The organism is Mycolicibacterium llatzerense (genome assembly GCF_000878195.1).
GTDB lineage: Bacteria > Actinomycetota > Actinomycetes > Mycobacteriales > Mycobacteriaceae > Mycobacterium > Mycobacterium llatzerense.
Map to the genome: position 1 here is coordinate 1 of NZ_JXST01000015.1, position 57,671 is coordinate 57,671.

The window sequence follows — 57,671 nt, forward strand, 5'->3', positions numbered from 1 at the left end:
GACTTCGTTGGTGACGGTGACCGTGCTGGGCGGCGGCTCGACCGGAGGCGGCGCAGGCGGCGGTGTCGGCGACTCGCTCATCGACGGCGGCGCGGTGGTCGGCGGGGCGACCGGCTTGCGGTCGCCGGTCAACGCGATGGTCACGCCACCGACGGCGGCGATCGCCGCGAGGGCTGCGACGCCGAAGACGATGAGTGGCAGCCGCTGCCAGGCCTTGGACGGTTCGGCGTCCACCGGCGCGGCCGGTGCCACGTACTGGGCGATCGCGCGGGTCGTCGTGGTGTCGCCGAAGGCGTCGTCGCCGGTGTAGGGCAGCAGGTCGCCGCCACCGTCGGAATCCTCGGACCAGGCCAACGACGGGCCGGTGGCCTTGACCACGCGGTCGGCCGCCGTGTCGGCGGGCAGCTCGAGGTCGGTGACGAGAGCGGCCGGCGCTGTGGCCGAGCCGCCGTCGACGGCGGCGGTCGGCGCGGTGCCACTGAGCAGCGCGGCGGGAGCCATCCCGGTCTGGGCGTCCGCGTCGGCGCCGTACACCGCGAACAGAGCCGCGCCCACCGCGGCATCCAGCGCGGGCTGCGGGGTTGTGACGAGAATGCCCGCGGCACCACGTGCCGCGACATGTTCGGCGAGCCGCGTGCCAACCATCGGGATCCGGGCGCCGCCACCGACCGCGACCACCGAGCTGATGGCCTGCCAGGTAATCTTGTTGCGCTGCAACAGATCATCGAGCTCAGCCAGCACGCCGGACAGCGGTTCGTCCAACAGCCCGGTCAACTCGGCGCGGGTGATCTCGACGTCGCCCTGGTGCTCCGGAATGTCGACCGGCACCGTGGCCGTCCCGGCCTCCGACAGGTGTTCTTTTGCCGCACAGCAGGATTCACGGAGTTTCTCCAGTGAACTCACAGCTACGGTGCCCGCGGTATCCACTCCCCCGGAACCGCTGACCTGGGCGAGCACATGCGACAGCAGCAGCTGATCGACGGCCTCGCCGGAGAATTCGGTGTACCGCACGGTCTCGATGGGCTCGAACGATGAGTCCGCCGCGGCCAGCGTGATGCTGGTGCCGCCGCCACCGAAATCGAGCAATGCGGCGGTACCGGTGGCCGGCAGACCCGGGTTGGCGTGCAGAGCCGTCAGCGACGCCACCGCATCGGACACCAGCCGCGCCGGTACGCCGTTGGGCGCCAGACTCGGATTGGATCGCATCACGGCCCGCATGGCCCGCAACGTCGCGGTATCCCAGTGCGCTGGAACGGAAATCGCCAGCTGCCCCGTCGGCGGCTCCCCGCCGGACGCCTCGATCATGGCGTCCAGGGCCTCGGCGACCAGCTGATCGGCGTGATATGCCGTGCCGTCGGGCGCCACCATCGGCACCGGATCACCGACGCGTTCGACGAAGCCGCGGAGCGTCACTGCATCGTCGACGGCATCCGCGGGCAGCCCGACCTGCGGCGCGCGGTCGCGGAACAGGCTCAACACCGCGCGCCGCACCATGGGCGGTTCACCGACGCGCGCCGCGACCAGGTTGGTCGTCCCGATCGACAACCCCAGCTGGTGGCTCATAACCCCACCACCCTAACGCGCGACCCTGTCAGCGCAGCTGGTGACACGTACGAACGGCGTTCTCGCAGATTACTTTTCGTCCGCTGTGCCCACCCTGTGGACCAAACCAGCTGAGCCTGTGCACCCGGTGTGCTGCCAGGTCCGACATGGGCGACGACGCGGCGAGGTCGCTCGAAAACTTGAATTTCAAGCTGAAAACCGTTACTGCTCTTCATATCTGATTACTTGGCAACGGCGATCAGCGCTCCCGGTTGCAGCCATCGCATGACCTTGACCAAGGTGACCTCGTCGATCGCCACACATCCGGCCGTCGGGCCGTCCCCGACGTGCACGAAGAACGCGCCACCGTTACCGGGCGTCCGCTGCGGGTTGACGCCCATGACGACGGCGTACTTGTAGGGCGTGATGTCGAGGTTCTCGGTGCCACTTGCCGGGTCGGTATCGAAGCGGCACTGCGCTTGCTTGCAGACCTGCATGGTGTTGTAGGTGGGGCTCTTCATATCGCCGTCCCACCAGTGATCCGGTGTGGTCTGGACGTATTGCAGACCCGTCCCCGGGTTGGCCGCGGTACCGAACGCGAACGGCAGCGTGAAGATGCCCATCGGGGTCTGCAGGTTGCCGTCGTGGCTCTGCGGGACCATGCCCTTCGAGCCGACATGCGCCGGGATGCCGGCGGCGACGGCGTCCCACCCCGCGGGCCCGCGCTGGTACACGTCCATCTTGGCCGACGAACCGCCCACGCCCACAACCGAAATCACCTGCGTGGCCGAACCCACCGAGTTGGCGAACCACGGCGTGACCACCGCGTTGCCGACCGGAGCCAGTGCCACCGCCAGCGCGGCAGCACACAGCAAAGCGAACAGTCGGCGCACCCGTCCATGGTCGAGAACGGTCCGATGGCTGGTCAAGCCAGGGCGGGTCAAGGTTTGGGCACGATAGGGCTTCGGCTTGAAAACCCGCTGGGTGCAAGCAGTGGCAGGCACACCAGGAACCACACGCTGCCCAGCAACCACCCCGCGAGGACATCCGTCGGGTTGTGCACGTTGAGCACCACCCGACTCACCCCGACGACCACCACGATCACCGCGCAGAGCACCTCGATCAGCCGGAGGCGGGCCACCTGAGCCATCTGGAACACCGCGCACAGCCCCAGCGCACCGGCCATGGTGCCCAGGGCATGCCCGGACGGGAACGACCAGGACGGTTCGTGCGCCAGCGCGGTCAGCGGCCGTGCTCGTTGCGCGATGTCCTTGGCGACCTCGGTCACCAACCCCGACAGCACGACCGCGACCAGTAGGAAGATCGCGGTGCGCCGCTGCCGCCGGGCCAGCGCGACGAACGCGACCAGCACGGCAGTGATCTGAAAGGTCCACGGACCGAATACGAAGGACAGCCATCGCCAGCCCAGCACCCAGCCGGGGTGCGTCACGCCGTAACGGTGCGCGGGTTCGAGCAGCGACTCGTCGAGCGTCGTCACCCATGACCACTGCGCGACCCAGCCCACCCACAGCAGGGCGTAGCCGATCGCGGCCGCGGCTACGATCAGCCAGCGGTTGCGGTTCGTCACGGGTCTCCTTCTAGTTCTGTTTCTGACGAGAAATTCGCTACGGGCCGGAACATATTTGTCACGGCCACGAAACAAACTGACCATAGCTTCGCTAACCATGACCCAAGACCTCAGCCAGGAGCCGTCGCCGGCCACAGCTGTACCCGAAGTCGATCAGGACCGGTTGACCGCGACGCGAGAGACCTTGGAGGACTACACCCTTCGATTCGCACCGCGCAGCTACCGGAAATGGTCGACGCGCGTGGTCGGAATCTCGGCGTTGGGTGGCATCGCCTACCTGGCCGACTTCGCGATCGGTGCCAACATCGGCATCTCGTACGGCACCACCAATGCGCTCGCCGGAATCGCGATCTTCGCGGTCGTCATCCTGCTGACCGGGTTTCCCGTGGCCTACTACTCGGCCCGCTACAACATCGACCTGGATCTGGTGACCCGCGGCAGCGGCTTCGGCTACTACGGCTCGGTGGTCACGAACGTCATCTTCGCGACGTTCACGTTCATCTTCTTCGCGCTCGAAGGGTCGATCATGGCCCAGGGCCTCAAACTGGGCCTGGGCGTACCGCTGTGGCTCGGCTACGCGGCGTCGACGCTGGTGATCTTCCCGCTGGTCATCTACGGCATGAAGGTGCTCTCGACACTGCAGGTGTGGACCACCCCGCTGTGGCTGGTCCTGATGGTCCTGCCGTTCGGCTACCTGCTGATCTCGCACCCCGAATCGATCCACGACTTCTTCGCCTACCAGGGCGCCAACGGGGCGCAGGGCTTCGACATGGGTTCGACGCTGCTGGCTGCCGGTGTGTGTCTGTCGCTGATCGCCCAGATCGCCGAGCAGAACGACTACCTGCGGTTCATGCCGCCGAAGACGCCGGAGAACAAGCGGTCGTGGTGGACCTGGATGATCCTGGCCGGCCCGGGCTGGGTGTTCTTCGGAGCCATCAAGCAGATCATCGGCCTGTTCCTGGCCGTCTACCTGATCGGGCACGTCGCCGACAGCGCCGGCGTCGCCAACCAGCCGGTGCACCAGTTCCTGGAGATCTACGACAACTTCCTGCCCAAGTGGCTGGCGCTGACCCTGGCCGTGATCCTCGTGGTCATCAGCCAGATCAAGATCAACGTCACCAACGCCTACTCGGGCTCGCTGGCCTGGACCAACTCCTACACCCGCGTCACCAACCACTACCCGGGCCGGATCGTGTTCCTCGGCGTCAACCTGCTGATCGCGCTGGTGCTGATGGAAGCCAACATGTTCGACTTCCTGAACACCATCCTCGGCTTCTACGCCAACTGCGGTATGGCCTGGATCGTGGTCGTGGCCAGCGACATCGCGATCAACAAGTTCCTGCTCAAGCTCTCGCCGATGCAGCCCGAATTCCGCCGCGGCATGCTCTACGCCTTCAACCCGGTCGGATTCGGATCCATGCTGATCGCGGCGGGTCTGTCGGTGATCGCGTTCTTCGGCGGGCTGGGTGAGGCCCTGCGGCCGTACTCGCCGCTGGTGGCGATCGTGCTGGGCCTGGTGCTGCCGCCGATCATCGCCATCGCGACCAAGGGCAAGTACTACCTGCGCCGCACCGACGACGGCATCGACCTGCCAATGTACGACGAGTACGGCAACCCGTCCGACGCGCACCTGCTGTGCCAGAACTGCCACCACGAGTACGAGCGGCCGGACATGCTGGCCTCGCCCCAGGGCGGCTACATCTGCTCGCTGTGCCTGGCGACCGACAAGACCGGAGAGCACGTCCTGCCTGCGCAGACCTGACGGCGACACGGCCACGAACGGCGCCGAGGGGGACAACACGTCCACGCTCGGCGCCGTTTCGCGTGGTGGATTCACCCCCGAGGCCTACGCTGAAGGCATGCCCGTTCTGCTGCGGAAGATGCTCGGCATCGGAAACGTGCCCGACGACATCCGCGAGCAACTCCAGGCCGAGGGCGTCCTGCACGTGGCCGAGTTCGTGCCGGTGACCTTCCGGTTCTCCGGCCACATCCCCGGCAAGGTCGCCAAGAGCACCCTCCGCAGCCTGGTCGGCGCGCTGATCGTGACGGAGAAACGCCTCATCGGCACGCTGTCGTCGGCCCCCAAGAAGGCCGTCAAGACCGTCAACCACCCGTGGGACGCGCCGGCCGGGACCATGGTCCAGGCCGAACTGGACGACTCCGGGCTACTGCTGGACGCCACGGACATCTCCGACATCGACCCGACTTTCGAGGGCTCGATGTCGCTGCGCTACAAGACCCCTCTGCCGGCCGAGGTGCTGGCGGCACTGCCGGCGCGCAAGTTCACGTTCGACGTCCCTAGCAAGTACGTCTACCTCGCCTGTGGGATGCCCACCACCACCTGAGCTGGCCGGGGCGTAGCGTCGGGCCGATGACGATCCGGTACGACGAAGCGCTGCGCGAGCAGGTCGGGACGCACCTGGCCGGTCACCGGCGGCGAGTGGTCGACGACCCGAGCAAGCGCCACGCCGCGGTGGCCATCGTGCTGGTGGACTCGGAACCCGGCGAGGACCGCATCGACCCGGCTCCGGTCGACGAATGGATCGGCGGGCGGCCACTGCCCGACCAGAATCTGGACGGCCGCATGGTCGACGTCGCCGGCGGCGCGGCGTTTCTGTTGTGCCGCAGGACCTCCCGGTTGAACTCCCACTCCGCCCAGTGGGCGCTGCCCGGCGGGCGCCTCGATCCCGGCGAAACAGTGGTGGACGCGGCGCTGCGGGAGCTGCACGAGGAGGTCGGCATCAAGTTGTCCGACGAGTCTGTACTGGGCCTGCTGGACGACTACCCGACCCGCTCCGGATACGTCATCACGCCGGTGGTGCTGTGGGGTGGCGGCCGCCTGGACCCGCAGCCCTCCCCGGACGAGGTGGTGGCCGTGTACCGGGTCGGGCTGCACCAGTTGCAACGGCCGGACTCGCCGCGGTTCATCACGATCCCGGAAAGCGAGCGGCCGGTGGTGCAGATTCCGCTGGGCAACGACCTCATCCACGCGCCCACGGGTGCGGTCCTGCTGCAGATGCGCTGGCTCGGCCTGGAAGGGCGGCCCGACCGCGTGGACGAGCTCGAGCAGCCGGTGTTCGCCTGGCGGTGAGTGACTTGTGCACGTCTGGTGACGCTGGCCGTTACGGGACATGCACAAATCGCGCAGCGTAAAACCCTTGTCCAACAATCCAACACAGGGTGGCATGGCTGGTTCGGCAGCAGAATCGTAGGAGGTGGCCGACTCGTGTCCCAATCGCCGGGCCAGAACGTACTTTTCGTGCACTGGCACGACCTCGGGCGCTATCTCGGCGCATACGGCCGCCCTGATGTCAGCAGCCCCCGGCTGGACCAACTGGCCGCCGAAGGCATCCTGTTCACCCGGGCCCACGCCACCGCCCCGCTGTGCTCGCCGTCGCGCGGTTCCATCTTCACCGGGCGCTACCCACAGAGCAACGGGCTGGTCGGGCTGGCGCACCACGGCTGGGAATACCACGCCGGCGTCCAGACGCTACCCCAGCTGCTCTCCGAATCCGGTTGGCACACAGCACTGTTCGGCATGCAGCACGAGACGTCGTTCCCGTCGCGGCTGGGTTTCGACGAGTTCGACGTGTCGAATTCCTACTGCGAGTACGTCGTCGAACAGGCCCTGCGGTGGCTCAGCGAGCCACCCCAGAAACCATTCCTGCTCACCACCGGGTTCTTCGAGACCCACCGGCCGTACCCGCGGGAACGTTACGAACCCGCGGCGAGCGACACCGTCACCGTCCCCGACTACCTGCCCGACACCGACGCCATCCGCGACGACCTGGCCGAGTTCTACGGGTCCATCGCCGTCGCCGATGCGGCGGTGGGCCGACTGCTGGACGCACTGGAGGCGGAGGGTCTGGACCGCAGCACCTGGGTGGTGTTCCTCACCGATCACGGGCCGGCTCTGCCGCGGGCCAAGTCGACGCTGTACGACGCCGGGACCGGGATCGCGATGATCGTGCGGCCACCGCGGGATGCGCAAATCGAGCCGCGCGTCTACGACGAACTGTTCAGCGGAGTGGATCTGCTGCCCACGCTGCTCGATCTGCTCGGCGTGCCGGTTCCGGTTGAGGTGGAAGGGCTTTCACACGCGCAGGCGCTGGTCCGCACGGCGACGGGCCCCGAAATCCGCACCGAGGTTTACACCGCCAAGACGTATCACGACTCGTTCGACCCTATTCGCGCAGTGCGAACAAAAGACTTCAGTTACATCGAGAACTATGCTTCACGTCCGTTGTTGGACCTACCGTGGGACATCGCCGACAGCCCACCCGGCCGGGCAGTGCAGCCGGCCATTTCAGACCCACGTCCGGCCCGTGAGCTGTACGACCTACACGCCGACCCCACCGAGCGGCACAACCTGCTTCTCGACGTGCAGCCCGAATATCATGCAGTGGCAGCGCAATTGGCACTCAAGCTCAACACCTGGCGGCAGCAGACGGGCGACGTCATACCCTCTGATTTCACCGGAACACAGATCTCGAACCGTTTCACCGGGACCTATCTGAGCCTCCATGGGCGCCCCGCCCCGAGCCGGTCCGCAGCGGCGTCCGACCGCGGAATCAACCCGGATTCAACCTCGCAAGATTAATACTCAGTGTGCGAAAAATCCCCTTCTGCAAGGGATTTCGACGCAAGCTAGGCTCTTGCGCCATGACAGCATCGACGGCCTATCTGGTCCTCGCATCACAGCGCAGCGGCAGCACGCTGCTGGTTGAGTCGTTGCGCGCCACCGGTGTGGCCGGCGAACCGCAGGAGTTCTTTCAGTACCTGCCACACACCAGCATGTCGCCGCAGCCACGGGAATGGTTCGCCGACACAGAGGACGAATCGATCCTGCGGCTGCTCGATCCACTGATCGACGGCAGGCCCGAACTGGCGCCCGCGACGATCTGGCGTGACTACATCCAGACCGCCGGCCGCACGCCCAACGGCATCTGGGGCGGCAAGCTCATGTGGAACCAGACCGCACAGCTGCAACGTCGGGCCGCGGATCTGCCGGACCGCTCCGGTGACGGGCTGCTGGCTGCCATCCGCGACGTCGTCGGCTCCGATCCGGTCCTGATCCACATCCACCGGCCCGACGTGGTGTCTCAGGCGGTCTCGTTCTGGCGGGCGGTGCAGACCCGCGTGTGGCGAGGCCGCCCGGACCCGGTGCGCGACGCCCGCGCCGAGTACCACGCCGGAGCCATCGCGCACGTCGTACGGATGCTGCGGGCCCAGGAAGAGGGCTGGCAGAAATGGTTCCTCGACGAGAACGTCAACCGGATCGAAGTGCCCTATCCGGTGTTGTGGCGCAACCTGACCGAGGTCGTCGGCGACGTGCTCGAGGCGCTCGGCCAGGACCGCAGGCTCGCACCGAGACCGGTGCTGGAACGTCAGGCCGATCAGCGTTCGGACGAATGGGTGGAGCGCTACCGCGCCGAAGCCGAACAGGAAGGACTGCCGGTATGAGCACCGCAAGTATCCATGTCGACGAGCTCCGGCTGCTCGAGGCCGAGGCCGTACACATCATCCGCGAGGTGGTCGCCGAGCTGGAACGCCCGGTGCTGCTGTTCTCGGCGGGCAAGGACTCGATCGTGCTACTCCGGTTGGCGGAGAAGGCTTTCCGGAGCCGGAAGGCCGGCGACATCGGATTCAGCCCCGGGCCTCTACCTTTTCCTATTCTGCACGTCGACACCGGCCACAACTTCCCGGAGGTCATCGACTTCCGGGATCGCCGCACCACCGGAGTCGGGCACAAGCTGCTCGTCGGGTCGGTACAGGAGAGCATCGACACCGGACGGGTGGCCGATCCCGGGCCGGGGGCGTCACGCAACCGGCAGCAGACCCGCACCTTGCTCGACGCGCTCGAAGCCGGCGGCTTCGACGCCGCGTTCGGCGGGGCCCGCCGCGACGAGGAACGCGCCCGCGCCAAAGAGCGCATCCTGAGCTTCCGCGACGAGTTCGGCCAGTGGGACCCGCGTGCGCAGCGGCCCGAGCCGTGGTCGCTCTACAACGGCCGTATCCGCCGGGGCGAGCAGGTCCGCGTGTTCCCGCTCTCCAACTGGACCGAGCTGGACATCTGGCGCTACATCGAGCTGGAAGGCCTTGAGCTGCCGTCGATTTACTTCGCCCACGAACGCGAGGTGTTCGAGCGCGACGGCATCCTGCTCGCGGTGTCGGAGTACACCCAACCGACCGGCGACGAGACCGCTGCCGTCGAATGGGTGCGCTATCGCACCGTCGGCGACCTCACCATCACCGGCGCCGTGCGGTCGAAAGCCGTTGACATCGCGAGCGTGATCGACGAAATCTCCGCTGCCACAGTGTCGGAACGCGGCGAGACCCGCGCCGACGACCGGACGTCCGTGGCGGCAATGGAAGACCGCAAGCGAGAGGGCTACTTCTGATGAGCACGAGACAGCTGCTTCGGATCGCGACGGCCGGCTCCGTAGATGACGGCAAGAGCACCCTGATCGGCCGGCTGCTGCACGACACCGACAGCCTGCCCCTGGACCACCTCGACGCGGTCACCGACGACGACGGGGTCGCCGACCTGGCAGCCCTGTCCGACGGTCTGCGCGCCGAACGGGAACAGGGCATCACCATCGACGTGGCCTACCGCTTCTTCTCCACCGAGGCGCGCAGCTACATCCTCGCCGACACCCCGGGCCACGAGCGGTACACCCGCAACATGTTCACCGGCGCGTCCAACGCGCACGTGGCCATCCTGCTGGTCGACGCCCGGGCCGGCGTGCTGCGGCAGACCCTGCGCCACGCCCGCATCGCAAAGCTGTTGGGGATCAAGCACTTCGCCGCCGCCGTGAACAAGATCGACCTGGTCGATTTCGACCAGGCGCGGTTCGACGCGGTGCACGACGAACTCGGTCAGGTCGCCGCCCGGCTCGGCGCGGTGGATCTGACGGTGATCCCGCTGGCCGCCAAGCACGGCGACAACGTCGTGAACCGCTCGGAGCACACCCCGTGGTACGAGGGTCCGACGCTGCTGGAGTATCTGGAGGGCATCGAACTCAGCGCGCCCCAGCCCGAACCGGCCAAGCTCCGGCTGCCCATCCAATGGGTGTCCCGGCCCACCGCCGAACAGCGGCGCCGCTACACCGGCCGACTGAGTGCCGGCACGCTGCAGGTCGGCGACACCGTGCTGAGCCTGCCCGCCGGCACCAGCTCGACCGTCACCGCCGTGGACACCCTCGACGACGACCGCGCCACTGCCGTTGCCCCACTGTCGGTTTCGATCGAACTGGCCGACGACATCGACGTCGGCCGCGGTGATGTGCTGGTCAGTAGCGCCGACAACGCGTCGCTTCCGGTACTGGCCCGCGAACTCGACGCGACGGTGTGCTGGTTCGCGGAGACCCCGCTGCGAGCCGGTGATCGGCTGGCGCTCAAGCAGGGCACCCGCACCGTGCGGGCCACAGTGCAGGCGTTGCACACGCGGCTCGACCCCGAGACGCTCGACGACATCGACCAGCCGGTCGAGTTGGTACTCAACGACATCGGCGCCGTCACGCTCCGGACCAGTTCGACGGTGATCGCCGACCCGTACCGCGACAACCGCGAAAGCGGCGCCTTCATCCTGATCGACGAGACGTCCAACGACACCGTCGGCGCCGGCACCATCACCGAGCCGCGCGAGGTCAAGCTCGGTACCCACTCACGCAGCGATATCCGTTGGCACCATTCATCGTTGGACCGGTCCTACCGGTGGGCACGTACCGGACAGCGCGGCGCCACCATCTGGTTCACCGGATTGCCGGCGTCGGGGAAGTCGACGCTTGCTGTCGCAGTCGAGCGGGCACTGGTCGAGACCGGGCAGGTGGCATACCTGCTGGACGGTGACAACATCCGGCACGGGCTGTCCGACGACCTGGGGTTCTCCGCGGGCGACCGCGCCGAGAACATCCGCCGGGTGGGCCACCTGGCCCGGCTGCTCGCCGACTCGGGTGTGGTGGCACTGGCGTCGCTGGTGTCGCCGCTCAAGTCGGACCGCGACACCGCCCGCGAGTTGAGCTCCGTCGCCAAGCTGCCGTTCATCGAGGTCTACGTGTCCACCCCACGCGCCGAGTGCGAACGGCGCGACCCGAAGGGCCTCTACGCCCGCGCCAAGGCCGGCGAGCTGCGCGGCCTGACCGGGGTGGACGCCCCGTACGAGCCGCCGGATAACCCGGACCTGGTGGTCGACACCACCGGCGCCGACATCGACACCCTCGTGGCCCAGGTGCTGGGGGCGCTCAAGGCACTGCGCTAGCTATTCCGAGCGTTGCTTTCGCGCCCCCGCTCCCGTAAATTTCTATGGTGGGGCGACCGCCCCCAGGCTCTGCATCCAGTGGGGGTGGGCCATGCCGGATCCGTGTCGCGCAGTGTGGGACCAGATCGTCGCCGAACAGGCCGACATCCGGGTGGCGCAATCGCAAATCAATGACGCCGCAACCAAATTGGGTGCCGTGGCGCGCATCCGCCAACTGCAGCAGCAAGAGCGGGACAGCGAACAGGCGCTCGCCGCCTGTCTGTCCCAGCAGTTCGACGCCAAGCACGCGCAGCATGCCGCTCAACTGGGCGCGCCGGTGAGTTCGCTGACGGCCTCCGGCGACGGCAAAGGATGGGTGCGCCTCTACGAACATGGCGGCATCTTCTGGACCGCAGAAACCGGCACCTGCGAAGTGCATGGCTTGATCTTCAAGAAATGGAAGGCGACCGGGCGTGAACACGGGCCACTCGGATATCCCGAGTGCGACCACAGCGCCACAACGGGCGGCGCCTACAACAACTTCGAGAACGGCATCATCAACCTGAAGGACGGCGCCAACCAGGCATTCGAGACGCACGGCCCGATCAGCGCTCACTATTCAGCTCTGCACCGAGAGACGGGGCTCCTCGGCTTCGTACAGGTCGACCAGACCGCGACGCCGGACGGCGTTGGTCGCTTCAACCACTTCGAGGCCGGCTCGATCTATTGGAAGCCGAGCGTCGGCGCGCATGAGGTGCACGGCGCTATCTGGAACACCTGGGGTGAAGAGGGCTTCGAGCGCAGCCCGGAACTCGGGTACCCGATCGCCGACGAACAGGCCGGCGCCAACCACATCGACCGGTTCAGCGACTTCGAGAACGGAATCCTCTACTGGGTGCATGGCAGCACCGGCGGGCTGTTGTCCGCTCCCGCTATCACTGAGACGCGCGACCAAGTCGCCGCGCTGATCAAGACCAAAGTGGACGACCTCATTACGAGCGTCAACGTCGGGCATCCCTTGTACGTCACGCACCCGGCGAAGCTCATCGGCGTCAGTGACTACTCCGTCGGGCCGTCCGGAGCGGTGCGCAACCGCATGCACCTGATCACGGTCTCGTTCGGCATCACCGTGGAAGGCACCAACGACCCCGACGTGACACTCAACATGGCCGTCGAGGTGCGCCTGAACCACGCGCTCAAACAGGTCGAGGCTGTCCCCCGGGCATGGACGAAGATCGACGCGACACTGGACTGGCCGACCAACTGGGGCGCGTCGGCTCAGGGCGTCGCCAACCAGGTCTGGCAGGGTCTCGACGGCCTGCTCAATCAGCCGATCAAGGTGCTGGACGCACCGGACGGTGTCCTGGTCGTCAAGGTGCGTTCCGATGGCACCATCGACGCCTACATCGGGCCGACCACCTAGCAAGTTCTTCCCAAGCCGGTTCGGGGCCCTCGCGTCCTGCCGGCCGTGCTGTGTCCCCCGATCGGGGGACAACGAATTCATCCTGTGCGGGGCCCAGCTGGCGGACATACAGCGGGGCGCTGCTCCGGGACTCTTGAGTCAACACCGGATCACTCCGGAAACGACATCAAAAGCCCACAGCAGCAGGAGAATTCAGATGAGCATCGTCACCCGCTGGGTCAGCTACTTCATCATCGTCATCGGTCTGACCGTCGCACCCGGAATGATCGCCATCGGGCTGGCCACGTCGGCCCACGCCCAGCCGAACACCGGCGCCTCGAGCACGGTGCACCAGACGTTCCCGCACCAGAACAACTTCCCCCAGCCCGGCACCTCGATCCATCACCACCACCAGCACAACCACTGATTCACGTCTGGGCAACCACGAGAATCCGGCGGAACGGGAAGAACGTGGTGCCGTCGGGCTGGGGCGGGTACGCCTGCGCCAGCAGCGGGATGATCGCCTGGCGGTACTGCTCCCAGGCATCGTCGGTCAGCCGCGAGCGGACGTCGGTCAGCGCGGTTCCCGTGATCCAGTCCAGCACCGGGGTTTCGCCGGTCAATTGGTGCAGGTATGTGGTCTCCCAGGCGTCGACGGTGCAGCCTTCGGCCGTCAGCAGCGCGGCGTAACCCGCCGGGTCGTCGACCACATTCGTTTCCCGGAATCGGATATCGGCGAGCGCGTCGGCGAACTCCGGGCGCCGGGCCACCTCCCGTACGGCCTGATGCGACGGCGAGTCGAAGTTGCCGGGAACTTGGAAGGCCAGCCAGGCGCCTTTCGGCAGTTGAGTCACCCACCGCCGCAGCAGCTCACGATGTTCCGGAACCCATTGCAGCACAGCATTACTGACCATCACATCGGTGTCCGGTGCGGGTGACCAGTCGGCAGCGGCAACCACCCGGGCGTCGACGCCACGAGCCCGGGCTGCCGCCACCATCTCCGGTGAGTTGTCCACCGCTTCGATCACTGCGTCGGGCCAGCGCTCCGACAGCGTGGCGGTCAGGTTTCCCGGACCACAACCCACGTCCGCCACCCGCCGCGGCGTCTGGGCACCCACGCGCGCCAGCAGGTCGTAGAAGGGCCGGCCGCGGTGGTCAGCGAAGGCGAGGTAGATGTCTGGATTCCACACAACCCCATCCTGCCGCCGGAGGCTGATGAGTGCCTGCCATTCTGGTAGGCGATGGACGAGTCAGTACGCGACCTGTGGCAGTCGCTGGGCCTCCCCGGCCTGATCGACGTGCACACCCATTTCATGCCCAAGTCCGTGATGGACAAGGTGTGGAAGTACTTCGACAGCGCCGGGCCTCTCACCGGCCGGACCTGGCCGATCACGTATCGCACCGAGGAGCAGCACAGGCTGGAGACGCTGCGCGGTTTCGGGGTGCTGGCGTTCACCTCCCTGGTCTATCCGCACAAGCCCGACATGGCGGCCTGGCTGAACCAGTGGGCCGCTCAGTTCGCCGCGCAGACTCCCGACTGTCTGTCCACCGCGACGTTCTACCCCGAGCCCGGTGCACCCGCCTACGTGGCCGAGGCCATCGCGGGCGGCACTCGGGTGTTCAAGGCGCACGTTCAGGTCGGCGACTACAACCCGGCCGACCCACTGCTCGATGACGTGTGGGGCACCATCGCCGACGCCGCCGTCCCGGTGATCATCCACTGCGGTTCCGGTCCGGCGCCCGGTACTCATACCGGCCCTGACCAGGTCCGTACCGTGCTGGACCGCCACCCCGATCTGAAGCTGATCATCGCGCACCTGGGTATGCCCGAGTACAGCGAATTCCTGGACCTCTGCGAGCAATTCGACGGCGTCCACCTGGATACCACCATGGCGTTCACGCCGTTCGTCGAAGAAAACATGCCGTTCCCGCCCGCCGAACTGCCACGCCTGGGTGAGCTCGGTGACCGAATCCTGTTCGGCAGCGATTTCCCCAACATCCCGTACCGGTACGCCGAGTCCCTCGAGGTGCTCACCAAGGTCGCCACCGACGACGATTGGCTGCGAAAAGTGCTGTACCACAACGCCGCCAGGCTGTTCGATCTGGAAGATCAGCTGACGGGGGCCGAGAACCGGGGTTAGCATCCGAACGTGACCAGTCCGCCAGGCGATGCGTTCAACCCACCCGTCCCGGTTCCCGACGTAGCGGGTGCGGATGCCACCGCACGTGGACTGCCACGACGGGCCGACCTGACCTGGCAACAGAAGCTGATCGTCGACTCCTCGGCAGTGGCCGACCTGGGGCTTCGCACGGCGCTGGCCTCGGTGATCGGCGCCGGCATGATTCCGCGGATGGCCGCCTCGGCGGTACGAAGCCGGGCCGGCGACGACCCCGACGCCCTGCGGTTCTACGCCGAACTCGCCGCCACCAAGGACCCACAGCAGTGCTTCCCGGCGCCCAGCGGTCCTCCGCTGGTATCCGCTCGTCCTGCCGGCCCGGTCGCGCAGTGGGTTGCACACGGCCAGGTGGACAACATCTGGTTCCCAAGCAGTTACGACGCCGTGTATCCCGGCATCCGAGAGCGGCGCCGCAGCTACACGCGCAACAACGTGGTGCATGCCCAGCACTGGCGGCACGACGACGGTCCGCGCCCGACACTGTGCGTCATCCACGGGTTCATGGGCTCGCCATACCTGTTCAATGGCCTGTTCTTCTCGCTGCCGTGGTTCTTCCGGTCCGGGTACGACGTACTGCTGTACACCCTGCCGTTCCACGGCCCCCGGGCCGAGAAGGGCTCTCCCTACAGTGGATACGGCTTCTTCATGGACGGTGTCCCCGGCTTCGCCGAGGCCATGGCGCAAGCGGTATACGACTTCCGTTCCGTCCTCGACTATCTGGAGGACACCGGAGTCGATCGCATTGCGCTGACCGGAATGTCGTTGGGCGGCTACACCTCATCACTGATCGCGTCGGTCGACGACCGCATCCAGGCCGTCATCCCGAACGTTCCGGTCGTGACACCGGACCGCACAGTCGAGGAATGGTTCCCGGCCAACCTGCTCGTCAGGCTGAGCAACCGGTTGGCGCATATCGATGAGGATCTGGTTTCAGCGGCCGGCCGGTACCACTCACCGCTGAACTACGCGCCGCTGGTGCCCCGGGATCGCCGATTGATCATCGCCGGCCTGGGTGATCGCCTGGCGCCGCCGCAGCAGGCCGAATTGCTCTGGGAACACTGGGATCGCTGCGCGTTCCACTGGTTCCCGGGCAACCACATCCTGCACGTCAGCCAGCCGGACTACCTGCGCCGGATGACCAAGTTCATGAGCCCGTTCATGTTCGACGGCAGCGACTGCCCGGCTGACCGGGCACGCCCTGCCCGTTGATCCTGCGTGCAGGGCCGCCGCTACTCGACCTTTTACGCCCTAGCCGCAGTGTCGACGGCGGACTCAGCGCTGGCGCCGAACGTCGACAATTCCGCAAGCAGCGCAGTGGTCAGCACACCCGCGCGCGTGGCGAGGCCACCGGCCGATGCCGGGGCCATCGCCGTGAGCAGCGGACCCTGCCGGCCCGCCTCGCGCGTCAGGCCCGCGACTGCGGCCGCGGCAGGCGCGTTGGCCGTGCGCACCGCACAGGCCGCGGAAATGGTTGCACCAGGCGAGAATTCGAGCACCGTCCACAGCTCCGTCGTCGACGCCAGTGCGGCCAGGCATTCCGGCAGGCGCGAATCCGCGGGCAATCCGTAGGCGGTGAGGTAGCCGTCCCCGTCGCGGACCGCACGCCACATCTCGCGCGCGTCGGTTGCGATGGGCGTGGGCGCTACCTCGGTGACCGCGACCGGCACCCCGGCCTCCCGCAGCTGGTCGGCCAGCCGCCGGGCCACCTTCTCCGCCGTGTCCGCGAGCGGCAGATCCGACGACCGTGCCTGCAGGGCAGCAAGATTCGACGCCGCCGTGACAGTGACGCTGACCCATGCACTGCGCGTGCCGTCGAGCTGCCGTTCCGTGACGCGCACCGACTCGCACCGAACGCCGTAGCGGTCGACGTAAGAAGCCACGAGAGGCAGTGCGTGGTAAGGAAATCCGTCGGCTTCCAGTACCACCGTGACCTGATCAGCCGCCGGGGCCGGCGCACCGCGCCGGTTCCGGCGCCACACCGCGACTCGGCGGGCCACCATCGTGGTCAGGAACATCCCGCGCCACCAGGCGAACACCAGCAGCACCACGGCGACCGCGATGCCCAGGATCCACTTCTGTGGCGTCGTATGCCACGGGTACGTCATGGCCGCCGGGATGGTCGTCAGCAATGCCAACGTGATTCGGGCCGTCATCGGGCGCCGTCCTTTCTTCGGTACGCGATCAGTGCGATCAGTGCGGCGATCGCCAGCACTGCCGCACCGGCGAACGCGATGGTCCGCGGCGTGGTGTCCTTCGGGGCCGGCTCGGGCGGCATGGCAACAGACACGGCTTTCGGTGTCGAACCGGTCGCCGGCAGGTCCCAGGTCAATGCCGCAACCGGGTCGACGACGCCGGCGCCCACCAGGTTCGACGGCATGCGCGCGGCACCGTGCGCGGTGGCGGTCAGCCGGTGCGTCACATCAGCCGCGTTGAGCGCGGGAAATCGACTGCGCACCAAGGCTGCAACGCCTGCGACGTAGGCCGCCGCATAGCTGCTGCTGCGCAACGGGAACAGGTCGCCCCGCTCGTTGGGCAGCGCGTTGGCCAGACCGTTCACACCAGTCGACGCGATGTGCTCGCCGGGCGCAGAGATGCCGACCCACGGGCCGGGAGTGGTGAAGTCCGACGGCTGTCCGGCTGCGTCCAGCGACCCGACCGACAGCACGTACGGCTGCCACCAGGACGGGATCGACACCGATTTGACGCCGGCCCAGTTGCGCGGGTCGGCCGCATTCCCGGGGTTGTCGAGCGGGTTGGCCTCGCACGACGGGCCGCCGGCCAGGCCGGCCCGGTCATTGCCTGCGGCGGCGACGATCACCGCATCCTTTTCCTGCGCAGCGTATTTCAGTGCCGCGCCCAGTTCGGTCTGATCGACGGGCCGATCGGCGGGCAGGCAGGTGACCGCCGTGATAGCGATGACCTTGGCGCCGCGGTCGGCGGCATGCACCACGGCCCGGGCCAGTGACGTGACCGCAATGGTCGCCTGCGCCGCAGCCGCGTCTCCCCCGTTGCCACGCGGGGCGTAGCGCTCGGACGTCTGACGGATGGCCAGGATGCGGGCGCCCGGCGCGACGCCGGAGAACCCGTCCGCGCCCGGCTGACCGGCGACCAGGCCGGCGACCAGAGTGCCGTGGCCATCGCAATCTGTAAGTCCGTCAGTGTTTTCCACGAAATCACCGCCGGCCTCCACATTGGGCAACCGCGGTCCTGGATGCACGCCGGTGTCGATGACCGCCACCGTCTGTCCGTCACCGCGGCTGAAGGCCCAGGCGCCAGGCACGTTGAGCAAGGTGTGGCCCGGACCCGGTGCGCCCGGGTCGGTGCCGGGCAGCACGCCGGCGGTGACGCACTGTCCGCGTTGGCCCATCGCCGCGACGGGACCGACGCTGCCCGACGGCGGTGCCGCATGCTCGTCGACGTGCGGCGGCACGACGGCACCGGCGGCCGGCAACATCGCCGCCGGCAGTACTGCGGATGAGGCGGCGAAAGCGACTGTCAGGACGGAGATTCCGCGCCGGATGGCCACCATCACCGGTTGATGACCCAGGCGAACAGACCCACCAGGTAGGCCAGCACCGGGATCAGCGAAGCGTCCAACGCCGTCGCGGCGAAGCCGACCAGGCGACGCATCGGCAGCGAATAGGTCTGTGGGTCGGCCACCTGGGGGTTCAGCGCGGCCACCACGCCCACCGTGACGAGCACCGCGAGCACACCCAGCGACCACCACGCGTTGGAGTAGTGCCCGCCGGCGGCGAACATCGTAAGCAGCACGGCCGCAACCACATACGGCTGGCTCAGCAGCCACAGCTTGCACGGCACCGAGTCCCAGATGCGGGCCCGCAGCGCCGTCGCGAGGGCGGCGGCCACGACCACGTACCAGGCCCACGCCGACGGGTGCGTTCCCGCCACCAGGACCACCGACCCGGCGGTCAAGGTCAACACGGCACCGGCGAGGAAGCCGGTCTGGTGCGCGTCGCACACCCGGACGCGGCGCGGCAGATCGGCCAGCACGGACAGCCGCAGGGCCGACGGCGTCGGGTCACCCGGCGCCGGGATGTTCGGGACCGGGAACCGGGCCCACAGCGTCGAGAGCTGAGCGGCCTGGACCACGACCAACAGCGCGAAAACGATCAGTACAGCGCCGATCACGGTGTTGCCCAGCTGCCAGATCGAAGCGGCGCCACCGACGATCATGCCCGCGATACCCAGGACGGTCGTGGCGGTGAAGGCCGCGATGGCCTGCCCGCCGACGGCGATGCTGACGATCGACCAGGCGGCGACCGCCGCGGCACCGAGCAGCAAGCCGGCCGGACCGGACGCGCCGGGGACCGCCAGCGTGAAGGCCGCGCCGACCGGCAGCAGGGCGGCCAGGCTCAGGGCCGTCGCCAGCTTCGGTAGGGCGGGCCGCGTCAGCAGGGCTGCCGCAACGGTCAGCACCGCCACGCCCACGACCGTGAACAGGCCGGCAGTCTGGCCGGTGCGTACCCGCACCAGCGTCGCCAGCGCGGTGGCGAGCACGGTCAAGGCCACGACTGCCCAACCGGCCAGGCGGCGGATATGCGCATTGCCCCACGGGTTTTCGCGAGCGGCGGAGAAGATGGCGGCGGCATCGGCGATGTCCTCGACGATGCGCGGCGCCGGCGGACCCGCGGGCACCGGCTGCAGCGCTAGCAGGTCACCGTCGACCACGCCGACCGTGTCGAGGGTCGCGTCGAGGCTGTACGCCGCGCCACCCAGCGGGGCCAGCGACAGTTCGGCGGAGCTTGCGGAGTCGGGTGCCCCGCCGACTCCGACGATGCGCCGCACCGCGGGCACGATCTCGCGCAAGGGCAGGCCCGCCGGCAGTGCGACGTCGGTGAGTCGCCCGCGACCACCCTGCTCGTCGCCGGCGGCGAGCACTGCGACCCGCACAATCGGCATCGCGGTACTACCAGACGTGTTCTGGGACATTTTCTTTCCGTTCTCCAGTCGAGGTCTCGAAGTCTCGGGTCGGGTTCACTGTGGGGAACCAGGAACCGTCGGGCAGGGTCGCGGTCAGTCGCTGCACGGCAGCGGTGACGGCAAGATCCGTACCCGGGGCAAAAGTTGAAATCCAGGTGCCATCAGCGGCTTTCACCGGGGCCACGACGACGCGACCCGCGGTGGTGTCGACGATGCTGACGCCGACGTCGGTGCTGATCCGGTGGCCGTCACGGTGATCGCCCGCGACGATCTCCACGTAGCTGCGGCCGGGCGCGAACGCGGCCCGCACCACGGCGTGGGCGGTCGGCGGGATGCCGAGGTGATCCATCACGTCGTCCAGCGAATCGCCGCGGCGCAAGCGCTCGTCGGCCTTGGCCCCGATGTGGGCGGGCATGGCGAACTCATCGAACCGAGCGGCCGCGCGGCCGGACAACCCTGCCGTGAGCACCGGCACCAGCGCGTCCGGGGACGCGACAGTCAGTTCGGTGCAGGTCATCAGGTGCTCGCTGCGCAGGACCGCCACCGTGGTGTCGCCCCTGCGCGCGAGAATCCCGCGCAGCATGGCGCCCGATCCGGACACCCATCGCAGTTCCAGCCAGCGGCGGGGCCGGCACACGGTCCGAATCCAGTGCGCGACAGCGGGATGCACGGAGCCGTCGGCAGACAGCACTCCCATCCGCGTCAGCGCGGTGACCTGGTCCGCATCGAATCCGGCTTTGGCGGAGGGCTCGCTGTAGGGCTGCGTGATGGCCAGCACCCACGGAAAGCTCCCAGCGCCAAGACGATCCGCGAGGAACCAGGCTTGCTCCGCGGTCAGTTCGACCGCGGAGACCGGGATTTCGGCGTGTTCCGGGGTGCCTGACACCCCGGAACGCGCCGAAACCGTTGGACTTAAACCCACTTGGCGCCTTCGGCGCTGTCGCGTGCGCTCATCGACAGCGTGTTGGTCTCGTGGGTGGTCGCCATCGCGCGGTACGCGTGGACGAGTTCTTCCATCGCGGTGTTCCACTGGGCCTGCCACGCCTGGTAGCTGGTTCCGGTGTCACCCTGCCAGGCGCCGGCCAGGGCGGCCTGCTCGCTGGCGATGTCGAGCCCGACGGCGTGCAGGGCACCCGAGTAGGCGGTCATCTCACCGGCGTGGGCCAGCATCGCCGGGTAGTTGTACATGATCTGGGACATGGGATTTCCTCGCTCCTGATTGTCGGGGTCGGCGTTGCGGCGGTTAGACGGACGTGTACGTGCCGGCCGCGGCGGTGTCCTGCGCGACGTAGGTGCCTGCCGCGTCGCCCAGGTTGGCCTGCGCGATGTCGAGCAGGGCGTTGACCTTGGCCGCAACTTCCATGAAGCGCACGTGTGCGGCCTGGAACGCGACTGCCGAGTCACCCTGGTGGAAGCCCTGCGCCGACTGCGCGGCCTGTTCGGCCTGGGCGATGGTGCTGCGCATCAGCGCGGCCTTGGCCGAGAAGGCCGACTCGGAAGCGACCAGCTGGGGGATGTGTGCGTCGAGCATGCTCATTGTGATTCCTCTCGGGGTACGTCCGGATTGTTTTGGTGGTCAGGTCTTCTGGTCTGCAGGTTCAGCGGTTGGCACCGCCTTCCGAGCCCCAGCTGCCGGGCAGCATGGGGTCGGTGACGCCACCGCCGAAACCGTTGCCGGTCAGGCGGTTCAGGCCTGTCGCCTGCTGGTCTTGGCGGTTCACCGTGCCGGTGAAGCCGATCGGTCCGGCACCGCGGGCGGAGGCCAGAACTTCGGTGCGTGGGGCCCTGTCCGCTCCAGCGTCATCGCCGAAGTCCGGATCGACTTCCGAGTTCATGTCCATGAACTCGTCGCGGACACCACGCTCTTTCGCCGCGCGACGGCGACGGGCGCGCCGCCGCTCGGTCGCGGCGGCAGCGGCAGCCGCCGCGGCTGCGGCCGCGATGCCGGACGCCGGGGCCGGCGCGGTGGCGCCGTCCCGCACGGTCGGGGTGAATCCGGGACCCGGGTCGTCGACAGCCACCGCGTAGGCCATCATCGGCGCCGGGGCCGCCGGCGCGGGAGCCGCCGCCGAAGCCGGTGCGGGCGCAGGCGCGCTCGCCGGGGAGGCGGGCGTGGCCGGCACCGTCGGGGCGACGCTGACCACCGGCATCTGACGGTCGGCAATCTGCAGCTGCGGCGGCGGCGGGAACGCATCGGCGACTTCGGGATCCGGCACATAGTCGGGTTCCAACAGCGTCAACAACCCGAGGCTGGACAGACCGACCGCAATCAGAGCCGGCCCCCACAGCGGTGCGGACAGCATCAAACCCCAGGAACCCCAGCCGACCGGCTGGAAGAACGCCTGATAGCCCAGCGCGAAAAGCAGTGGCCCCCAAGTGGTCAGCGCTTGCGACGGGTTGGTCAGGAAGCCGAAGATCATCTGCTGGATCTGGCCCAGCGGGTCCTGCAGGAACTTCCAGATCAGGTCGCCGCCCGGCAGCGTCTTGATGTAGTTGTACAGGTAATCGGTGATCGCGTTCGACGCGTTCAACGACGTGCCCGCATCGGCCGCCTGCAACTGCGCGCCCGCCTGCGTGGCACTCGCCGTAGCGGTACCGGCCTCGCCGACGCCGGCCGCCAGCATCATCGGGGCCGGCGTGGTCGCCGGGGCCGCCGCCACCGCGGCACCCGACACTGCCTGATAGGTGCCCATCACCGTCGCGGCCTGCAGCCACATCCGGGCGTAGTCGGCTTCGTTGAGCGCGATCGGAATCATGTTGATACCGAAGAAGTTCGTGGCGACCAGCGCCGCGTTCACCACGTGGTTGAGGGCCAGTTCGGGCAGCGACGGCATCGCGGCCAAGGCGGTGCTGTAGGCCGCGGCGGCCGTCTCGTGCTGCACCGCGCTGGCGGCACTGTTGGCGCTGGCCTGGGCCAGCCAGGTCAGGTACGGCGCATGGGAGGCGATGTACTGCTCGGCGCTCGGCCCCTCCCATGCTCCCGCCTGGACCTCACCCAATAGCGCGGTGAGTTCAGCTGCGGCCGAGGCATATTCGGTGCTGAGCGACTGCCAGGCAGCCGCCGCGGCCAGCAGCGAACCCGGACCGGGTCCACTGGACAGCAGCGTCGAATGGACTTCGGGCGGCAGCGCCATCCAGACAGGGGCGGTCATGTCAGCCCAGCACCGTCACGTAGGTGGCGGCGGCTTCGGCATCGCCCGTCGCGTAGCTGATGCCCGCCTCGGTGACACCGCCGCCGGCACGGCCGAGTTCGGTGACGCCCTGCGACGCGACGGCCTCGTGCTCGGCGCCGTGGGCGCTCAGCCCGATCGCCGTCTGCAGCGACACGGGGTCCGCGGCGGGCGGGATCACCGCGGTGACCGCCGGAGCGGCCGCGGCATGGGCGGCGGCCAGGCGGGCGGTCAGTGCTTCGACGGCCGCCCCCGCTGCCGTCAGTCCTTCGGGAACAACGCGCAAGGTCATCAGTGGAACTCCCCTCGTTGTGGTCCGGTGGGTCGGCCCGTAATCGGGTCTGCCACCAGCGGATTGATCAGCTGGACATACGTGGCTTCATCGCTGTCGCCGACCACCATGGCGCGACCGGCGGGCAGGCGGTTGAACCGGTGGCCGCGGATTCGGCCACTGTCCTGCGGGTTGCCGGACAGCATGACGGTGGTGGCCTGCAGCTCGTTGAGCCTGCGCAACAGCGGGGCAGTCATCACCGCGTGGGCCGAGCCGGCGGCCCGGGCGGTGACGATCACCCGCAGCCCCAGTTCGGCGGCCTGGGCCAGCAGCCCCAGCAGTACCGTCCAGGGCCGCTGGCCGACGAACGGACCGCTGACCGCGGGTGCATCCGGGATCTGGTCGACGTCGTCGATGATCAGGTAGTGCAGGTGGTTGCCCTGCCCGTTCCGGTAGGTCCACCCACTCAGCTCCGCGGACGACAGACCCGCTGGGGGCCTGCGCTTTTCGAGCAGCGCAGCCAGTCCGAGCATCGCCGGGGTGACCCGGTCGACGTTGGGGGTGTACTCGTTGTCCGCGAACAACGGCTCGTCCACCAGATGCAGCCTGCGGTCGATCACGGTGAACGCCACCGACTCCGGCGTCGAGTTCTCCCGGATGGTGCGGATCAGATGCCGCAGCAACGTGGTCTTGCCGGACTTGGCATCGCCCAGCACCATCAGCAGCGGGTTGGCCGAGAAGTCGACCGCAACCGGTGCCAGGTCCTGCTCGCGCTGACCGATCACCACCGACTCGGGGTTCCGGTACAGCGGTGCAAGGGTTTCCGGCGCCAGGTCCGTCGGCAGCAGACGCACGGGCGGCGCCGTCTGCCCCGGGTAGTGGGCGTTGATGGCAGCGATCGCACCGAGATCCGGTTCGGCGAACAGGAAGTGCTCGGCTGCCATGGTCAGGCCGCGGCCCGGCTGGTCGGCGGGGACACCGTCGGCGGGGCGGGACAGGGCCGCCACCCCGGGGGTACCTGGCGACCGCACATTGCTGTCGCGCGAGTCGGCCAGCTTGAGCTCGAGCCGCAGACCCAGCCCGTCGCGCATCGCCAGCGGCACCTCGAGCCAGTTCGGCGTCGTGAGCACCACGTGGATGCCGTAGGCCATGCCGGTGTTGACCAATTCGGTCACCTTGGACAGCAACGGGTTACGGGTGTTGAACGTGTCGGTGTTGTCCCGGCTGAACGCATACAGGTTGTCGATCACCAGGAACACGTCGCCGTAGCCGTCATCGCGCAGGTCACCGTCACCGGCGGCGGCACGGGCCTGGCGGGACGCGAGCAGCTGTTCGAGTTCACCGAAGGTGCGACGGATGCGTTCGGGCTCCAGCGGCGACGCGACGCTGCCGACATGGGCCAGTGGCTTGAGCGAGCGCAGCCCGCCGCCGCCGTAGTCCAGGCAGTAGAACGTGACAGCGCGCGGCGAGTGCGTCGCGGCCGCGGACAGGATGAACGTCTGCAGTGCCGTCGATTTCCCGGACTTCGGCCCACCGTGGATGACCAGGTTGGCGGCCGCCGAGCTGGCGTCGAAAACCAGTGGGTCGCGACGCATCTGGAACGGACGGTCGATCTCGCCAAGGGGCCAGCGGCCATGTCCCGCGGGAATCTCGGTGCCGGCCAACAGCTCCGGCAGCGCGATCGGCTGGTCCAGCGGGGCCAGCCACAGCCGCGGCGCCCGCGGACCGTACTGGGCCAGCTGCTCGCCGACGGTCGCGACCAGCTTGCGCGGCGCACGCAGATCCGGAGCCGTGTCGGTGACGATCACCGTGTCGGGAGCCGGGGTGACGTGGCCTGCCGGGAACAGCTGTGGCTGCGGAACCGCATGCACCACAACGGCTTTCTCGACCCGCGGCGGGTCGTAGATACCGTCCACGTAGGTGCTGCGGAACTTGACCGGCACGGCGCCGGGGGTGGGGACCAGGAAGCCCTCGCCCTTGTGTTCCGGACCGGCCTCGATGTGGTAGGCGTCCTCGACACCGATGATCTGCCGGCTGATCGACGGGCTCGCGACCTTCAGACCGATGCGGTACGAGGTGTTCTTGTCGATGTCCTTGATCCGGCCCACGTCCAGCGTCTGGGACGCGAACAGGATGTGGATGCGGAACGAACGGCCCTTGCGGGCAACGTAATCGAACAGCTCGGCGTACTCGGGATGGTCGGCGAGCATCAGCGAGAACTCGTCGGCGACCACCAGCAGCGTCGGGATCGGGGGCAGGTCGTGCCCAGCCGCCTGCGCCGCCTCATATTCGAGCACCGAGTTGAAGGCACTGCCCTGCACGCGGCGGCCGGCCTCCATCAGCAGCTGCTCACGCCGCGCCACCTCACCGCGCAGGGTGTCCGCGAACCGGTCGGCCAGCGACCGCTTCTCGGCCATGTTCGAGATGACGGCGACCACCTGCGGGAAATCCCGGAAGATGTCGGCGCCGGCCTCGCCCTTGAAGTCGGCGTAGATGACGATCAGGCGTTCGGCCGAGTGAGTCGTCAACAGCGACAACAGGATCGACATGAGGGTCTGCGACTTGCCGGAGCCCGTCATACCGATCATCAGACCGTGCGGGCCCATGCCGCCTTCGGCCTCGTCCTTCAGGTCGAACATCAACGGTTCACCGGTGGCCGTGACGCCGATGGGCACCCGCAGCTCGTCGGCCCGCGTGCGCGGCGCCCAGAGGCCCGCGACATCCAGTGCGGCCGCATCGGGAATCCCCAGCAGGGTGCCGAAGGTGGTCAGTCCGGCACCGGTGCTCCGGGCCCGGTTCGGGTTGGAGTCCCAGCGCGCGAGACTGCGCGCCAGGTGCGCGGCGGCCCGCGGCGAAAAGCCGTCGGCGGCATCGAAGTACGACTGCCAGCCGGCTGCCGCCCACCGCTCGATGCGGCCGTCGGCCACCCGCAGCACCGGCCGGTCGGGGTCCGCGTACTCCGGCTGTTCCATGCCGCGCTGCACCACGGTGACGCCGGCCAGTCCGGCCCGCGGCAGGAGCTCTCCCAAGTCAGCGTCCGGGTCGTCCACGACGATCAGCAGGTGCCGCAGCGGCGCGATGTCGGCGCCGCCGAACGGCTGCCGGTCCGCGAGTTCATCGGACAGCATGCCTGCGAGTTCGGGAACGCCGGCGGCCAGGTAGCGCGCCGGGCCGACACCGTCGATCTGCCCGGGAATGTCGCTGTGCGGCAGCCACTTCAGCCAGGACCAGGACTCCGATTCGAGAGCCTCGGCATCTGCGGCCGCCAGGCCCACCCCCAGCAGGGCAGGGTCGTGCCAGGTCACCGCTTGCGCGATCCAGGCGCGCAACGCGCTCCGCACCTCGTCGGCATCGCCGAGCACGGTGATCCGCGAAACCTTGGTCAGGTCGATACCACCGGGAACCGCGGGGACCGTCCGCTGGACGTCGAGCAATCCGCGCAATGCGCTGTGCGACACCGGCTCCAGATCGATCTCGGCCGCGGTGTCCTTGACCTGCAGCACCGTCTCCAGGCGCGCGTCATGCAGCCCGGCGCGCACCACCAGGTAGTCGGCGTCGTGCGGGTCGCGCTCCCACTGGCGTCGGGTGCCCGCGACGGCGGCCAGCTGCTCGGGTGCGGGGTGGGACCATTCGCGCGCCGCGCGCTGCTCGGCCGCCTGGGCCCGGACGTTGTCCCGTACCACCGACAGGTAACGCAGGTAGTCGGCGCGCTCGGCGTCGACCTCTTCGGTCCGGGTCTTGTTGTCCGAACCGCGGTAGAAGGCGGTGGCGGCCAACAGGAGCACGAACGGGAAGAACAGCGTCTGCGGCGAGATGACGCGCATGCCGGTGGCCACCAGAGCCACGACCATGCCGACGATCAGGATGACGATCAGGTAGGGCAGTACGCGGCGCAGCAGCGACGGCGGCACCAGGCGCGGCAGCTCGGGCGGCGGCTCGATGGTGATGACGCTCGCGCGGGTCGCCGGGACGGGCAGCCGGCGCCGCGCTTCGAAGATCAGACGGCTCACGGGTTCTCCCTCAAAACGGTGTCGACAGCTGGGCGAACCAGTGCCGGAAGCTGCAACGCGTCACTCCGCGACAACGTCGGGCCGGGCGCGAACTGGCTGAGGATCGACCACGGCACCGGCAGCGGTGACGCGGTAAGCCCCAGCGCGGCAGGGGTTTTGCGATTTGCGTTGGTGGCGTCGCCTTCGGTGGAGATGCCGTAGCGGACGCCGGTGTCGCTGATCCAGTAGCCGGACAGCGCCGGGGTGCCGGCTTGTCCGGTGGCCTGGACGAAGTAGCCGGTGCCCGGGGCCACCGCCACGCGCTGCGCGGTGCCGGCGGGGCCGGCCAACGCGACGGGGTGCTCGTCGGCGGGCAGCGGCAACATCGCTCCGGACAGCAGGGTGAGCGAATTGGTCGTGGCGCCATCGTGTTTGGTCCAGCGGGCGCAGGTCAGTGGCGCCTTGGTGACGTCGACGACGGAGAGCGGGCGCTCCGGGTACGCCGCGGTGTTGATCGCGGTGGAGACCGGGATGCGGGCGACCTGGTCGGCGGACAGCCGCGGCGGCTGCTCCAGACCGTATGAGTCGGTGTTGCGCAGAATCGCCGCGACGACCTGTGAAATCGGTTGCAGGCCATCATCGAGGACCGCGTAGTACTGGAGCGCGTTGCCCGCGTTGTCCGAGCCGGCTCCGGTCGTGATGGCGGTGACCACCGCGCCGACGGGTGCGGCGACCGGCAGTGGGTACGGCGTCGGCTGGCCGGCGTTGAGGATCGCCGGGGCAGCCAGCGGGGCCGATTCCGGGATCGCGTTGAACAGGCCGTCGGCGATGGCGCGCGGCGCGGGCAGTGCAGTTCCGTTGGCGCCCAGGCCGAGTGCCGCCGTCACCGCGCGGTTGTTCAGGTCGACCGCACTGCGCTTGCCGTTCCACAACAGCCAGCTGCCGCCGTTGACCCCGGCGGAACCGACGCCATCATTGCGAACCAGCACAGCGTCATTTGCGCCCAGTGCGGCGGCGCGGGAGGCGCCGTCGGCCAGCGGACCCGTGATCAGGGTGACGCCCACGACGTCACCGGTGGCCGCATCGCAGACGGTCCAGTCGGCATCGCGAGAAGTGTTGGGCACCATGCGTTCCGGCGCACCCGGAATGCCGATGAGGCTGCCACGGGCGAACTTGTCCAGTTCGGCGCTCGGCACCGTGGTCGGGTTGTCCGGCCGTCCGGCGATGAGCCGGGCCGAGGTCAGGTTCAGCACCGGGTGCAATTGGTCACCCACCCGGACGTACAGCGCGGAGGTTTCCCGGTCGGCCAGGATCACGTCATTACCCGCGACACCGGCGGGCCGGATCAGGGAGAAGACGAAGCAGCCTGCCAGTGCGGTGACGAGCACCAGCCCACCGACCAGAACGGAGCGGCTCTGGGTCCGCAACGGGTCGACCAGCATCCGGGTGTCATGCATGGCGACGCCAGATGCGATGCGCCGCATGAGGAATCGCCAACCGGACACCTGGTGCCGGGTGACGAAGCCGCGGCGGTACTCGACCTGCTCCGGGTTGTCGTTCACCGGAGTACGGGAACTGAAGGTCTTTCGGTCGTCACTCACTGTGCGGGCACCACCAGTCCGAGACCACGCAGCAGCGGCGCGGCCGAGTTGCCGACGTCACCCGCGGTGATCGTCATGAGTTCGTCGTCGGTGAAGTCGTGCGCGGCCAGGTGATCCAGCCGGTACTCACGTTCTTCTTCGGAGCGCTCCACCAGATTTCGTACAAAACGGCCGTTGCCCGCGATGTCGAGGCTGCGGCGCGCGACACCTGCCGCGTCGGGCGTGGTCGCCGTCGCGAGGTGTGCGAACAGCTGCTCCATCTCGGTCTGCGCCTCGGGTTCGAAGACGCTGTCCCGCTTTTCGGCCATGCGCATGGCGATCTCGGTGAGTTCAGTGGCCGAGTAGGACGGGAAGTCGATGCTCCGCGTGAAGCGCGACCGCAGACCTTCGTTGGTATCCAGGAACATGTCCAGGTCCTTGCGGTAGCCGGCAATGATCACGACCAGCCGGTTGCGGTCGTTCTCCATGCGTGCCAGCAAGGTGTCGATGGCGACCAGGCCGAAGTCGTTCTTGGCACCGGTGGACACCAGCGCGTACGCCTCGTCGAGGAACAGCACGCCGTCGAGCGCACTGTCGATGACGGCGTTGGTCTTGGCCTCGGTTTCACCGATGTGCTGGCCGATCAGGTCGGCACGATGCACCTCGCGCACAGTCTCTTTGCGCAGCAGGCCCAGACCGCAGTAGATCTTGGCGACCACGCGGGCGATGGTGGTCTTACCGGTTCCGGGAGGCCCGGCGAACACCAGGTGGTTGGTGCGCTGGGCAACGGTCAGGCCCCGCTCCTGGCGCCGAATCGACATGGCCACAGAGCTTTTCAGCCGGGCCACCTGGTACTTGACCTCTTCCAGGCCGATGAACTCGGCCAGCTCGGCCTCCGCCTCGACCAGCAGGTGCGCCTTGCGCGACTTGGCATCCGGGTCGACGAAGTCGGCCTCGGTCGGCTCGGTCTCGGGATCCCACGGGTTGTGCCGGGCCTCGATGCGGGCCGCAGTGGTCGGGTCGATGCCGAAACTGGTGTCGGTCAGCGCATGTTCGGCAGCGGTGTTGTCCGGGTGCGCGGCGTACAGCTCGGCCAGCACATCGGTGGCCTCGTCGTCCTCACCCTGCGCGCGCAGGGACAGCGCCTTGACGAAGGTGCCGTCGACCACGGCGACCGCGACCGGCCCCTCCGGGTCTTCCAGGTGCGACAGCGCCGGCGCGAACATGCCCAAGTGCGCCAACGCAATACCCAGCGCCACCCGCGCGGCATGCGCGTAGGACGCGTCCAGGTTCGGGTCGCTCACGATGGGGGTCAGTTGCCGGACGACGTCCGACCAGCGGCGGGTGCGGTGATACATCGCCACCCGCACCCAGCGGGCCGGCAGCCAGCCCGGCTTGCGGTCGAGCAGGTCGCCCACCAGCTGATCGGCCTCTTCGTAGGCGCCGGCGCCGGAGAGCGTTGCGGCATAGGCCAGCTGGAAGCCGTCGCGGTCGGTCGCCCGGAACTGCAGGTACAGGCCGCTGTCATAGCTGAAGCCGAGGTCGCCGTCAGCGAGGTCGAGGGCCCGCTGCAGCACGCCTGCCGAGGACACCGTGCGCCAGATCGCCTCGATCACGTCGGGCGTTGCCGCACCCGCGGCAGCCAAGCCGGTCCAGGCATCGCAATGCTCGCCGGCGATGCGCGTCAAAGTCAGGAAACCACCCAGGGCGGCGTCGAGGTCGGCCGGGCGACGGCGACCGTCGACACTCAGGCCGAGCGCCAGACAGCTGCTGGAGAACCGGGTCAGCACGTCGCGATCGACGCGTGATGCCCGCTGCGCGGCGTCACCATCGGCGACCACTGTGTTACTGCCCGCGTTGCTCGGTCGCACGTGGGTCCTTTCCGTCATCGACACGCCAGAGGACGTTCCACCACTCATGCGGCGGCCGTCCTAAGAAGGAGTCGGCACCCGGAACGGATTGGTTCCCGGCGGGCCGCGAGACGGGCACTGTGCCGCGCGGGCGCGGTTTGCTCGAAATGCACCGCGGCGGATACCGCAAATGTGTCAGTGCCCATGGTGGTGTTCGCGGGATATTAGAGTCCCCGCATATCTCCTTAAGTATGCCTAAGCTAACCCTGCGAAGTTAGCATTGCATAACTTAAGTTGTCGAGACGTACCCCTCCGTCGGAGCAGGTGACGGCGCTCACTCCTTAACGGCAGTGACCAGGCTGTTCGAGGCGATCATGGTTGCCGCTTCCGGATTCGTCGGCACCGGACGCCCGACCGCGCGGAAGTAGTCGGCGAGCCCGGTGGCCTCAGCGCGCCATCCCCGCGAGCCGAACCAATCCGCCGCCGGCGCGATCTGCTCGTTGTAGATCAGCTTGAAAAAGCCGTCTGCCATCTCGTCCGACGCCGCACGCTTTGCCGCGAACACATCGGCCGGCATCGGCTTGCCCTCTTCGACTGCCACCCAACTGCCGGGCGCTGCCAGCGCATCGATACCGGCGAACAGCTGGTCCTGCGCGGTGGCCGGCAGATAGATGAGCAAGCCCTCGGCGATCCATGCCGAAGGCTGCGTGGGATCGAAGCCGGCGTCCGTCAGCGCCGTCTGCCAGTCGTCGCGCAGGTCTACGGCGATCTCCCGGCGCTCGGCTTTCGGTTCGTGCCCGATGCCGGCCAGCACCTCGCGCTTGAATTCGAGCACCTGCGGTTGATCCAGTTCATAGATGGTGGTGCCGGCGGGCCAGTCCAGCCGGTAGGCACGCGAGTCCAGACCCGCGGCCAGCAGCACGATCTGGCGCACGCCCGCGGCTGCGGCACTCTGGAAATAGGTGTCGAAGTACTTGGTCCGCGAGCCCTGGAAGTCAATGAACGGTTCGCCGAACTCGGACGTCGCCAAGGGATGCTCAGGGGCCTCGCCGTCCAACACGTCGGCCCACACACCGCCGACCGCGCGCGTGAACACCTCGGCATATTGGTCCACCGCAAGCGGATTGGGCTTTGCCGCTTCCAAGGCCCGCGCCGCTGCGACCATCACCGCAGTCGATCCGACGCTCGTGTTGATATCCCAGGTGTCATTGTCGGTCCGCACCCGCGCGAGGGTACGCCGACAATCTGACTGCCGACTCAGACCAGACTCAGACCAGCGGGCGCCCGGTGCGAATGCGCCAGTCCAGGTCCCGCAACATCCAGTTGAAGGGGAAACGCCGCAGCGGCCCGGGCAGCACCCGGTTGACCACCTTCACCAGTTTCATCAGTGAGTTGAAGCGCTTCTGCCGCTTGGCATCCCACGGCAACCGCATCTCGTCGCGGAAGCGTTGCGGCAGAAAGCCGGTGGTGAGCAGCAGCGAGAACGCCTCGAACCAGCGCTGCAGCGGCCCCGGGAGTTGCAGCCCCTTCATCCGCACCGCCGCAATCGGATACAGGTAGTCCCGCACCGTGTCGTCGATGTGGACCTGGTCCAGCGACTCCTGCCAGTACTTGTCGAACGCGGCCCGGTCGGCCGGCCACATCTCCGGCGTCACCTGCAGTGTGGTGCCCATCGTCATGCCCTGCCGGTAGAACTCCTCGGCACTTTCGTCGTCCAACTCTCCGACGACTAGGCGATATACGTCCAGCGCGCCCTTGAACAAGCACGCTGCCACCCAGAGCTGCAGGTTCTTGTCCATGGCGCTGTACTTCACCGGGCTGTCCTCGGTCGAGTAGACCTGCCGGTGCGCCGTGTTCACCGCGCTGCGGTACGCCGCTTTCTGGTCGTCAGATCCGAGGATCGCGACAGCCAGGTACGTGAAGGTGGTGCGGGCCCGCTTGATCGGGTGCAGGTCGGTCCGCCCGCTTTCGACCCGGCTCTCCACGACGCCGTAGCCGACGCCCGGCCGGGCCAGCTGCATGATCACGTTGGCCGGGCCCGCCAGCAGCGCGGCGCCGACCAACCCGTCGGCGTACTGGACATTGCGACGCACCCGACGGCCCGGCGCGCACGCGTTGACCGGCAGTTCGACCAGATCGACCGTCATTGGTCACTCCTCGCAAAAGTGAGAACGATTGATTCCTGATATTGCCTGCGCCGCGGTGGGGTGTCAAGATGGCGGGGTGCCTCAGGTACGCCCGTACCGCGGGATCGACGCGACAGAACGCCTGGCCCAACGACGGGCCCGGCTGATCGACGCCGGACTGGAGATTCTGGGCGCCGCGCCGCCGGCGCCGGAACTCACCGTCCGAACCATCTGCGGCGGCGCCGGTGTCGCGATGCGCTACTTCTACGAAAGCTTCACCGACAAGGACGTTTTCGTCGAGGCGGTGTACGACCACGTCATCGCCGACCTGGCTGCCACGACCCAGGCGGCGGTGGCCGCCGCACCACCCGACGAGCAGAGCCGTGCGGGCATGGCCAACATCGTGCACGCGATCGCCGACGACCCCCGGGTCGGCCGACTGCTGTTCAGCACCCAACTGTCCAACGAAGTGGTGGCGCGCAAACGCAGCGAGTCGACTGTCTTCTTCGCTGTGCTGCTCGGCCAATACGCCGGTGACGCGCTGCAGTTGCCCGCTGGGGATCGGCGCCGGGCCGGTACCCATTTCGCGGTCGGCGGCGTCGGGCAGACCTTGAGCGCCTGGCTGGCCGGCGAAATCACCTTCAGCCCAGACGAATTGGTCGATCACCTGGCACTGCTACTCGACACGCTCGGTAAGCGGGCCGTCCGCCGGTGACCGGGCCACGACTGCGCCGACCCCGGCCGCCGCTGAATCAGCACATCGACTTCTTCGGCTACTGGTCGCACGACGGCGAGGTGTCCGACCGCAGCAGAGCCCTGCCCCGCGGCGCGGCCACCGTCGTGATCGACGTCGGCGGGCGGGAGCGGGTCGACTTCTACTCGGCCGACGGGACCACCCGCATGCCGGCGGAACCGGCGTTCCTCACCGGCCCGGGCACCCTGTCGTACGTCACCCGCATCGACCCGGGTGAAGCGGTACTGACCATCCACTTCCGCCCCGGCGGCGCACTCCCGTTCTTCGGAATTCCGTTGGCGGACCTGGAGAATTCCTGCGTCAACCTGACCGACCTCTGGGGCGCCGATGCCGCGCTGCTGCGTGAGCGACTGATCGCGACACCGGCCTGGCCGCGCCGCATCGAGATCATCGAAGATTTTCTGCTCGCCCGACTGCGGCCGACACCCCTGACGCTCATGCCCGTGCTGCACGTCGCCGAACACCAACCGTCCCTTCGAGTTTCCGAGGCAGCCGAGCTGACTGGTTTGTCCCCCAAGCGATTGATCGCGACGTTCCGCCACGAGATCGGCCTGACCCCGAAGGCGTATCTGCGCGTGCGGCGGCTCCAATCCGCCCTGCGCCTGCTCGATGCCGGCACCGGCGACGGCGCCGACGTCGCGGCCACGCTCGGGTACTTCGATCAGCCCCACTTCGTGCGCGAATTCCGCGGGTTCACCTCGGTCACCCCGACGCAGTACGCATCACGGCGCAGCGCGCTACCGAGCCATGTGGGGCTGCCGGGCTGATCGAGCCGCGGCAAAAATATCCAAGCGTCGCGCTCGGCAGACCGGCACCATGGTGGGATGCACGAAGGAGCCAAGGCCGTGGCGAACACCGGCCTGCTGGTCGCCGCCATCCGCGCCGACGAATCCCGCCGTCCTGACCGACTTTTCACCGATCCGTTCGCCGAACGCCTGGCAGGCGAGGCCGGCCACCGGCTGCTCGCCGAGGCTGTCGCCGAAGCCGGAGACCGGCCGACCCGCCAGATCGTGGTGCGCACCCGGTTCTGGGACGAGGCCCTGCTCCGCGCCACGCAGTCGGTCCGCCAGGTCGTCATTCTCGCCGCGGGCATGGACGCCCGCGCGTTCCGGCTGCCGTGGCCCGCCGGCACCACGGTCTACGAACTGGACCAACCCGAGGTGATCGCCGCCAAGGCCGCGGCGCTCGAGGGCGAGCAGCCGTCGTGCACGCGGGTGGCCATCGGCGCCGACCTCACCGGCGATTGGACAGACAGCCTGCGTTCCAACGGCTTTGACACCCGCCAGCCGACGGCGTGGTTGATCGAAGGGCTGCTGCAATACCTCGACGAAGCCGCGGTCGGCACGGTATTCGCACGGGTCGACGCGCTATCGACGCCGGGTTCGGTGCTGCTGTACGACATCGTCGGCAAGACCCTGCTGGACGCGCAGCTGTTGGCCGCGGTGCGGCAGTCGATGGCGCGCAACGGCGCACCCTGGCTGTTCGGCACCGACCAACCGGGCGAACTCGCCGAGCGCCACGGCTGGTCGGCGGTGGTCACCGATGTGGCCGAGCCGGGCAACGCCTGGGGCCGGTGGTTCGCACCAGCCGTCCCCTTGGACGTGCCCGGCGTGCCACGTGGCTACTTCGTCGAGGCGACGAAATAGCCTGTCAATACCTGTGGTTCGAGAGTGCTTCCAGCCACGGATGGCCCGGATGCACCCGCGATAGCCATTCGGACAGTCGGGTTCGCCGGGCACGGTCCATCATGGGGAGTGCGTGCAAGAAGTCTGATTGGTCTTTGGGCCGCGGCGCTTTCGCCTTGAACAGGAGCACGACCTCAGGGATCACATACGGGATGCCGTCGTCGGTCCGAAGAATCAGCTCGCTGTAGGGCAGGGTGATCGAGGTGTCGCGGCGGCACACCCACTGGTCGCCATGGTGCGGTTCGCGGAACACATCAAGGCGATAGTGCCCGGTCGCCGGTTCGCGCAACCAGGTCTGATGCATGTCGTCCGCCTCTTCGGGGAACGGCCAGGCGTGTCCGTTCCCGACGACGTCCCATTCGAAGCCGGGGAACGCGGCTACGACCTCCGCGAATCGTTCACGCGGAACACCGATTTCGAGATCGTCGTGCTCGCGTCCAAGCCCGCCGACGAACAGATCCAGCGCCCACCCGGCAGCGACGTACCAGCATGTTGAGATACCCGCGAGTCGTTCGGCAACTTCGGCGGGCGTCCAGGCCTGCCAGAGCCGGTCGCATTCCTCGACCGATAGCGGACGTCCGGTCATCGACCACCGCCCTTCACCGGCCCCGTATCAGTATCCCGGTCAGACCGCTGCCACTGCGGGCCGCCGGTCGGCCGCGGTCCGCGGCTCGGTCACCGTATCGGCCGAGGTGAATTCCTTGGTCCAGCAGGCGAACTCCAACGTGATGCCGTCGGGGTCCTGGAAGTAGAACGACCGCACATACACGCCCGGATGCACCGTCGGTGACGCCTGCATGGGGCTCTCGTCGTGATTGAGCACCGGGCCGACCCGGACACCCTTTTCCTTGAGCCGTTTCCGGTACTCGTCGAATTTCTCGGCAGGCACGTGAAAGGCCAAGTGGTTCAACGAACCAACGGCACTCATGAACTCCCCGATCCCGGGCAGCGCCGCCGGCTGTGAGATGCCCGGCGCACCGTCGGGCGCCTGGGTGAACCAGAAGAACGCCACGCAGTCCCCGTTGCCGGCGTCGAAGAAGAAGTGCTGACCCATGCCACCCGGCAGGTCGACCGACTTCACCAGCGGCATACCCAGCACGCCCGAGTAGAAGTCGACTGTCCGCGCCATGTCCGCACAGACCAGGGCGACGTGGTTGATGCCGCCCAGTTCGAATTCAGTGTTGCGGTTGTCCGGCTTGATCATCGTGCCACTCCTGACGCCAGGGTCTGGTCAATCACCGAATCTGAATCTAACATCAGGTTCAGGTTTGATCAATGACGTTTCGAAAGGACGCCACCGTGACTGTCGCGCCCCGCGAGCAGCTGCCCACGGCGCGGGGCCGCCAGACGCAGGCGGCCATCGACAGCGCCGCCCGCGCCGTCATCGCCCGCAAAGGCATTCTGGCGACCACCATTTCGGACATCGCGGCCGAAGCCGGCCGGTCCACCGCGTCGTTCTACAACTACTACGACTCAAAAGAAGCGATGGTCCGCGAATGGGCTGAGCGCTTCCGCGACGAGGCCCGTGACCGGGCGCTGGCCGGCACCGGTCCCGAGCTGACCAACTGGGAACGCTCCCATCAGGCCGCCGCCGCGCACTGGGACACCTACCGGCACCGGTTGGCCGAGGTCATCGGCATCTCCCAACTGGCGATGGTCAACGACGATTTCGCGCAGTGCTGGGCGGAAATCTGCGAACTGCCCATCTCGCTGATCATGGCGATGGTCAAACATGCTCAGCAACAAGGCTTCTGCCCCGACGACGAACCACGCCTCGTCGCGATGGCTCTGGTATCGATGTTGAACCAGTTCTGCTATACCCAATTGTCAGGCGATGGCGCCACCACCGCAGACGACGACGCCTGCGTCACCACCCTGGCCAACATCTTCTACCGGACCATCTACCACGAGGGGAATCCGCGTACATGAACAAACCCGGAAGTTCGTCCGCCGCGGGAGTCACCCGAGAGTTCATCGGGATGGATTCGCCGACCGCGCTGCGCGCCGGGTCCGGTGGACATCCCTGCCAGGGCATCTACTACCGGGGCATGGGCCGCAAGCCCAAGGTGGCGATGATCGCCGCGCACTACCAGATCGACTTCGCCGAGCACTATCTCGCCGATTACATGGCGACCCGGGGTATCGGGTTCCTCGGCTGGAACACCCGATTCCGCGGCTACGAGTCGAGCTTCCTGCTCGATCACGCGCTTGTGGACATCGGTGTCGGGGTGCGCTGGCTACGCGAGGTGGCCGGCGTGGAAACCGTTATTCTGCTGGGCAATTCAGGGGGCGGATCGCTGATGGCCGCCTACCAGGCCCAGGCGCTGTCCCCGCACATCACCCCGCTGGACGGCATGCGCCCGGCCGCGGGCGTCTTCGACCTGCTGCCGGCCGACGGCTACATCTCCAGCGCCGCCCATCCCGGCCGACCGGACGTACTCACCAATTGGATGGACGGCTCGGTGACCGACGAATCCGACGCGCTGGCAACCGATCCCGATCTCGACCCGTACGCCGAGCACAACGGCCCACCCTTCTCCCCCGAATTCGTCCAGCGGTACCGCGACGCGCAGGTCGCCCGCAACCACGCGATCACCGACTGGGTGGAAACCGAGTACGCACGCGTCCGCGCCGCAGGATTCCGGGACCGCCCGTTCACCGTCATGCGGACCTGGGCCGACCTGCGCATGATCGATCCCACCCTCGAACCCACCAAACGCCCGGCCAATCAGTGCTACGCGGGCGTCCCCGTCCAGGCCAACCGGTCGGCCAACGGCATCGCCGCCGCCTGCACGCTGCGGAGCTGGCTGACCATGTGGAGCCTGCGGCACGCCCAGACCCGGGCCGAGCCACACCTGGCCCTCATCGACAATCCCGCGCTGGTGATCAACGCCGAGCAGGATTCGGGTGTGTATCCGTCTGACGCACAACGCATCTTCGATGCGCTGGCCACCACGGACAAGACACTGCACGCCATCGACTCCGACCACTACTTCACCACCCCAGGTGCCCGCAGTGAGCAGGCCGATCTCATCGCCAAATGGATCGCCAAGAGATGGCGGTGACGCCACCCGTTCGGGTGCTGGCGCACTTCACCCCTGGTCCGCGAGTCACCGATTTCCTTGGCCCACTGCACGACCTGATCGACGTACGATTCTGCGCGGCGGACGACGACGCGACGTTCTACCGGGAACTTCCGGTCGCCGACGTGCTCTGGCACGTCCTGCGGCCGGTCAGCTCCGATGACCTGAAACAAGGCCGCCGGCTCAAGCTCGTCCACAAGATGGGTGCGGGCGTCAACACCATCGACGTCGAGGCGGCGACGCGACTCGGTATCGCGGTGGCCAACATGCCCGGCGCCAACGCCCCCTCGGTCGCCGAGGGCGCGGTGATGCTGATGCTGGCCGCACTGCGGCGGCTCCCGGAACTCGACCGCGCCACCCGCGCCGGCGATGGCTGGCCGACCGACCCGACCCTCGGCGAGACGGTGCGCGACCTCGGCAGCTGCACCGTCGGCCTGATCGGCTACGGCAACATCGCCAAGCGGGTGGAAACCATCGTCACCGCGATGGGCGCGACCGTCGTGCACACCAATACCCGTGGTGCACAAGGCCACCCCGGCTGGCGCACGCTCGCTGAGCTGCTCGCCACCAGCGACGTCGTCTCGCTGCATCTGCCGCTCACCGAGCACACCGAAGGACTGCTCGACGCCGACGCACTGGCGGGGATGAAACCGGGTGCGGTCCTGGTCAATACGTCACGCGGCGCGGTCATCGACGAAGCCGCGCTGGTCTCCGCCCTGCGCGGCGGGCCGTTGCAGGCCGCCGGCCTCGACGTCTTCGCCACTGAGCCCGTCGATCCGGGCAATCCGCTGCTGACGCTCGACAACGTCGTCGTCAGCCCGCACGTCACGTGGTACACCGCTGACACGATGCGTCGCTATCTGGAAGAAGCCGTCGCCAACTGCGAGCGACTCGCCGCTGGACACCAGCTGGCCAACGTAGTCAACGAAGTCAACCTCTAGACACCCGTCAAGTGGGTTACTCTCGAAACCAACCGACCAGTTATTTGGTCGGGTGCGCCGAACCACGCCCATAGCCGGTCACAGGAGGCAACGATGCCCATCGCGATCATGTCCGAGCACAACGATCTGGCCGATTCGGTCCGATCCCTGGTGGCGCGCGTCGCGCCGTCCGAGGTGCTGCACGAGGCCCTCGAGACCCCGATCAGCAACCCGCCGCCCTACTGGGGCGCGGCCGCCGACCAGGGCTTGCAGGGCCTACACCTGTCAGAAGCCGTTGGCGGACAGGGCTTTGGCATCCTCGAGCTCGCGATCACCCTGGCCGAGTTCGGCTACGGCGCCGTCCCCGGACCGTTCGTCCCCTCGGCCATTGCCAGTGCCCTGATCGCTGCGCACGACCCCAAGTCGCCCCTGCTGCCCGGCCTGGCCTCCGGCGAGACCATCGCGGCATACGCCTTGGACTCAGGCCTGACCGCCACTACCCAGGGCGACGGACTCGTCGTCAGCGGTGACATCCGCGCCGTCCCCGCCGCGGCGCAAGCCGCACTGCTGGTCGTCCCTGTCGATGCCGGCGCTCAGTGGGTGGTACTCGACACCTCGACGCTGCGGATCGACCCGGTCCAGACCGTAGACCCACTGCACCCGGCGGCCCAGGTGCGCGCAGACGCCGTCCCGGTCGGTGCCGACCGGGTGCTCAGCGGACTGACATCGGCGCATGCCCGGGCCCTGATCACCACACTGCTGTCGGCCGAATGTGTCGGTGTCGCGCGCTGGGCCACCGACACCGCCGCCGAGTACGCGAAGATCCGTGAACAGTTCGGCCGACCGATCGGCCAGTTCCAGGCCATCAAACACAAGTGCGCCAACATGATTGCCGAAACCGAGCGCGCCACCGGTGCGGTCTGGGACGCCGCCCGCGCACTCGACGAGCACGCATCGGGCGACGCCGACTCCGACTACCAGTTCGCCGCCGCCGTAGCCGCCACCCTGGCGCCCGTCGCCGCCCAGCACACCGCACAGGACTGCATCCAGGTGCACGGCGGCATCGGCTTCACCTGGGAGCACGACACCAACGTCTACTACCGGCACGCCATCGCGCTGGTCGCCGGGTTCGGCCGCGCCGCCGACCACCCACGGCAGGTGGTGGACCTGGCCACGACCTCCGGCATGCGGTCCATCGACATCGACCTCGATCCGGACACCGAGAAGCTGCGCGCCGAGATCCGCGCGGAAGTGGCTGCGCTGAAAGCCCTTCCGAGCGGGCCGGAACGCAACACCGCGATCGCCGAAGGCGGTTGGGTGCAACCGCACCTGCCCACGCCGTGGGGCCGGGCCGCCGCGCCGATCGAGCAGATCATCATTGCCCAGGAGTTCAGCACCGGAAAGGTGCGGCGCCCCCAGATGGGTATCGCGGCCTGGATCATCCCGTCGATCGTGGCGTTCGGCACCAGCAAGCAGCAGCAGGATTTCCTGCCGCCGACGTTCCGCGGCGACATGATCTGGTGCCAGCTGTTCTCCGAGCCGGGCGCCGGCAGTGATCTGGCCAGCCTGACCACCAAGGCCGTCAAGGTCGACGGCGGCTGGCGCATCACCGGCCAGAAGATCTGGACGACGGGAGCCCAGTTCTCCGCCTGGGGCGCCCTGCTGGCCAGGACCGACCCGAACGCACCGAAGCATCAAGGCATCACGTACTTCCTGCTCGACATGAAAAGCCCGGGCGTCGAGGTCAAGCCGCTGCGCGAACTCACCGGCAACGCGATGTTCAACACCGTCTTCATCGACGACGTGTTCGTGCCCGACGACATGGTGCTCGGCGAGGTGAACCGCGGCTGGGAGGTCAGCCGGAACACCCTGACCAACGAGCGGGTGTCGATCGGCAGCAGCGAACCGCCCTTTCTGGCCAGTCTCGAACAGTTCGTGGAGTTCCTGCGCGGCGGCGAGTTCGACGAGCTGCAACGTCACGAGGCCGGCAAGCTGATCGCCGAGGGCCACGCGGCCAAACTGCTCAACATGCGGTCGACGCTGCTGACCCTCGCCGGTGGCGATCCGATGCCGGCCGCCGCGATCTCCAAGCTGCTGTCCATGAAGACCGGTCAGGGTTACGCGGAGTTCGGGGTCGCGTCATTCGGCAGCGACGCGGTCATCGGCGATCCGCAACAGCCCTCGGGCCGGTGGGACGAGTACCTGTTGGCCGGCCGCGCGACGACCATCTACGGCGGCACCTCCGAGGTGCAGCTGAACATCATCGCCGAACGGCTGCTGGGCCTGCCTCGCGACCCGTAACCGCTTCGCGCGAGCGCACGTGGAAACCCCCATTTCGAAGCAGAAATGGGGGTTTTCCCGACTGTTCGCAGGTATGGACCAGGCGTACGGTTGACGTAAGCGGAAGATTTGGTTGGTGGTGACGATCATGACCACAAACGAGCTGACGACACGTGCGGCGCAGGTGCTGCGACTGGTGTCCATCGGGGCCATCGCGATCTCGTTCACGGTCGTCCCGACTGTCCTACGCAGCCCGGCCACAACGCTGCAGGCGGGCGGTGACCCGTGCGTCAACGGCGTCGTCCCGTGGAACCCGTACGTCGTGAACTGCAACCTGCCCGCGCGGAACAGCCCAAAGGTGCGCGGTGCGGCTCCCGACGCGGGTGCCATCATCGCGTGCCACGACAAGCCCGGCTGCCTGGCCTGGTACGTCAACGGTGACTAGAGGTCCATCTCCCGCAGCGCACGCTTGAGGATCTTGCCCGTCGGGTTGCGCGGCAACTCGTCGAGGAAGACGACCTCGCGCGGAACCTTGTAGCGCGCCAAGTGATCTCGGACGTAGGTCTTGATGTCGTCCTCGCTGACCGTCGCGCCCTCGGTTGTGACGACGAACGCCCGCAGGCGCGCCCCGAAGTCCTTGTCGTCGACACCGATCGCGGTCGCCTCCACCACCTCGGGGTGCCCGCTGATCAGATCCTCGACCTCGGCGGGGAAGACGTTCTCACCACCGGAGACGATCATCTCGTCGTCCCGGCCACTGACGTACAGGAGTCCGCGCTCGTCGAAGTAGCCGACGTCGCCCGACGAGAGCATGCCGTCGATGATCTCCTTGCCACCGCCGCCGGTGTACCCCTCGAACGGGAAGGTGGTGCCGACGAAGATGCGCCCGACGCTGCCCTGCGGCAGCTCCTTGCCGTTGTCGTCGAAGATCTTCACGCGGACGCCCTTGACCACCGGGCCGACCGTCGCCGGGTTGATCGACAGATCCTGCGGGCGCGCGATGGTGGCGAACGAGATCTCGGTCGACCCGTACAGGTTGTAGATCACCGGGCCCAGATCCTTGAGTGCCCGTGTCGCCAGCTCGGACCCCAGCTGCGAACCCGAGATGAAGACGATGCGCAGGCTCGACAGGTTCGGCTTCGGCGACGTCTTGTCGAGTTCGTCGAGAATGCGCGACAACATCACCGGCACCACCACCATGGCGGTGACCTGGTGGCGTTCGATGTCGGCGAGCACGGTCGCCGGCTTGAACCGGCGGCGCAACACCAGCGTGCTGCCGAGCAACATGGCGATGGTCGAATGCAGGTACCCCAGCGCGTGGAACATCGGCGCGGGCAGGCTGGTCACCTCGCCGGATTTGAACGGCACCGAGGACAGCACACCACCCACCGGGGCCAGCGATGGCGGGGCACTTCGATTGGCGCCCTTGGGAGTTCCCGTCGTACCACTGGTCAAGATGATGATGGAAGCCGCCTTCGCGACCTTCGGCGGCGCGAGGCTGCTGGTCCGAGCGATAACGTCGGCCAGTGATTCGTCGACGCTGCCCGACGGTTCCGGCTTGTCCGGGTTGTGCCCCAGCGCCCGCAGCTTGCCCAACGGCGGCTCCGAAAGCGCGACGGCGTCGGCGTATTCGTCGTCGTAGATGATCAGCTGAGCACCCTCGCGCTCGGAGACCTCTTTGATCTGCGGACCCGAGAACTCGGTGTTGAGCAGGATGATTCGCGCACCGACACGCGCCGCGCCGTACACCGCCACCAGGAACCACCGGTGGTTGCGGGCGAGGATCGCGACGCCTTCGCCGGCCTGAACGCCCTTGGCGCGCAACGCGTTGGCCGTCGCGTTCACGGCGTCGTCGAACTCCTGGAAGGTGATGTCGCCGTCGTCGTCGATGACGGCGGTGCGGTGCGGAGTACGGCGCGCATTGAGCGCCGGGACCATGCCGATCTCACCCCAACGGACGATGTCGGCCAGCATGGCCGCCATGTGCTGCGGCGACTCGAGCTTGAGGGCGCCGGCCTCGAACATCTTCCTGGCGTAGTGGAGTTCGGCGGCGCCGCGGTCGACGTATTTACCGACCGACTTCTCCAAAGTTTCCTGAACCTTGTTTGCCACCTGCGACGGGAGGTCAGTCAGCTTCGCCATGAGCCAACCATATGTGACACCCCGGGTAACACGGCCGGAACTCCCGCCCCAATTATCGAGCCGATTACGCTGTCCACATGGGTGACTCGCGGTCCCTCGAGGTAGGCGGACGCGAGGTTGCCGTGAGCAACCCGGACAAGCTGGTCTTCCCGGAACCCGGGGTGACCAAGCTCGACCTCGTCAACTACTACCTGTCCGTCGCCGACGGCGCGCTGCGCGGCGTGGCCCGGCGGCCCATGATCCTGAAGCGGTTCGTGAAAGGCATTGCCCAGGAAGCGATCTTCCAGAAGCGGGCACCGGAGAAACGGCCGGACTGGATCGAGGTGGCCGAGCTGAAATACGCCTCCGGCACCTCAGCGAAAGAAGCCGTGATCGACGAGGCCGCCGGGCTGGTGTGGGCGGTGAGCCTGGGTTGCATCGACTTCAACCCGCATCCGGTCCGGGCCGACGACCTGGAGCACCCGGACGAACTGCGCGTCGACCTGGACCCGATGCCGGGTGTCGAGTGGCCGCAGATCGTCGACGTCGCCATCGTGGTGCGCGATGTGCTCACCGACTACGGGCTGACGGCATGGCCCAAGACCTCCGGCTCGCGGGGTTTCCACATCTATGCCCGGATCGAGCGGAACTGGTCGTACAAGGAGGTGCGGTTGGCCGCCCAGACGGTGGCCCGCGAGGTGGAGCGACGCGCACCCGACCTGGCGACCAGCCGGTGGTGGAAAGAGGAGCGCCAGGGCGTGTTCGTCGACTTCAACCAGAACGCCAAGGACCGCACGGTCGCGTCGGCGTACTCGGTGCGGTCGCGGCCCGATGCCCGGGTCTCGACACCGCTGTTCTGGGACGAGGTCCCGGGCTGCCGTCCCGAGGAATTCACCGTGGCGACGGTGCCCGGCCGGTACGCGCAATTCGGCGACCCGTGGGCCGGGATGGACGCCGCTGCAGGCGGTCTGGAGGGATTGCTGGCGTTGGCCGAAGAACTGGGTCCGATGCCCAGGGCGGAGAAACCCGAGGGCGGCGCATCGGCCGACGGGCGGCGCGCGTCACAGATGCCACTCATCGAGGTTGCCCGCACCAAGACCCGCGATGAGGCGATGGCCGCCCTCGAGGTGTGGCGATCCCGTCATCCAGAAGCGGCATCTGCCCTGGAAGCCATCGATGTTCTGGTCGACGGCATGCGTGGACCCAGCTCGATCTGGTACCGCATCCGGATCAATCTGCAGCATGTGCCGGAGCAGTTGCGGCCGCCGCAGGAGCCGCTCATCGCCGACTATTCGCCGTGGGTGGGCTATCAAGGCAACCAGTGGCGCCGTCCGTGAGCGTTACCCCGCCGAGACCATGTTTGCTAGCTGGAGCTATCAGACTTCTTAGCGATGATTTAGGACTTACTCCCCGGTACCTTAACTTGGGCACATAACTTCGATCTTGAGCCGAAGAAACGACACAGCAGTCGGGCGTTCGGCAACATCGAAGGGAGGCATCACATGGCTATGGTCACCAGCGACTCGGCATCGACAGCCGCTTTCCGCTATGGCAATCCGGCGGTCGCCTGCGGCGACGCCGAGGTGCGCGCCCAGTGCCGCCAACTGGCGACGGTACTCACCGTCACCGGAGTCATCGACGAATCCGATGTGGACCTGGTAGCAGCGCAGGCACGGCGCTGCGTCCTTCCCGAGAAGCCGTTCATCCTGGACCTGAGCGGGGTCACCTCGTTTGCAGTGTCCTGTGTCGAACTGCTCGACAAGGTCAACGACAGCTGCATCGCAGCAGGTAATGAGTGGTCCCTGATCGCATCCCAGCCGGTTTCGACCGCACTGCTGGCCTGCGGCGCAGAGTCCGCCTTCCCGACCGCAACCTCCGTCTCCGAAGCGCTGCACCATTTCTCGGACAGCATGTACGAGCGCCGTCGGTTGCTGCCGTTCCTCACCAAGAAGTCCGCGTAAGACAGGAACTGAACATGTTGATCGATCTCCGCTGGCTGAGTGCCCTGCTCCACCACCACCGTCGTAAGACGCATCTCGCGACGCCGGCTTTCTGACACCTTCGACCTCCAACACGGTGCCGACACCAATCCTGGTGTCGGCACCGTGTTTTTGCGTGGGCGTCACCTATGCGAAGTCGACGCGCACGATCACGCTGTCGTCCCAGACATTCCGATTCCGTGCCTTGCGCCACTTCTCGCGCCACGGAAGGCCGGCGTGCACCTGCGTCACGCCCGGAATCCTGATGAGCGGCACCAGATTCCACTGCCACCCATAGCGTCGGTGCAGCACGCGATTCGCGGCAGCCGCGTCCACGCCGTCGAGGATCGTCGCCGTGCCGGTGAATACAGTTGCGCCGCTGAGTTTTCGGCCGCGATAGTCACAGGCGGTCAGCTCCACCTGCGGATGCGCCCGCAAGCGTGCGGTTTTCGGTCCGCGCTTGGTCCGGAACATGACGGAGTTGCCCGCAGCGGCGAACCACATCGGGGTATCGACCGGCTCACCACTTTTCCGGTAGCTCCGGAGCAGTGCGTACCGGGTCCTGCTCAACTCGCTGATGTCTGATCGCTGTGCGTTGGTAGCCATGCACACAGTCAACGACTTAGAGTTGGCTCCAAGTCAAGCCCGATCCAGGAGTGTCATGGCCACGTTCACCATCGGCGAAGTGTCGGCGCGCACCGACGTCGCCGCGACGACACTGCGCTACTACGAGCAGATCGGTCTCATCCCCGCACCGGCGCGGGTCGGCGGCCAGCGCCGCTACGACGGCGCCGTCGTCGATCGGCTCAACGTCATCCGGGTGTGCAAGACCGCCGGGTTCTCCCTGGACGAGATCCTCTTGCTGTTCGCCGACGACGCCCCCGGCCGCCCCTCGACACGCGCACTGGCCACGGCCAAGATCGCCGAGATCGACACCAAGATCGCCGAACTGCATCTCGCCCGGGCGATCGTCGAGTGGGGTCTCCAATGCACCTGCCCGTCGATCGACGCCTGCAGCTGCGGCATTCACCCCGCCAAGCCCCGGGACTCCCAGACCGCCGCCGGCTGATCGCGTCAGTGCCCGCTCGGGTGGGCTCCACCAACTTCTGCAGGTAATGGCGGCGGAAGTGGAGTGGTCGGCGTGGGTGCGGGAGCTCCGGTGACAGGTGCGGGTGGCGTGCCCGCCGGTGCGGGCGCGGCGGCGGCAGTGCCGGTCAGCGGCCCGCCACTGCGGTAAAAGGTCATGGGCTCGGACCTGATGGATTGTGAACCCGCGCTGATATCAAGCGATTTGGCGGTCACGACATAGGTGATGCCGTCACTCGTCGCGGTGTAGCGGCCGTTGCCGTCCGCGGTGGCGGAGATGATCAGCTTCGCACCGTCGCTGATGCGCACGCCGCGGTACTGATATTGACCGCCGGCGCTCTTGCAGATGGCCACCCGCGACGAGGCGGTGCTCCCGAAAGCCACCGCGGTATCGCCGGTCGGACACCGCGCCGTCGAGTCGACGAACCCCTGCGCGTCCGTGGCGGGATCGGCCGACGCCGCCGGGATCCCGGCCAGCACCAGCGCGGCGCCCGTCAGGGTCGCAGCCAGCAGCCCCGCGGCGCGGAAGGTGAAGTCGGACATCGTCACCACCACATCACACCGCGACGCGTTCGGCGAGCGCCCACACCGCGTCCCGGCAAACCGATTGCCGGTCGTAACCCCTGGGCCTTGGATGAATTCTTGGAAAACTTCAGCTTGATTTATTTACCCGGGCAGGCAAATTGTGCACGTATCGGCAGGTCAGACGGCCGAGGGGCGAATTTTCTCAGCTAGAGGCGAGTCCTGGTTTCCGCTACCTTCAGACCGCCTAATTCCGTTCTGTTTCACTGAATCCGGGGTCCATCATGCAAATCGCTGTTCGGCACAACGCACTGCCTTCGTCTCTCGTTGCCGGAATGTGCTCGGTGTGCATCGTCGCCTCGGTCGGAGCCGTGGCGCCGCTGCCCGCACCGCAGGCCGTGCCCGCGGCGGCGCACTCTGCCGTGACGACCGTCTCCACCTACGCGGAGAAGTACTACCTGACTGCCTTCCCGGCAGACCTGCTGCAGCTGATCTCGCTGCCGTTCACGACGTACCAGACGTTCGTGAACAACCTCATCGCCGGCCCCAATGAGTTCATCAAGGCCTTCAACACGCTCAACGCCGCGATCTACGCCCAGACGGTCGGCCCGTTCGTCGCCCAGCTGATCCAGGGCCCGAACGCGATCATCAACAACCTCAACGCGATCAACAAGGCGATTCACGCCGCCACGCTGCTCCCGATCGTCAACACCCTGATCGCGGCGCCGAACGCCATCATCAAGGGCATCAATGCCATCAACGCCTCGTTCTTCAACGGCACGACGGCAAAGATCCCGGTGCTCATCACCACGGCGATCAACACCGCGATCGCCGCGTTGCAGAACCTGAGCACCTTGCCCGCCACCATCATCAAGGGGATCAACGCTCTGCCGGGCGCGCTCATCGCCGGACTGAACGCCCTGCCGGGCGCCATTCTCTCCGGATTCCCCTTGGCCGCAACGCCGTTGGCCGCCACCACCTCGTTGAAGACACTGTCTGCGGCCACGGTCGTGCCCACGACCCAGCCGTTGTCTCTGACGGTCAAACCCGCTGCCGCAGAGTCGGATACGCCGAGCGTTTCGGCCAAGTCGTCGCCTGCGTCCAGCACGCCGGACAAGACGCCCGCCGCCACCGACACCGGGAAGACGACGGAGAGCACCGGCTCCGGCGCCACCACGGACAGCCCGACCGAGGCCAAGGACACGAGCAAGCCCGCCGGCAAGACCGACGAGAAGTCCGACACCAAGGGCACCGAGACCAAGGGCACCGAGACCAAGGGCACCGACAAGCCGGACGCCAAGTCCGACACGAAGTCGGACGACAAGACGGGCACCGACAAGTCGACCGCCGACAAGTCCACGAAGGCGGACTCGAGCAAGTCCAAGAAGACCGACAAGACCACCTCGAAGAGCGGCAAGCACAGCGCTCCCGACGGTGCCAGCGGTTCGGTCTCCGTGCCCGCGGGTTCGACCGGTGGCAAGCACCGTGCCCCCGAGGGCGGCAGCTCGTCGCACGCCTCCAGCAGCAGCGGCGGCGGCAGCAGCAGCAGCAGCCACGACAGCTAGCACGTAGCACAACGACATTGAGGGCTGTGGCTTCGAAAAGCCACAGCCCTCAATGCATTCCCGCCCACATTCGGTGGACGGGGTCAGACGTCAGTAACCGGGAATCGCCGGCACGACCGGAGACGAAGCCAGCTGCAACGGTGCCTGCGCCGCGGGTGCCAGCAGGCCCGGCGCGGGCGCCGTGACCGCCGGCAGGGTGGCCAGCCCAGGCGCGGGAGCCAACGGCGCGGTCGCCGCACCGAGCACACCAGGAACGGGTGCCGTCGCGGCCCCCAACGTTCCCGGCAGCGGCGCCGTCACCGCACCCAACGTTCCCGGCACCGGAGCCGTGGCCGCGCCCAAGACGCTCGATACGGGAGTGGTGGCCGCGCCCAGCGTGCCCGGAACCGCGCCCAGGGTGCCCGGAAGCGCTCCGGTGGCGCCCGACAGGTCTGGCAGCCCGACGGAGGGCAGCCCCGGCGTTGCCACCGGCAGGCCGCCGTTCATCAACGCCGGGATGTTCCCGTTGGCCAGCGCCGTCATGAAGGCGGGGCACTGAGTCTGGATCGCGACCTGCGTGGCGAACCCGGCCAGCGGCGGCGCGATGCCGCCGTTGCCACTCATCTGAGTTGCCGTGCTGGCCATCTGGCTGCCGGGCTGCACGAGCAGCGGGCAGATCGAGGTACCCACCTCGGCGATCGCGTTGCTGACTGGCCCGTTGTTGCCGATGCCGACGTCATTGAGCGCGTCATGGACGACGTCGGCCTGGGCGCGCGGCCCCCACATGAGAGCCGCGGCGACGATCGCCCCGGCCACCACGACAGGCCGCAGCACCGCGGCAGATGTCGCGATGACATCCACGGAGCCGACCTGTGTCCTTCCGGTCTTCGGCCGGCCCGGGCGGGCAGCCACCGATCGCCTGCGGTACGTCACTTCAGTCGTTGCGGTCATCAGCACGCTCCCTGTTCCTGAGTGCTCGGCGCCACATTGGGCACTGATTTCACTTCGGTAACGGTGGGCTACAAATGTCACAAATACAACACGGACCGATAACCGTTCGAACCCTATGCGTTTCGCTACCTTGATCTCTGAGACCGGACTGAAATTCTGTCTCCTTTTCTTACGGGGGCTTCAACTCAATAACACCAGTAGTCACATTTGCCTCATTAGCACCTTCCGGCACAATTTGAAAGAGGCGTCAATACTCGGCCAGATGCAGGCTTTCGGGAGTTCCGCCAGAAACTGGTTGACCCGCCACCGAGCACCGAGCACACCCCGCATCAATTGACGCCGGAGTAGGGCCTTACTTTGTTCATAGGTAATGGTCAGACGGGTGTGACATACTGCACTTTGGTCAGAAAAGGGGAGGTGATCTCCGCGTGATGCCCCACGCGCGGCTCGCCGCCGCCTCCAGCCTCCTCGCCGCGGGCTGCCTGGCATTCCTTCCCGAAGCCGCCGTCGCATTCGCGCTTCCGTCCTCCGACTCCGACTCCAGCGGTAGTAGCTCAACTACGGGGACGACGGGCACCAGCTCAACCACCGGCACCACCGGCACCACGACGGGCACGTCCGCTGGTGGCACCACCGGCAGCTCGGACACGTCGACGACGACCGGCACCGGCACGACATCGACGACCAGCGGATCCTCGACCACCACGGGCTCCACCACGGGCAGCAGCTCGTCGTCGAGTCTGCCGAACACCTTGGGCGGCATGGTCGGTCAGTTCACCCGCATCATCCAGCACCCGACCAGCATCATCGGCGGCGCACCGCTCACCGGCATCATTCCCGGCGTCAAGCCCAACCAGAACGCCCCGCAGCTGACGCCAGGCGCCACATCGACGTTCGCCGCGTCGGCCCCCGCGCCGACGAACAACGCGGCGCCGCAACCGTCTGCCGCCCTGGCGCCGGAGCCGGCCAAGACCACCGAGGACACCACCGCCGCGGCCGCACCCAAGCCCCCGCTGGCGCAACTCCCGCTGATGGCCGCCCAGGTTCCGTTGACGGCGCTCGACCTGGTCAAGACCACCCTGCCGACAGTCGTCGAAGCCGTGCCGATTCCGGGTCTCGCCGCACTGCCGGTCTTCGCCGATGCCCTGATCAACCCCATCGAGAGCACCGTCCGAGACCTGGCGGCAGCCGCGTCCGACCTGCCGTTCCTGCAATATCAGCCGGGCACGCCCCTCATCCAGTCGCCACTGGACAACCGGACCCTTCAGCAGAACGCACCCCAGATTCCGAAAACCTTTGCCGCAAGCACTGATTCGGTACCGCGCGACGTCTCGCCCGGTGCTCCAGGCACACCCGTCAAGCCAGTCCCGCCGATCCAGCCCCGCAACGTCTTCGCCGCCGAGAGCCACCTCGTCGCGTCGACGGATTTCCGGCCGGGCTATCCGGACTACCTGCGGGCCGCGGGCCTCAGCGAGGTCGCGGCGGTCGCCGTCCCCGGGTTCGCCGGCATCATCACCCTCACCGCCGCCGGCGGCTTGGTCGGATACCGGCAGGCCCGCGCCACCTCATCGGCACCCAGCCGCGCCCAGCGGTTCGTCAACTAGGCCCAGCCCAGGTCGACGGCAGCATCGGCGTACGCACCACATCGCGTAACACCGTCGCCCGCGGGCCGACCAACCCGCGTGCCGAGACATCAAGTGCCGCATCATGATTGGCTCCGATGACGTCGGGCTCTGCCGGTGCGCCAGGCAGAGTCATCCGACCGTCGGCCGCCATTGTTTCGTGCCGGTATTGCCGCGTTTTCCGGCGCCGGCGGGCCGCGCGGCGCTCGGCCACGGCCACGCTCGCCGCCACCGGTTCCTGAGCCGGGGCGGATGCCACCTGGGTAGCCGAACCACGCACCGTCGGCGCGGAACCCTCCCCGTCCGGGCCGACACCCACGGCATACAGGTACGGCACGTCGGGCACAGGAGCCATCGGCGCGGCCGGCGACGACGGGACCGGCGCCGAACCGGTTTGCGGTGCCGCCGACGACGTCATGCCCGCCGGCGTCGTTCCGGCCGCCGGCCAGTCAGTGCGATCCTGAATGTCGTTGTGGCCCAACGCTGGTGATTCGGCAACTGGCATTGGAGTTACGTCCGGGGCCGGCTCGGCCGGCGGGGTGCCGCTCGCGGCTGCGGCCGCGGCAGCAGCGGCCGCCGGCGCGGGCACCGCGGCGAACGGGCCGAAATAGATGAGCGGATCCAGCACGGAGTAGGTGAGGATGCTGAAGAGTTTGGCGTTCACCGCGGCCGCCGCGCCGTCCAACGCTTGAGTCGCGATGCTGCGCAACGGTTCCGGCAGCTCACGGGCCCACTCGGCCAGCGCGTTGACGAGTTTTCGCACCTGCTCGACCACAATGCCCGCGGGATCACGGAACGTGAATTGACCGGAACCCGACGTCGCCGACGCGGCGCGGGCCGAAGCGCCAGAATCAGCGGACAGGATGGCCGGAGCCGGCGCTGCGGTCGGGGACGACTGCAAACTCACCGTCGACACGCCCTCATACACCCGCATGGTGGCGGCCGCCTGCAACCACATCCGGCCATAGTCGGCTTCGTTCAGAGCGATCGGAATGGTGTTGAGGCCAAGGAAGTTCGTCGCGAGCAAGCTGGTGTGGACGGCATGGTTGGCAGCGAGTTCGGCCAGTGTCGGCATGCCCGCGACGGCGACGGCATAAGCGGCGACAACGGTGTCGTGCTGCTGGGCGATCAGCTCGGCGACGGCACCCATCGAAGTCAGCCAGTGACAGAACGGCTGATGGGCGGCCACGTACTGCTCGGCAGTCGAGCCGTCCCACACCCCGCCTTGGACCGCCGCCAGGATGCCCGTCAATTGCGTTGCGGCGTCAGCATATTGGGCAGCCAATCCACGCCACGCTGCGCCGGCCGCCAACAACGAACCGGGCCCCGGCCCGGTCGCGAGCATCGCCGAACTCACCTCCGGCGGCAGCGTCTCCCATATCGTCGACACATAATTTAGGCTAACCTAAGTTTAGCTGCTCAGGTTGGCCACCTCGGTGCGCCCAAGGAGATTTCGGCCGAGGATCGCCCCAGGACATCCGCCGACCGGTAAGAATTGGGTTCGACCGGAATAACCCGGCTTCCTCAATCCGTTGGGAACTGACGTGACCGAACATGAACTGAGCCCCACCGACTGGGTCCGCAAGCAGACCGAACAGATTCTGGCGCAGGGCACCACCGATGGCGTGCACATCCTCGATCGGCCGGTGGTCCTGTTCACCACCACCGGAGCCAAGTCCGGCAAGAAGCGTCTGGTGCCGTTGATGCGGGTCGAGCACGACGGCCGTTACGCCCTGGTGGCGTCCAAGGGCGGCGCCCCGGAGCACCCGTCGTGGTACCACAACGTCAAGGCCAACCCGCGGATCACGGCGCAGGACGGCGAGACGGTCGTGGAGCTGACCACCCGCGAGCTCGAGGGCGACGAACGCCAGGAGTGGTGGGACCGGGCAGTTGAGGCCTACCCGCCCTACGCCGAGTATCAGACCAAGACCGACCGTCTGATCCCGGTCTTCATCGCCGAATAACTTCCTGCTCCCCGATCGGCAGTAACCGACGCGCGGACTGCAACAAGATGCGATGGAGTTCGCCGTCGGGAATGTCCTGCAATTCGGGGTCCATCGCGCTGCCGTAGACGCCCGAGATCACCAGCGACATGGTCACCCGCGTCTCGGTGTCCGCACCGTCCAGTCCGAGCACTCTGCGTAGCCGCCGATTGATGGCGCTGCACTCCTCGTGGGAGTTGACCAGGGTGTCGATGGCCGGGTCGCGATAGAAGACTGCCGTCACGCGCCGGTGCCGGACCGCGAGCTCGACGAACCCGGTGATCGCGGCCTCCTGCCGGGCCGGCCCTCTCTCCTCAGCCTCGATCGCGGTGGCCAGCTGATCGAGGTCGGCGAACACCGGCCGGATAACGGCGAGCACGATGTCGTCCTTGGAATGGAACTGGTAGTACACGGAGGCCTTGCTGACCCCCATGTGATCGGCGATCATCTGCAGCGATGTGCCGTTCACGCCGTGCTCCGCAAACAACGCCAGGGCAGCTTCGATCACCCGCGTACGCGCTGATCCGCGCGGCCCCACCGATTTGGCCAATCCCCGCTCCCTGTTCACCGCCGACCGGGTGGTCGCCGTGTAGCCCTGGTCACCGCCATCACGGCGACGTCACGTACGTCACACAGGATGCCCCGATGTGCGCACCGACCTGCATCAATTCAATCGCTTAACTTGTCTAAGTTTACCTTGGTGGATACTCTGAGTCTGCCGATCGGCAGACTGAATGTGACACAGCTGGCGGCGCCGTACAAACCGTGCGCAGCGCCCCAGGTCACGCAATCCGCCAAGGCATGTCGAGCAATCGAGGAACGGGGAGGTCAGCATGACCAAGGAGATCGCTGCATGATCGGCACTGCGCTCAAGAAGGCGTGGATCCCGCTGCTCATCCTCGCCGTGGCCCTCGTCGCCGGTTTCACCGTGCAACGCGTCCGCGGCTACTTCGGCCAAAACCCCGTCATCGTCACCCCACGCAACTTCGCCGACGACGCCAAACCGTTCAAGCCCAAGGTCGTCACCTACGAGATCACCGGCGAACCCGGCGCCTACGCCGACATCAACTACCTCGACCTGGACGCCAAGCCGCAACGCATCGACCACGCCATGCTGCCCTGGAAACTCGTCCTGTCCACCACCGCACCGGCAGCATCGCCCAACATCGTCGCCCAAGGCGACGGTGACTCCATCACCTGCACCGTCCACGTCGACGACGAACTCAAAGACACCCGCACCTCCACGGGCGTCCACGCCCAGACCTTCTGCCTGGTGAAATCTGCATGAGCAACCACAGCCTCGATACCCCGACGGACTCGTTCCCCAAGGCCGAGCAGCCGCCGCACCGGCCGCTGATCCCCCGCCTGATCCGGACGCTGGCGATCCCCGTCATCCTCGCCTGGATCGGCATCGTGGTGGTGCTGAGCACGATCGTTCCGGGGCTGGACGAGGTCGGCAAGATGCGGTCGGTCTCGATGTCACCGCACGACGCGCCGTCGATGATCGCGATGAAGCAGGTCGGCTCCGACTTCAAGGAGTTCGAATCCGACAGCTCGGCCATGGTGGTGCTCGAAGGCCAAGAACCGCTGGATGCCGCCGCACACGCGTACTACGACCAGATCGTCGCCAAGCTCCAGGCCGACACCGCGCACGTCGAGCACGTCCAGGACTTCTGGAGCGACCCACTGACCGCGTCCGGCTCCCAGAGCGCGGACGGCAAGTCCGCCTACGTGCAGGTCTACCTGCGCGGTAACCAGGGCGAATCGCTGGCCAACGAGTCCGTCGAGACCGTCGACAAGATCCTCAAGGGCGTCCCCGCTCCGCCGGGCGTGAAGAGCTATGTCACCGGTGCGGCCGCCCAGGCCTCCGATATGAACGTCGCCGGCGATCGCAGCCTGAAGGTCATGGAGGCCGTGTCATTCGCGGTCATCATCGTGATGCTGCTGCTGGTGTACCGGTCGTTCATCACCGTGCTGATCGAGCTGTTCATCGTCATGGTGCTGGTGGGCGCGGCGCGCGGCCTGGTCGCCGTGCTCGGCTTCTACAACGTCATCGGCCTGTCGACCTTCGCCACCAACCTGCTGCCGATGCTGGCCATCGCGGCGGCGACCGACTACGCGATCTTCCTGATCGGCCGCTATCAAGAGGCGCGCACCGCGGGGATGTCCAAAGAGGACGCCTACTACGACATGTATCACGGCACCGCGCACGTGATCCTCGGTTCGGGTCTGACGATCGCCGGCGCGACATACTGCCTGCACTTCACCCGACTGCCGTACTTCCAGACGCTGGGCATCCCACTGGCCATCGGCATGGTCACCGTGGTGCTCGCCGCACTGTCCCTCGGCCCGGCCCTCATCACCGTGGTCACCAAGTTCGGCAAGACGCTGGAACCCAAGCGCGAGATGCGGGTGCGGGGTTGGCGCAAGATCGGCGCCGCGATCACCCGCTGGCCGGGCCCGATCCTGGTCGCGACGATCGCGGTGGCGTTGGTCGGCCTGGTGGCCATCCCCGGTTACAAGACGAGCTACGACGACCGTCAGTACATGCCCGCGGATCTCACGTCCAACGAGGGTTACGCGGCCGCCAACCGGCACTTCTCCCCGGCTCGCATGAATCCCGACCTGCTGCTGGTCCAGACCGACCACGACCTGCGCAACCCGTCGGACTTCCTGGTGATCAACAAGATCGCGAAAGCCGTTGTGGCCGTTCCTGGTATCGCTCAGGTGCAGGCCATCACCCGGCCCGAGGGCACGCCCATCCAGCACTCGACCATCCCGTTCCAGCTGGGTATGCAGAGCACCACGCAGGTGATGAACCAGAAGTACCAGCAGGACATGATGGCCAACATGCTCAAGCAGGTGGCTGACATCCAGGTGAGCATCGACACCATGACCAAGATGCAGGCCATCACGGTTCAGATGTCAACGGTCATGGACAGCATGGTCGGCAAGATGCACGGCATGCTGGGCGACATCGAAGACCTGCGCAACCACATCTCCGATTTCGACGACTTCTTCCGGCCGATCCGCAACTACCTCTACTGGGAACCGCACTGCTACGACATCCCGGTCTGCTGGTCCATGCGTTCGGTCTTCGACACTCTCGACGGCATCGACACCATGACGGACGACTTCCAGACCGTCATCCCCGACATGGACAAGATGTCCGCGCTGACGAAGCAGATGGTCACGGTCATGCCTCCGCAGATCGAGACCATGAAGAACATGAAGAAGTACATGCAGATGATGTACGCCACCCAGAAGGGACAGCTGGATCAGCAGGCCGAGGGCCAGAAGAACTCCAGCGCCATGGGTGAGGCCTTCGACAAGTCCAAGAACGACGATTCGTTCTACCTGCCGCCCGAGGCCTTCGACAGCGCCGATTTCAAGCGCGGCATGAAGAACTTCATCTCGCCGGACGGCAAGTCGGTGCGGTTCATCATCCAGCACGAAGGCAATCCGCTTACCCCCGAAGGCATCTCGCACATCGATGCCATCAAGCAGGCCGCCAAGGAGGCGATCAAGGGCACCCCGCTGGAGGGCTCCAAGATCTTTCTGGCCGGCAGTGCGGCGACCTTCCGCGACATGGCCGAAGGCTCTGACTACGACCTGATGATCGCCGGAATCTCAGCTCTCGCACTGATTTTCGTCATCATGCTGATCATCACGCGAGCGGTGGTGGCCGCCTCGGTGATCGTGGCGACGGTGGCGATCTCGCTGGGCGCGTCGCTGGGTATGTCGATTCTCATCTGGCAGTACCTGATCGGCCTACCGCTGCACTGGATGGTGATACCGATGTCGGTGATCATCCTGTTGGCCGTGGGCGCGGACTACAACCTGCTGCTGGCGGCCCGGTTCAAGGAAGAGATCCATGCCGGCCTGAACACCGGCATCATCCGGGCCATGGGCAGCACGGGCTCGGTGGTCACCAACGCCGGCTTGGTCTTCGCCTTCACCATGTCGTCGATGATCATCAGCGAGCTACGCATCATCGGCCAGGTGGGCACCACGATCGGCCTGGGCCTGTTGTTCGACACCCTGGTGGTCCGGTCGTTCATGATGCCGTCGATCGCGGCCCTCATGGGCAAGTGGTTCTGGTGGCCGCAGATCGTGCGTCAGCGTCCGGTGCCGGTGCCCTGGCCAACCCCCGACAAGAAGGTCGACGCGACCGTCTGACCCGTCGTACCGAAAGCGCCGCGCTGAGACTGCCCGTCTCAGCGCGGCGTTCTTATATCGGTGCGCTGGTTGCTCGTGCGTCTACGCA

General features: G+C 67.4%; 53 protein-coding genes. 27 read left to right on the plus strand and 26 right to left on the minus strand.

The genetic code is table 11. The annotated features are described in order from the left end of the window. The 3 genes from TL10_RS12120 to TL10_RS12130 all read right to left on the minus strand — a co-directional run. A partial coding sequence (locus TL10_RS12120; RefSeq protein ID WP_043985855.1) for an Hsp70 family protein occupies positions 1-1,563 on the minus strand: 1,563 nt, incomplete at its 3' end. A 221-nt stretch (positions 1,564-1,784) separates the two neighbouring features. Then, positions 1,785-2,435 (minus strand): L,D-transpeptidase family protein, encoded by a 651-nt coding sequence (locus TL10_RS12125; protein WP_043985856.1) that lies wholly within the window; start codon positions 2,433-2,435, stop codon positions 1,785-1,787. Positions 2,436-2,482: 47 nt separating this feature from the next. After that, on the minus strand, positions 2,483-3,130 hold the full coding sequence (locus TL10_RS12130) for a phosphatase PAP2 family protein (protein WP_043985857.1): 648 nt from the start codon (positions 3,128-3,130) through the stop codon (positions 2,483-2,485). Between the two features lie 97 nt (positions 3,131-3,227). On the opposite strand from TL10_RS12130, the gene TL10_RS12135 reads away from it, so the two are divergent. The 9 genes from TL10_RS12135 to TL10_RS12175 all read left to right on the plus strand — a co-directional run bounded on the left by TL10_RS12135 (position 3,228) and on the right by TL10_RS12175 (position 13,198). Continuing rightward, the gene (locus TL10_RS12135) at positions 3,228-4,892 is read left to right on the plus strand and encodes a purine-cytosine permease family protein (protein WP_043390052.1); all 1,665 of its coding nucleotides are present in this window, start codon (positions 3,228-3,230) and stop codon (positions 4,890-4,892) included. A 97-nt stretch (positions 4,893-4,989) separates the two neighbouring features. Then, positions 4,990-5,475: a hypothetical protein gene (locus tag TL10_RS12140; protein ID WP_043390049.1), complete on the plus strand. Its 486-nt coding sequence runs from the start codon at positions 4,990-4,992 to the stop codon at positions 5,473-5,475. Between the two features lie 26 nt (positions 5,476-5,501). Continuing rightward, positions 5,502-6,221: an NUDIX hydrolase gene (locus tag TL10_RS12145; RefSeq protein WP_043985858.1), complete on the plus strand. Its 720-nt coding sequence runs from the start codon at positions 5,502-5,504 to the stop codon at positions 6,219-6,221. 135 nt (positions 6,222-6,356) lie between these two features. Next, positions 6,357-7,730, plus strand: a complete 1,374-nt coding sequence (locus TL10_RS12150; RefSeq protein ID WP_043985859.1) for a sulfatase family protein — start codon at positions 6,357-6,359, stop codon at positions 7,728-7,730. 62 nt (positions 7,731-7,792) lie between these two features. After that, a complete protein-coding gene (gene stf0, locus TL10_RS12155) occupies positions 7,793-8,593 on the plus strand; it encodes a trehalose 2-sulfotransferase (RefSeq protein ID WP_043985860.1) in 801 nt (266 codons plus the stop codon). Continuing rightward, on the plus strand, positions 8,590-9,531 hold the full coding sequence (gene cysD, locus TL10_RS12160; protein ID WP_043985861.1) for a sulfate adenylyltransferase subunit CysD: 942 nt from the start codon (positions 8,590-8,592) through the stop codon (positions 9,529-9,531). The genes stf0 and cysD overlap by 4 nt, the downstream gene beginning before the upstream one ends. Then, entirely contained in the window at positions 9,531-11,390 is a 1,860-nt protein-coding gene (gene cysC / locus TL10_RS12165; RefSeq protein WP_043985862.1) for a sulfate adenylyltransferase subunit CysN, read from the plus strand. The genes cysD and cysC overlap by 1 nt, the downstream gene beginning before the upstream one ends. A gap of 91 nt (positions 11,391-11,481) precedes the next feature. Further along, on the plus strand, positions 11,482-12,792 hold the full coding sequence (locus TL10_RS29595) for an LGFP repeat-containing protein (protein WP_052506398.1): 1,311 nt from the start codon (positions 11,482-11,484) through the stop codon (positions 12,790-12,792). A 196-nt stretch (positions 12,793-12,988) separates the two neighbouring features. Next, positions 12,989-13,198 (plus strand): hypothetical protein, encoded by a 210-nt coding sequence (locus TL10_RS12175; protein ID WP_043985863.1) that lies wholly within the window; start codon positions 12,989-12,991, stop codon positions 13,196-13,198. A 1-nt stretch (position 13,199) separates the two neighbouring features. On the opposite strand, the gene TL10_RS12180 is transcribed toward TL10_RS12175, so the two are convergent. Beyond that, on the minus strand, positions 13,200-13,961 hold the full coding sequence (locus TL10_RS12180; RefSeq protein WP_043985864.1) for a trans-aconitate 2-methyltransferase: 762 nt from the start codon (positions 13,959-13,961) through the stop codon (positions 13,200-13,202). A gap of 51 nt (positions 13,962-14,012) precedes the next feature. Between TL10_RS12180 and TL10_RS12185 the strand changes: the two genes are divergently transcribed. Next, positions 14,013-14,912, plus strand: a complete 900-nt coding sequence (locus tag TL10_RS12185) for an amidohydrolase family protein (RefSeq protein WP_043985865.1) — start codon at positions 14,013-14,015, stop codon at positions 14,910-14,912. Between the two features lie 9 nt (positions 14,913-14,921). Next, the gene (locus tag TL10_RS12190) at positions 14,922-16,157 is read left to right on the plus strand and encodes an alpha/beta hydrolase family protein (RefSeq protein ID WP_043985866.1); all 1,236 of its coding nucleotides are present in this window, start codon (positions 14,922-14,924) and stop codon (positions 16,155-16,157) included. A gap of 32 nt (positions 16,158-16,189) precedes the next feature. On the opposite strand, the gene eccE is transcribed toward TL10_RS12190, so the two are convergent. From eccE to TL10_RS12255, 13 genes are all read right to left on the minus strand, one after another. Beyond that, complete coding sequence (gene eccE / locus TL10_RS12195; RefSeq protein ID WP_052506399.1) at positions 16,190-17,101, minus strand: type VII secretion protein EccE; 912 nt, start codon at positions 17,099-17,101, stop codon at positions 16,190-16,192. Further along, positions 17,098-18,477 (minus strand): type VII secretion-associated serine protease mycosin, encoded by a 1,380-nt coding sequence (mycP, locus tag TL10_RS12200; RefSeq protein WP_043985918.1) that lies wholly within the window; start codon positions 18,475-18,477, stop codon positions 17,098-17,100. Before mycP ends, eccE begins: the two co-directional genes overlap by 4 nt. Next, a complete protein-coding gene (gene eccD, locus TL10_RS12205; RefSeq protein WP_276525128.1) occupies positions 18,477-19,898 on the minus strand; it encodes a type VII secretion integral membrane protein EccD in 1,422 nt (473 codons plus the stop codon). Before eccD ends, mycP begins: the two co-directional genes overlap by 1 nt. Next, positions 19,876-20,748, minus strand: coding sequence for an ESX secretion-associated protein EspG (locus tag TL10_RS12210; RefSeq protein WP_043390821.1), 873 nt, complete (start codon positions 20,746-20,748; stop codon positions 19,876-19,878). Before TL10_RS12210 ends, eccD begins: the two co-directional genes overlap by 23 nt. Before the next feature lie 53 nt (positions 20,749-20,801). Then, entirely contained in the window at positions 20,802-21,089 is a 288-nt protein-coding gene (locus TL10_RS12215; RefSeq protein WP_043390023.1) for a WXG100 family type VII secretion target, read from the minus strand. 43 nt (positions 21,090-21,132) lie between these two features. After that, on the minus strand, positions 21,133-21,426 hold the full coding sequence (locus TL10_RS12220; protein ID WP_043390021.1) for a WXG100 family type VII secretion target: 294 nt from the start codon (positions 21,424-21,426) through the stop codon (positions 21,133-21,135). Positions 21,427-21,487: 61 nt separating this feature from the next. Further along, positions 21,488-23,041: a PPE family protein gene (locus TL10_RS12225; protein WP_043985868.1), complete on the minus strand. Its 1,554-nt coding sequence runs from the start codon at positions 23,039-23,041 to the stop codon at positions 21,488-21,490. Position 23,042: 1 nt separating this feature from the next. After that, a complete protein-coding gene (locus TL10_RS12230; RefSeq protein WP_043390019.1) occupies positions 23,043-23,351 on the minus strand; it encodes a PE family protein in 309 nt (102 codons plus the stop codon). Beyond that, a complete protein-coding gene (locus tag TL10_RS12235) occupies positions 23,351-27,340 on the minus strand; it encodes a type VII secretion protein EccC (RefSeq protein WP_043985869.1) in 3,990 nt (1,329 codons plus the stop codon). Before TL10_RS12235 ends, TL10_RS12230 begins: the two co-directional genes overlap by 1 nt. After that, entirely contained in the window at positions 27,337-28,920 is a 1,584-nt protein-coding gene (gene eccB / locus TL10_RS12240) for a type VII secretion protein EccB (protein WP_043985870.1), read from the minus strand. The genes TL10_RS12235 and eccB overlap by 4 nt, the downstream gene beginning before the upstream one ends. After that, positions 28,917-30,740 (minus strand): type VII secretion AAA-ATPase EccA, encoded by a 1,824-nt coding sequence (eccA, locus tag TL10_RS12245; RefSeq protein ID WP_192830224.1) that lies wholly within the window; start codon positions 30,738-30,740, stop codon positions 28,917-28,919. The genes eccB and eccA overlap by 4 nt, the downstream gene beginning before the upstream one ends. A gap of 343 nt (positions 30,741-31,083) precedes the next feature. Then, positions 31,084-31,971, minus strand: a complete 888-nt coding sequence (locus tag TL10_RS12250) for a class I SAM-dependent methyltransferase (protein ID WP_043985872.1) — start codon at positions 31,969-31,971, stop codon at positions 31,084-31,086. A 46-nt stretch (positions 31,972-32,017) separates the two neighbouring features. Next, positions 32,018-32,896, minus strand: a complete 879-nt coding sequence (locus tag TL10_RS12255) for an oxygenase MpaB family protein (RefSeq protein WP_043985873.1) — start codon at positions 32,894-32,896, stop codon at positions 32,018-32,020. Positions 32,897-32,972: 76 nt separating this feature from the next. On the opposite strand from TL10_RS12255, the gene TL10_RS12260 reads away from it, so the two are divergent. Genes TL10_RS12260 through TL10_RS12270 form a run of 3 tightly spaced genes read left to right on the plus strand, consistent with a single transcriptional unit; the run spans position 32,973 to position 35,275 of the window. After that, positions 32,973-33,590, plus strand: coding sequence for a TetR/AcrR family transcriptional regulator (locus TL10_RS12260; protein WP_110789057.1), 618 nt, complete (start codon positions 32,973-32,975; stop codon positions 33,588-33,590). Beyond that, positions 33,587-34,396 carry a helix-turn-helix domain-containing protein gene (locus TL10_RS12265; RefSeq protein ID WP_043985874.1) on the plus strand — a complete coding sequence of 270 codons (810 nt, stop codon included), beginning with the start codon at positions 33,587-33,589 and terminating at the stop codon, positions 34,394-34,396. The genes TL10_RS12260 and TL10_RS12265 overlap by 4 nt, the downstream gene beginning before the upstream one ends. A gap of 57 nt (positions 34,397-34,453) precedes the next feature. Next, positions 34,454-35,275 carry an SAM-dependent methyltransferase gene (locus TL10_RS12270; protein WP_043985875.1) on the plus strand — a complete coding sequence of 274 codons (822 nt, stop codon included), beginning with the start codon at positions 34,454-34,456 and terminating at the stop codon, positions 35,273-35,275. Positions 35,276-35,279: 4 nt separating this feature from the next. On the opposite strand, the gene TL10_RS12275 is transcribed toward TL10_RS12270, so the two are convergent. Together TL10_RS12275 and TL10_RS12280 are read right to left on the minus strand one after the other, a co-directional pair. Next, the gene (locus TL10_RS12275) at positions 35,280-35,900 is read right to left on the minus strand and encodes a nucleotidyltransferase domain-containing protein (RefSeq protein ID WP_043985877.1); all 621 of its coding nucleotides are present in this window, start codon (positions 35,898-35,900) and stop codon (positions 35,280-35,282) included. 39 nt (positions 35,901-35,939) lie between these two features. Further along, positions 35,940-36,518 carry a VOC family protein gene (locus TL10_RS12280; RefSeq protein WP_043985878.1) on the minus strand — a complete coding sequence of 193 codons (579 nt, stop codon included), beginning with the start codon at positions 36,516-36,518 and terminating at the stop codon, positions 35,940-35,942. 95 nt (positions 36,519-36,613) lie between these two features. Here TL10_RS12280 and TL10_RS12285 point away from each other — a divergent pair, with 95 nt between their 5' ends. The 5 genes from TL10_RS12285 (at position 36,614) to TL10_RS31435 (ending at position 42,042) form a co-directional block, all read left to right on the plus strand. Continuing rightward, complete coding sequence (locus TL10_RS12285) at positions 36,614-37,243, plus strand: TetR/AcrR family transcriptional regulator (protein WP_043985920.1); 630 nt, start codon at positions 36,614-36,616, stop codon at positions 37,241-37,243. Continuing rightward, positions 37,240-38,379, plus strand: coding sequence for an alpha/beta hydrolase (locus TL10_RS12290; protein ID WP_043390003.1), 1,140 nt, complete (start codon positions 37,240-37,242; stop codon positions 38,377-38,379). Before TL10_RS12285 ends, TL10_RS12290 begins: the two co-directional genes overlap by 4 nt. Beyond that, the gene (locus tag TL10_RS12295) at positions 38,355-39,338 is read left to right on the plus strand and encodes a 2-hydroxyacid dehydrogenase (RefSeq protein ID WP_231575457.1); all 984 of its coding nucleotides are present in this window, start codon (positions 38,355-38,357) and stop codon (positions 39,336-39,338) included. The genes TL10_RS12290 and TL10_RS12295 overlap by 25 nt, the downstream gene beginning before the upstream one ends. Before the next feature lie 93 nt (positions 39,339-39,431). Beyond that, positions 39,432-41,618, plus strand: a complete 2,187-nt coding sequence (locus TL10_RS12300; RefSeq protein ID WP_043985879.1) for an acyl-CoA dehydrogenase family protein — start codon at positions 39,432-39,434, stop codon at positions 41,616-41,618. 127 nt (positions 41,619-41,745) lie between these two features. Beyond that, positions 41,746-42,042: a hypothetical protein gene (locus tag TL10_RS31435; RefSeq protein ID WP_043985921.1), complete on the plus strand. Its 297-nt coding sequence runs from the start codon at positions 41,746-41,748 to the stop codon at positions 42,040-42,042. Here TL10_RS31435 and fadD2 read toward each other — a convergent pair. Beyond that, on the minus strand, positions 42,039-43,739 hold the full coding sequence (fadD2, locus tag TL10_RS12310) for a long-chain-fatty-acid--CoA ligase FadD2 (protein ID WP_043389996.1): 1,701 nt from the start codon (positions 43,737-43,739) through the stop codon (positions 42,039-42,041). The two genes, TL10_RS31435 and fadD2, sit on opposite strands and share 4 nt — an antisense overlap. A gap of 77 nt (positions 43,740-43,816) precedes the next feature. On the opposite strand from fadD2, the gene ligD reads away from it, so the two are divergent. Beyond that, positions 43,817-45,055: a non-homologous end-joining DNA ligase gene (ligD, locus tag TL10_RS12315; RefSeq protein WP_043985880.1), complete on the plus strand. Its 1,239-nt coding sequence runs from the start codon at positions 43,817-43,819 to the stop codon at positions 45,053-45,055. 165 nt (positions 45,056-45,220) lie between these two features. Beyond that, positions 45,221-45,679 carry an STAS domain-containing protein gene (locus tag TL10_RS12320; RefSeq protein WP_043389992.1) on the plus strand — a complete coding sequence of 153 codons (459 nt, stop codon included), beginning with the start codon at positions 45,221-45,223 and terminating at the stop codon, positions 45,677-45,679. A gap of 165 nt (positions 45,680-45,844) precedes the next feature. Here the strand turns inward: TL10_RS12320 and TL10_RS12325 are convergent, their stop codons facing one another. Further along, complete coding sequence (locus TL10_RS12325) at positions 45,845-46,303, minus strand: PPOX class F420-dependent oxidoreductase (protein WP_043985881.1); 459 nt, start codon at positions 46,301-46,303, stop codon at positions 45,845-45,847. Between the two features lie 55 nt (positions 46,304-46,358). Here TL10_RS12325 and TL10_RS12330 point away from each other — a divergent pair, with 55 nt between their 5' ends. Continuing rightward, positions 46,359-46,766: a MerR family transcriptional regulator gene (locus TL10_RS12330; protein WP_043985884.1), complete on the plus strand. Its 408-nt coding sequence runs from the start codon at positions 46,359-46,361 to the stop codon at positions 46,764-46,766. Between the two features lie 5 nt (positions 46,767-46,771). On the opposite strand, the gene TL10_RS12335 is transcribed toward TL10_RS12330, so the two are convergent. Beyond that, positions 46,772-47,326, minus strand: a complete 555-nt coding sequence (locus TL10_RS12335; RefSeq protein WP_043985922.1) for a hypothetical protein — start codon at positions 47,324-47,326, stop codon at positions 46,772-46,774. Positions 47,327-47,589: 263 nt separating this feature from the next. Between TL10_RS12335 and TL10_RS12340 the strand changes: the two genes are divergently transcribed. Beyond that, positions 47,590-48,870: a hypothetical protein gene (locus TL10_RS12340; protein ID WP_131630725.1), complete on the plus strand. Its 1,281-nt coding sequence runs from the start codon at positions 47,590-47,592 to the stop codon at positions 48,868-48,870. A 90-nt stretch (positions 48,871-48,960) separates the two neighbouring features. Here TL10_RS12340 and TL10_RS29600 read toward each other — a convergent pair whose 3' ends face one another. Then, positions 48,961-49,800, minus strand: coding sequence for a DUF732 domain-containing protein (locus tag TL10_RS29600; RefSeq protein ID WP_131630726.1), 840 nt, complete (start codon positions 49,798-49,800; stop codon positions 48,961-48,963). Positions 49,801-50,203: 403 nt separating this feature from the next. Then, positions 50,204-50,563, minus strand: coding sequence for a hypothetical protein (locus TL10_RS12350; RefSeq protein ID WP_043389982.1), 360 nt, complete (start codon positions 50,561-50,563; stop codon positions 50,204-50,206). Between TL10_RS12350 and TL10_RS12355 the strand changes: the two genes are divergently transcribed. Continuing rightward, the gene (locus TL10_RS12355) at positions 50,562-51,404 is read left to right on the plus strand and encodes a hypothetical protein (RefSeq protein ID WP_043389979.1); all 843 of its coding nucleotides are present in this window, start codon (positions 50,562-50,564) and stop codon (positions 51,402-51,404) included. The genes TL10_RS12350 and TL10_RS12355 overlap by 2 nt on opposite strands. Here the strand turns inward: TL10_RS12355 and TL10_RS12360 are convergent. Continuing rightward, positions 51,397-52,812 (minus strand): PPE family protein, encoded by a 1,416-nt coding sequence (locus TL10_RS12360; protein WP_043389977.1) that lies wholly within the window; start codon positions 52,810-52,812, stop codon positions 51,397-51,399. The genes TL10_RS12355 and TL10_RS12360 overlap by 8 nt on opposite strands. Positions 52,813-52,966: 154 nt before the next feature. Between TL10_RS12360 and TL10_RS12365 the strand changes: the two genes are divergently transcribed. Beyond that, a complete protein-coding gene (locus TL10_RS12365; RefSeq protein WP_043389975.1) occupies positions 52,967-53,386 on the plus strand; it encodes a nitroreductase family deazaflavin-dependent oxidoreductase in 420 nt (139 codons plus the stop codon). On the opposite strand, the gene TL10_RS12370 is transcribed toward TL10_RS12365, so the two are convergent. Beyond that, entirely contained in the window at positions 53,373-53,954 is a 582-nt protein-coding gene (locus TL10_RS12370; protein ID WP_043389973.1) for a TetR/AcrR family transcriptional regulator, read from the minus strand. The two genes, TL10_RS12365 and TL10_RS12370, sit on opposite strands and share 14 nt — an antisense overlap. A gap of 303 nt (positions 53,955-54,257) precedes the next feature. Between TL10_RS12370 and TL10_RS12375 the strand changes: the two genes are divergently transcribed. Together TL10_RS12375 and TL10_RS12380 are read left to right on the plus strand one after the other, a co-directional pair. Then, a complete protein-coding gene (locus tag TL10_RS12375; protein WP_043985887.1) occupies positions 54,258-54,692 on the plus strand; it encodes an MmpS family transport accessory protein in 435 nt (144 codons plus the stop codon). Next, complete coding sequence (locus TL10_RS12380; protein ID WP_043985889.1) at positions 54,689-57,583, plus strand: MMPL/RND family transporter; 2,895 nt, start codon at positions 54,689-54,691, stop codon at positions 57,581-57,583. The genes TL10_RS12375 and TL10_RS12380 overlap by 4 nt, the downstream gene beginning before the upstream one ends. The last annotated feature ends 88 nt before the right edge of the window (positions 57,584-57,671 follow it).

Coding starts and splice junctions, on each gene's coding strand:
- TL10_RS12135 (WP_043390052.1), top strand. CDS start 3,228: ATGACCCAAGACCTCAGCCAGGAGCCGTCGCCGGCCACAGCTGTACCC.
- TL10_RS12140 (WP_043390049.1), top strand. CDS start 4,990: ATGCCCGTTCTGCTGCGGAAGATGCTCGGCATCGGAAACGTGCCCGAC.
- TL10_RS12145 (WP_043985858.1), top strand. CDS start 5,502: ATGACGATCCGGTACGACGAAGCGCTGCGCGAGCAGGTCGGGACGCAC.
- stf0 (WP_043985860.1), top strand. CDS start 7,793: ATGACAGCATCGACGGCCTATCTGGTCCTCGCATCACAGCGCAGCGGC.
- cysD (WP_043985861.1), top strand. CDS start 8,590: ATGAGCACCGCAAGTATCCATGTCGACGAGCTCCGGCTGCTCGAGGCC.
- cysC (WP_043985862.1), top strand. CDS start 9,531: ATGAGCACGAGACAGCTGCTTCGGATCGCGACGGCCGGCTCCGTAGAT.
- TL10_RS29595 (WP_052506398.1), top strand. CDS start 11,482: ATGCCGGATCCGTGTCGCGCAGTGTGGGACCAGATCGTCGCCGAACAG.
- TL10_RS12175 (WP_043985863.1), top strand. CDS start 12,989: ATGAGCATCGTCACCCGCTGGGTCAGCTACTTCATCATCGTCATCGGT.
- TL10_RS12185 (WP_043985865.1), top strand. CDS start 14,013: ATGGACGAGTCAGTACGCGACCTGTGGCAGTCGCTGGGCCTCCCCGGC.
- eccE (WP_052506399.1), bottom strand. CDS start 17,101: ATGACGGCCCGAATCACGTTGGCATTGCTGACGACCATCCCGGCGGCC.
- mycP (WP_043985918.1), bottom strand. CDS start 18,477: ATGGTGGCCATCCGGCGCGGAATCTCCGTCCTGACAGTCGCTTTCGCC.
- eccD (WP_276525128.1), bottom strand. CDS start 19,898: ATGTCCCAGAACACGTCTGGTAGTACCGCGATGCCGATTGTGCGGGTC.
- TL10_RS12215 (WP_043390023.1), bottom strand. CDS start 21,089: ATGTCCCAGATCATGTACAACTACCCGGCGATGCTGGCCCACGCCGGT.
- TL10_RS12220 (WP_043390021.1), bottom strand. CDS start 21,426: ATGAGCATGCTCGACGCACACATCCCCCAGCTGGTCGCTTCCGAGTCG.
- TL10_RS12225 (WP_043985868.1), bottom strand. CDS start 23,041: ATGACCGCCCCTGTCTGGATGGCGCTGCCGCCCGAAGTCCATTCGACG.
- TL10_RS12230 (WP_043390019.1), bottom strand. CDS start 23,351: ATGACCTTGCGCGTTGTTCCCGAAGGACTGACGGCAGCGGGGGCGGCC.
- TL10_RS12255 (WP_043985873.1), bottom strand. CDS start 32,896: ATGACGGTCGATCTGGTCGAACTGCCGGTCAACGCGTGCGCGCCGGGC.
- TL10_RS12270 (WP_043985875.1), top strand. CDS start 34,454: ATGCACGAAGGAGCCAAGGCCGTGGCGAACACCGGCCTGCTGGTCGCC.
- TL10_RS12275 (WP_043985877.1), bottom strand. CDS start 35,900: ATGACCGGACGTCCGCTATCGGTCGAGGAATGCGACCGGCTCTGGCAG.
- TL10_RS12280 (WP_043985878.1), bottom strand. CDS start 36,518: ATGATCAAGCCGGACAACCGCAACACTGAATTCGAACTGGGCGGCATC.
- TL10_RS12290 (WP_043390003.1), top strand. CDS start 37,240: ATGAACAAACCCGGAAGTTCGTCCGCCGCGGGAGTCACCCGAGAGTTC.
- TL10_RS12295 (WP_231575457.1), top strand. CDS start 38,355: ATGGATCGCCAAGAGATGGCGGTGACGCCACCCGTTCGGGTGCTGGCG.
- TL10_RS12300 (WP_043985879.1), top strand. CDS start 39,432: ATGCCCATCGCGATCATGTCCGAGCACAACGATCTGGCCGATTCGGTC.
- TL10_RS31435 (WP_043985921.1), top strand. CDS start 41,746: ATGACCACAAACGAGCTGACGACACGTGCGGCGCAGGTGCTGCGACTG.
- fadD2 (WP_043389996.1), bottom strand. CDS start 43,739: ATGGCGAAGCTGACTGACCTCCCGTCGCAGGTGGCAAACAAGGTTCAG.
- ligD (WP_043985880.1), top strand. CDS start 43,817: ATGGGTGACTCGCGGTCCCTCGAGGTAGGCGGACGCGAGGTTGCCGTG.
- TL10_RS12320 (WP_043389992.1), top strand. CDS start 45,221: ATGGCTATGGTCACCAGCGACTCGGCATCGACAGCCGCTTTCCGCTAT.
- TL10_RS12325 (WP_043985881.1), bottom strand. CDS start 46,303: ATGGCTACCAACGCACAGCGATCAGACATCAGCGAGTTGAGCAGGACC.
- TL10_RS12330 (WP_043985884.1), top strand. CDS start 46,359: ATGGCCACGTTCACCATCGGCGAAGTGTCGGCGCGCACCGACGTCGCC.
- TL10_RS12335 (WP_043985922.1), bottom strand. CDS start 47,326: ATGTCCGACTTCACCTTCCGCGCCGCGGGGCTGCTGGCTGCGACCCTG.
- TL10_RS12340 (WP_131630725.1), top strand. CDS start 47,590: ATGCAAATCGCTGTTCGGCACAACGCACTGCCTTCGTCTCTCGTTGCC.
- TL10_RS29600 (WP_131630726.1), bottom strand. CDS start 49,800: ATGACCGCAACGACTGAAGTGACGTACCGCAGGCGATCGGTGGCTGCC.
- TL10_RS12355 (WP_043389979.1), top strand. CDS start 50,562: ATGGTCGGTCAGTTCACCCGCATCATCCAGCACCCGACCAGCATCATC.
- TL10_RS12350 (WP_043389982.1), bottom strand. CDS start 50,563: ATGCCGCCCAAGGTGTTCGGCAGACTCGACGACGAGCTGCTGCCCGTG.
- TL10_RS12375 (WP_043985887.1), top strand. CDS start 54,258: ATGATCGGCACTGCGCTCAAGAAGGCGTGGATCCCGCTGCTCATCCTC.
- TL10_RS12380 (WP_043985889.1), top strand. CDS start 54,689: ATGAGCAACCACAGCCTCGATACCCCGACGGACTCGTTCCCCAAGGCC.